Annotated in this window: 27 protein-coding genes and 2 pseudogenes; 14 read left to right on the top strand and 15 right to left on the bottom strand. The window is 57.3% G+C overall.

Going from position 1 to position 40,641, the window contains the following annotated elements:
* Positions 1–101: 101 nt before the first annotated feature.
* From C487_RS02950 to C487_RS02935, 4 genes and pseudogenes are all read right to left on the bottom strand, one after another.
* A pseudogene (locus C487_RS02950) lies at positions 102–662 on the bottom strand (archaea-specific SMC-related protein); the annotation flags it as partial.
* Positions 663–664: 2 nt separating this feature from the next.
* Positions 665–1,417: a rod-determining factor RdfA gene (gene rdfA, locus C487_RS02945; RefSeq protein WP_006182446.1), complete on the bottom strand. Its 753-nt coding sequence runs from the start codon at positions 1,415–1,417 to the stop codon at positions 665–667.
* A 159-nt stretch (positions 1,418–1,576) separates the two neighbouring features.
* A complete protein-coding gene (locus tag C487_RS02940; RefSeq protein ID WP_006182445.1) occupies positions 1,577–2,758 on the bottom strand; it encodes a sodium:calcium antiporter in 1,182 nt (393 codons plus the stop codon).
* Positions 2,759–2,824: 66 nt separating this feature from the next.
* Complete coding sequence (locus tag C487_RS02935) at positions 2,825–3,220, bottom strand: universal stress protein (RefSeq protein ID WP_015299343.1); 396 nt, start codon at positions 3,218–3,220, stop codon at positions 2,825–2,827.
* Between the two features lie 458 nt (positions 3,221–3,678).
* Here C487_RS02935 and C487_RS02930 point away from each other — a divergent pair, with 458 nt between their 5' ends.
* The 3 genes from C487_RS02930 to C487_RS02920 all read left to right on the top strand — a co-directional run bounded on the left by C487_RS02930 (position 3,679) and on the right by C487_RS02920 (position 7,782).
* Complete coding sequence (locus tag C487_RS02930) at positions 3,679–3,930, top strand: hypothetical protein (RefSeq protein ID WP_006182443.1); 252 nt, start codon at positions 3,679–3,681, stop codon at positions 3,928–3,930.
* A gap of 243 nt (positions 3,931–4,173) precedes the next feature.
* A complete protein-coding gene (gene acnA, locus C487_RS02925; RefSeq protein ID WP_006182442.1) occupies positions 4,174–6,846 on the top strand; it encodes an aconitate hydratase AcnA in 2,673 nt (890 codons plus the stop codon).
* A gap of 96 nt (positions 6,847–6,942) precedes the next feature.
* Positions 6,943–7,782 carry a ZIP family metal transporter gene (locus tag C487_RS02920; protein WP_006182441.1) on the top strand — a complete coding sequence of 280 codons (840 nt, stop codon included), beginning with the start codon at positions 6,943–6,945 and terminating at the stop codon, positions 7,780–7,782.
* Positions 7,783–7,924: 142 nt separating this feature from the next.
* On the opposite strand, the gene C487_RS02915 is transcribed toward C487_RS02920, so the two are convergent.
* Both C487_RS02915 and C487_RS02910 read right to left on the bottom strand, forming a co-directional pair.
* Positions 7,925–8,590 (bottom strand): potassium channel family protein, encoded by a 666-nt coding sequence (locus C487_RS02915; RefSeq protein ID WP_006182440.1) that lies wholly within the window; start codon positions 8,588–8,590, stop codon positions 7,925–7,927.
* Positions 8,591–8,656: 66 nt separating this feature from the next.
* Positions 8,657–10,060, bottom strand: a complete 1,404-nt coding sequence (locus C487_RS02910; protein WP_006184178.1) for an APC family permease — start codon at positions 10,058–10,060, stop codon at positions 8,657–8,659.
* A 121-nt stretch (positions 10,061–10,181) separates the two neighbouring features.
* Here C487_RS02910 and C487_RS02905 point away from each other — a divergent pair, with 121 nt between their 5' ends.
* From C487_RS02905 to C487_RS02890, 4 genes are all read left to right on the top strand, one after another.
* Positions 10,182–10,787, top strand: coding sequence for a hypothetical protein (locus C487_RS02905; protein WP_006182438.1), 606 nt, complete (start codon positions 10,182–10,184; stop codon positions 10,785–10,787).
* A 182-nt stretch (positions 10,788–10,969) separates the two neighbouring features.
* Complete coding sequence (locus tag C487_RS02900; protein ID WP_006182437.1) at positions 10,970–11,167, top strand: hypothetical protein; 198 nt, start codon at positions 10,970–10,972, stop codon at positions 11,165–11,167.
* A gap of 366 nt (positions 11,168–11,533) precedes the next feature.
* Entirely contained in the window at positions 11,534–13,159 is a 1,626-nt protein-coding gene (locus C487_RS02895) for a transposase (protein WP_049907839.1), read from the top strand.
* A gap of 367 nt (positions 13,160–13,526) precedes the next feature.
* Positions 13,527–14,651: a tyrosine-type recombinase/integrase gene (locus C487_RS02890; protein WP_006184176.1), complete on the top strand. Its 1,125-nt coding sequence runs from the start codon at positions 13,527–13,529 to the stop codon at positions 14,649–14,651.
* A gap of 177 nt (positions 14,652–14,828) precedes the next feature.
* On the opposite strand, the gene C487_RS02885 is transcribed toward C487_RS02890, so the two are convergent.
* Positions 14,829–15,917: a DUF4268 domain-containing protein gene (locus tag C487_RS02885; RefSeq protein WP_006184175.1), complete on the bottom strand. Its 1,089-nt coding sequence runs from the start codon at positions 15,915–15,917 to the stop codon at positions 14,829–14,831.
* A 744-nt stretch (positions 15,918–16,661) separates the two neighbouring features.
* Positions 16,662–17,132 carry a hypothetical protein gene (locus C487_RS02880; RefSeq protein WP_006184174.1) on the bottom strand — a complete coding sequence of 157 codons (471 nt, stop codon included), beginning with the start codon at positions 17,130–17,132 and terminating at the stop codon, positions 16,662–16,664.
* A gap of 206 nt (positions 17,133–17,338) precedes the next feature.
* Here C487_RS02880 and C487_RS02875 point away from each other — a divergent pair, with 206 nt between their 5' ends.
* Positions 17,339–18,121 carry a hypothetical protein gene (locus C487_RS02875; RefSeq protein WP_241431056.1) on the top strand — a complete coding sequence of 261 codons (783 nt, stop codon included), beginning with the start codon at positions 17,339–17,341 and terminating at the stop codon, positions 18,119–18,121.
* 251 nt (positions 18,122–18,372) lie between these two features.
* On the opposite strand, the gene C487_RS02870 is transcribed toward C487_RS02875, so the two are convergent.
* On the bottom strand, positions 18,373–21,270 hold the full coding sequence (locus C487_RS02870) for a UvrD-helicase domain-containing protein (RefSeq protein ID WP_006184172.1): 2,898 nt from the start codon (positions 21,268–21,270) through the stop codon (positions 18,373–18,375).
* Entirely contained in the window at positions 21,263–23,845 is a 2,583-nt protein-coding gene (locus C487_RS02865) for a PD-(D/E)XK nuclease family protein (protein WP_006184171.1), read from the bottom strand. The genes C487_RS02870 and C487_RS02865 overlap by 8 nt, the downstream gene beginning before the upstream one ends.
* Before the next feature lie 229 nt (positions 23,846–24,074).
* Between C487_RS02865 and C487_RS02860 the strand changes: the two genes are divergently transcribed.
* From C487_RS02860 to C487_RS02850, 3 genes are all read left to right on the top strand, one after another.
* Positions 24,075–24,398, top strand: coding sequence for a hypothetical protein (locus C487_RS02860; protein ID WP_006184170.1), 324 nt, complete (start codon positions 24,075–24,077; stop codon positions 24,396–24,398).
* 139 nt (positions 24,399–24,537) lie between these two features.
* Positions 24,538–25,467: a ribonuclease H family protein gene (locus C487_RS02855; RefSeq protein ID WP_006184169.1), complete on the top strand. Its 930-nt coding sequence runs from the start codon at positions 24,538–24,540 to the stop codon at positions 25,465–25,467.
* Between the two features lie 24 nt (positions 25,468–25,491).
* Positions 25,492–25,806, top strand: coding sequence for a hypothetical protein (locus tag C487_RS02850; RefSeq protein WP_006184168.1), 315 nt, complete (start codon positions 25,492–25,494; stop codon positions 25,804–25,806).
* 361 nt (positions 25,807–26,167) lie between these two features.
* Here the strand turns inward: C487_RS02850 and C487_RS02845 are convergent, their stop codons facing one another.
* The 5 genes and pseudogenes from C487_RS02845 to C487_RS02830 form a co-directional block, all read right to left on the bottom strand.
* Entirely contained in the window at positions 26,168–27,454 is a 1,287-nt protein-coding gene (locus C487_RS02845) for a Cdc6/Cdc18 family protein (protein ID WP_006184167.1), read from the bottom strand.
* A gap of 625 nt (positions 27,455–28,079) precedes the next feature.
* On the bottom strand, positions 28,080–32,819 hold the full coding sequence (locus C487_RS02840) for a hypothetical protein (protein WP_241431055.1): 4,740 nt from the start codon (positions 32,817–32,819) through the stop codon (positions 28,080–28,082).
* A gap of 789 nt (positions 32,820–33,608) precedes the next feature.
* Positions 33,609–34,046 (bottom strand): annotated as a pseudogene (locus C487_RS21950) (sacsin N-terminal ATP-binding-like domain-containing protein); the annotation flags it as partial.
* Between the two features lie 89 nt (positions 34,047–34,135).
* Positions 34,136–34,777: a hypothetical protein gene (locus C487_RS02835; RefSeq protein WP_006184165.1), complete on the bottom strand. Its 642-nt coding sequence runs from the start codon at positions 34,775–34,777 to the stop codon at positions 34,136–34,138.
* Positions 34,778–34,914: 137 nt separating this feature from the next.
* Positions 34,915–35,466: a TATA-box-binding protein gene (locus tag C487_RS02830; protein WP_006184164.1), complete on the bottom strand. Its 552-nt coding sequence runs from the start codon at positions 35,464–35,466 to the stop codon at positions 34,915–34,917.
* Positions 35,467–35,689: 223 nt separating this feature from the next.
* On the opposite strand from C487_RS02830, the gene C487_RS02825 reads away from it, so the two are divergent.
* From C487_RS02825 to C487_RS02815, 3 genes are all read left to right on the top strand, one after another.
* Positions 35,690–36,454 (top strand): DUF1819 family protein, encoded by a 765-nt coding sequence (locus tag C487_RS02825; RefSeq protein WP_049907842.1) that lies wholly within the window; start codon positions 35,690–35,692, stop codon positions 36,452–36,454.
* The gene (locus tag C487_RS02820) at positions 36,454–40,185 is read left to right on the top strand and encodes a hypothetical protein (protein ID WP_006184162.1); all 3,732 of its coding nucleotides are present in this window, start codon (positions 36,454–36,456) and stop codon (positions 40,183–40,185) included. Before C487_RS02825 ends, C487_RS02820 begins: the two co-directional genes overlap by 1 nt.
* Positions 40,182–40,641 (top strand): hypothetical protein (locus tag C487_RS02815; RefSeq protein WP_006184161.1); only part of this gene is annotated, 460 nt, incomplete at its 3' end. The genes C487_RS02820 and C487_RS02815, both read left to right, overlap by 4 nt.

The raw sequence follows: 40,641 nt of genomic DNA, 5'->3' as shown, positions 1-40,641 counted from the left end.
GATCGAAGACGCTCAGAAGATCCACAAGCAACGACCAATCTTACAAGAGACGCTCGCTACCACTACACAACCGAGGTGTGAGGCTTAACTAAAGACGGATGTTCCTCGAGTTCATCACGTTCGGCACGCAATTCTTCGAGATCGTCTTCGAGGCTCGTGACCTGCTGTTGTAGATCCGGGAGTCGATCAGCAGCCTTGTCCGCTCGATCGAGTTCCCGCTCGACCTGCTCACGTTCGTGACGGAGATCGGCAATCTGTTCGTCGATATTCTCGAAATCCAGGGGGCGTGTGAGAAGGTTTTCCAGGTTCTCGCCAGCTCGGACGGCCTGCCGGATCTCGTTGTCCTCGTCCAGGAACGCGAACAGCTCTGCACAGACACGATCGTATTCCTCTGCCAGATAGGGCTGTCCGGAGCGAGAAACGGTCCCGTTGGTCCGTTCCAACTGGATCGTGATTTCGTCCGCGTCGGTCTGCAAGTTGACCTCCCCGGAGGCCTGTCCCTCAGTCAGGGGTGTTGCTGTGCCCAATGCAGTCTGGATACCGGCGAGGAAACTGGACTTTCCCTGCCAGTTACTGGCGCGGACAGCATTAATGCCTGACTCGATATGGGCCTCACCGTGTCGGATCCCGGCGATGTTCGTCAGGGAAAGATGCCACGTCATGATTAGAAAGCAGCGATCGTGGCAGCTTCGAGGAGGAACGGTTCTCCAGAGACCACCGCCTGAAGCGCCTCTATGGCGACGTACGAGAGTGCCAGCGACGAATACTGATTCTGAACGCGCTCCCTCTCCGGTTCTTCAGACGGAGTTTCGGCGTGCGTACGACACACGTAGCCGCGCTCAACTGCATCCTCGAATGGCACTCGGACCGAACACTCCGGACAGCGGAGTTTGACCTGCACATCGACCTCGGCCTGGTCTGCGTCCCGAAGGCGGTTCTTCGAATGGAGGGACGAGAGGACTGACTGGGCTTTCTCTGTCGCTCGTTCTCGGGCCATCTGGACGGTGTTCGACTCCCAATCCGTCTCTGCGGTGGACGTGTCTTTCTCGGCTCCGAGACAGTCCTTGAGGTGGTGCCGCATCGTACTCCACGATACCATCATCGTGGCGAGTTCGTCGATATCGAAACCATCCGTCGCGATATCCGCCGCCAATTCATCCCGTTGGAGGTCCTCGTCGCCGGTGATGAGCTCGTACTCGCGATCGAGGTGTGCACTTACCGTGTCTCGACTGTGATCTTCGTATAACCGCTTCAATAGCCGTTTATTGAACCATTCGGTGAGTGTTTTGTACCCGACAGAAGACCGCCCGTCAGCACCAGTCCATCGCGCCACCAGATACTCGTCGACCGACTCGTAGCCCGGATCAGGCACGGTCAGCGAGTGGCGTTCGATGATGGGGTCGACCTTGCATCCCATTGTTTTGTTCTACCGGAAGACAGGGTCTGCCCGCTAATAAACGTGGTCACTCTCCCTCTTTGGATCGACGAGCTATCGCCGCGACCTGTCTCGGACGAGATGAAGTTCAGCTTGAATCGGTCTCATATGTGCTGTACCGTATCCCAATCAGTGAGGATCTCAACTGACGGAGATACCCAGATAAAAAACATGGTATAGAACGACGATGATAAAGATGAGATACAGGATTCCGCCTACGAAAAAGGGCAACGGTTGCATATTTGCATCCCCGACCGACCCCGCTCGGTGGTACAGAATCGCCCCGCTCAGTAGCGCCAAGATAGCCGAGAAGGCATTCAAAAAGCCAGTCGTGCCCCACGTAAATGTGAGATTCCACGATGTGAACAGAACCCCGAGCATCACAGGGAGGGTGCTTTGAAACGCCATCGCCCCGGTGATGTTCCCGATCGCGAGAGTGTCTTTATCCCGCGAAATCCAGATGATGCTGTTGAACTTCTCGGGGAGCTCGGTGGCGAGTGGTGCGAGTAATAACGCCAAGATGGCAGGGGGAAAATGCAAGACGGTGACTGAGAAATACTGGACCTCAGTTACGAACAGTTGGGCGCCGGCGACGATAATGACCAGTGCGAGAAGCGTCTGGACGAAGACCAGCCCGCGATGCGGGTCACTACCGTGATTGCTTGATGAAGCAGTATCCGACAGAAGATCCTCGCTTCGTTCGACGATGCGGCCGACATACAGCGAGTCGAGTCCGTCATCTGCGATAAGTTCGCCGTGCTGGAGCGACCGATACACGTACAGACCGTAGAGTCCGACCAGCACCCCTGCGATCCCGACGGTAACAGGGACTGGTCCAAGAGACAGGTTCGACGGGAGAACAGCGGCCAGCAACGCCAGAGAGAACCCAATGAGAAAGAATCGGAGGTCACGGCGCGTTGCGGCCGCATTAAAGTGAAACTCCTGACCGTGAAGGCGTCGTTCCGAGAAGTACAGAACACTTGCCCCAACTAGAAACATAGCAATCGTTGCGAGCATAAACGGTGCTCCAAGAATTGCCCCAACGCCGACATGGTCTGCAGCTGCAGTATCACCCGTCAGAAACCCATGGATGATAGCGATCACCGGGATCATCGTCTCGGGAAGCGCCGTCCCGACCGCTGCCAGAATCGAACCCGTTGCGCTCTCCGAGACACCCAGTCGATGTCCAAGCCACTCGACACCGTTCGTGAAGATCTCGGCGCCGAGTAACAAGAGGAGGAATGACGTGATAAGCAATCCAAGATTTTCGATAACCCGAAAGCTGACCAACAAGGGTAGCTCAAGAGTGCCACCGATCATCATCTCAGCGTTCTGTAGCCCGTCAGTTAAGCGGTTCTATGTCCGCGGCTCGTGAGTACCCACATCCACTCAGGGCACGACAGTGACAGGAACGGTACCAGCCTCAATCACGGTTTTCGCCGTACTCCCAAGAATGAGTTCTCCTACGGCACCAGTCCCATGATGCCCCATAATCACGTGGTCGTACTCGCGGTCATCGACGAGCTGCAGAACACGCTTCCCGATGTGTGTCGAGGATCGGGGTTTACTCACCTGAGTGTCCGTGATGATCTCCGTCTCGCCCTCGACACCGGCCGTCGTAAAAATCTCCTCCGCAGCCTCGATAACGTCGTCGGTCGCCTCGGTACGAATATCCGTGAAATGAACCACATCGATTCTACCAGTACGAGCTGTGACAACATCGACTGCGTGCCTGAGGGCACGACGACTACATTCGGATCCGTCTATCGGCACTAACACATACATGACTGAGCAGAGTACGCGATCAACTAAAAAACGATGGCACCGAGACTCCCAATACACCCGATTCGGGGATTTCGTGGCATTGTGTGATAGTTAACCACGAATCACAACATGTCGTCTGTGAACCGGGCCGCTCCGATCGTCTATCTGATAGAAGTCCTCGACGACGAACCAAGTAATACCAAAAGTTGAGGCTGATCGTCTCAATGCATAGGCTTCTCTCCTCCAAGTACTTCGCCAAGACGCGAATCGGTCAGTACTCTCCTCGAAACTACTCGAGCTCCGGAATCAAGTGATTCGAATCTTGCGGAATCCGTACTTGGATTTCTGAGCTGTCTTCAAGTCCCAATCGTTCGAACGTGGGCGAGCGAACGTTCGCCATGAGAGTGAGCGAGCTGGCTTCTATTTGGATATCGATTCAACACTTACACTCCTCATTCAACTACCGAGCAACCGCCCTTGTGACTTGTGAATACCATCTCGCGCTCGCCGGCGCGGCGATCCAGGTTGTGACGCTCGTACTTGTTCCGTTCTCGCTATCGTGGTCGTTCGTTCCGTCAATCGGTCCGGTCGAGTCCGGCGCGGTGGCACTCGCCGTGATCTCGACACCGCTCGCGGTCGAAAACGCGCTCACGAACGTCTCGCTGAACGCGACTGTCGAGGCCCAAGGTGGGGCGTTCGGACTCACGCCATCGGCCAGCGGTCTCGCCTGAACGTTCGGTCAAGTAGTCGCTGGGCTGCTGTACGTCGCGGTGGCGTACTAGTCGCCGTTCGTGGTTGCGGGCCTGCTTTTCGTTCCGATTCTCGTCGTTCTCGGGCCAATCGAGCGCGAGCGCCTCGACCCGAACATCACGTGACATCGAACAGAGTGTGACTCCGAACAGAGAGAGCGTGACCCCGCTGCACCGCGGTATCCACAGTTATAAAGAGACACCCACTGAACTATCTTCCAAGCTATGAATCCATTCGAGGCGATCCGCGAGTTCGAAGCCGACGGAACGACTTACAAGATAGCGGACCTCACGGTCCTCGAAGAGCAGGGCCTTTGTGACCTCGATGACCTGCCGGTCAGCATCCGAATCCTGCTCGAATCCGTCCTCCGAAACGTCGATGGGGAGGACGTTACCGAGGACGATGTCCGTGGCCTCGCTGGCTGGCAACCGGACGTGTCCGACGCCGACATCCCGTTCCAACCCTCACGGGTCGTCCTCCAGGACCTCACCGGCGTCCCCGCCGTCGTGGACCTTGCCGCACTCCGGTCGTCCGTCGAACGCAAGGACCGCGACCCAACCCTCGTCGAACCCGAGGTCCCAATCGATCTGGTCATCGACCACAGCGTCCAGGTCGACTACTTCGGCAGCGAAGACGCCTACGACAAAAACGTCGAACTCGAATACGAGCGCAACAGCGAACGGTATCGGGCGCTGAAGTGGGCCCAGAACGCCTTCGAGGACTTCAGCGTCGTCCCGCCGGGAACGGGCATCGTCCATCAGGTGAACCTCGAATATCTTGGGCGGGTCGTCCACGAGCGCGAGCAGGACGGCGAGAACTGGCTGATCCCAGACACGCTCGTCGGAACCGACAGCCACACACCGATGATCGGCGGCATCGGCGTCGTCGGCTGGGGCGTTGGCGGCATCGAAGCCGAAGCGGCCATGCTCGGCCAGCCAATTACGATGACCCTCCCCGAGGTCGTCGGCGTCAAACTCACGGGTGAACTCCCCGACGGGGCGACGGCGACTGACCTCGTCCTTCACGTCACCGAACGACTTCGGCAGGTCGGCGTCGTCGATCGGTTCGTCGAGTTCTACGGGCCCGGCGTCTCCGAGCTGACCGTCGCCGACCGGGCGACCATCTCGAACATGGCACCCGAACAGGGATCGACCATCAGCATGTTCCCGGTCGACGAGGCCACCCTCGAGTATCTCGAACTCACCGGGCGCGATCCCGACCACATCGATGTCGTCCAGCAGTACCTGGACGAACAGGGACTGTTCGGCGAGCAGAACCCCGAATACACCGAGGAAGTCGAACTCGACCTCGGCGACATCGAGCCCAGCCTCTCGGGGCCGAGCGAACCGAACCAGCGCATTGCGTTGGGCGACATGGAAACGCAGTTCCGCAAACTACTCGCAGACGAGGTCGACGACGGCGACCTCGACGAAAAATACGAGATCGAGATGCCGAACGGTCGGACGACCGAGTTCGGCGACGGCTCGATCGCGGTGAGCGCCATCACCAGCTGTACGAACACCTCCAACCCCTCCGTGATGATCGCTGCCGGGCTACTCGCCCGGAACGCCGTCGAGGCCGGCATCGACGTCCCGCCGCACGTCAAGACCAGCCTGGCCCCCGGGAGCCGGGTCGTCACCGAGTACCTCGAGGAATCGGATCTGCTCGGCGACCTCGAGGCGCTCGGCTACCACGTCGTCGGCTATGGCTGTACGACCTGCATCGGGAACGCCGGACCGCTTTCCGACTCCGTCGAGGATGCCATCGACGAACACGACCTCTGGGCGACGAGCGTGCTCTCCGGGAACCGCAACTTCGAGGCGCGCATTCACCCGAAGATCCGCGCCAACTACCTCGCCAGCCCGCCGCTGGTCGTCGCGTTCGGTCTCGCGGGCCGCGTCGACATCGACATGGAAGAGGACCCGCTCGGATACAATCCCAACGGCCAGCCGGTTTACCTCGCGGACATCTGGCCCGACCAGGAGGAGATCCACGAGGTCATGACAGCCAGCGTCCACAAGGAGATGTTCCAGGAGAAATACGCCGCCGTCACCGAAGGCGACGAGAACTGGAACGCCCTCGAGGCCCCGACCGGCGACGTCTACGAATGGGACGAAGAGTCGACGTACATCCGCGACCCGCCGTTCTTCCAGGACTTCCCCATCGAGAAGCCCGGCGTGGACAACGTCGAGGACGCGCGCAGTCTCATGACGCTCGGTGACACCGTCACCACCGACCACATCAGTCCAGCCGGCCCGTTCAGCACCGACGTACCCGCCGGCGAGTGGCTTCAGGAGCAGGGCGTCGAACCCCACGAATTCAACACCTATGGTGCTCGCCGGGGCAACCACGAGGTGATGATGCGTGGGACGTTCGCCAACGTCCGCATCGAGAACCAGATGCTCGACGACGTCGAAGGCGGCTACACCATTCATCACCCGACGGGTGAGCAGACGACCGTCTTCGAGGCCAGCCAGCGCTACCGCGATGATGGGACGCCCCTCGTCGTGATGGCGGGCGAAGAGTTCGGGACCGGGTCGAGTCGTGACTGGGCGGCGAAGGGAACCGACCTCCTCGGGATTCGTGCGACCATCGCCGCGAGCTACGAGCGCATCTACCGGGACAATCTCGTCGGCATGGGCGTCCTGCCGTTGCAGTTCGACGAGGGCGACACCTGGGAATCCCTCGGCCTAGACGGCTCGGAGGTATTCACCATCGGCGGATTGGACGACGGGCTGGAGCCGATGGCCGAACTGACGGTTACCGCAGAGCGCTCGGACGGATCGACTGTGGAGTTCCCGGTGACGGCCCAGGTTGGGACCCCTGCTGGGGTGCGATACGTCGAACACGGCGGTATTCTGCACTACGTCCTTCGACAGCTCCTGACCGACTCGTAACGTTTCGAGAATAGTCTCTATAACAGATTTTTAGGATTGTCAAAAACAGATATTGTGTTTCCAAAGCTTCTTTGCCGAGATAAGTACATATCCACTATGGGGTTCTTGAGCAACATCACGCTCGTGTTCGTTGCCGGTCTCGCAACTGCGCTGGCCACTGGGTTGGGGGCTATTCCGTTCTTTTTTGTCGAGGAGTTCAGTGACCGATGGAATGTTGGCCTCTGGGGGATTGCCTCTGGCATCATGGTCGCAGCGTCGCTGTTCGGCCTGATTAGCGAGGGGTTGCAGTACACCGACGAGGGACTTCCGATGCTGATGCTAGCTGGTCTCTTGGCTGGGGTTGTCCTGGTCGAAGGTTCCGAACGTGTACTCGACCGAATTGATCTTACAAGCGATCAGGATGACGACGATACCCGGTTGGAAGCCGAAGCGTTTGCTGACGGCGACCTGAAGACGTTAGTGTTAGTTCTCGGGATCTTGACTGTCCACAGCTTCCCCGAAGGTGTCGCCGTCGGCGTTTCCTTTGCAGAACTCGGCATCGGGGGCGGGATGGATGTCTTCGGCGTCGCAATACCACTGTTGGCCGTCTTTATGACGCTCGCTATTTCGATTCACAACATCCCTGAGGGGACTGCAATCGCGATTCCGATGCGCGAGATGGGACTATCAAAGTGGCGTATGGTCGGCGCAGCAGTGTTTTCGAGCCTCCCGCAGCCGATTGGTGCCGTTATCGCCTTCGCCTTCGTGAGTTGGGCTCAGGCGTTCCTCCCGTTTGGGTTTGGCTTTGCTGCGGGTGCAATGATCTACCTTGTCCTCACGGAATTTATTCCCGAAGCCCTCGAAACCGGTGTCGACCTTCCTCACGGCGGCTACCGCGAACTCGCAGGTGGAGCCCTTGTCGGGGGCGTAGTGATGGTGCCGCTGTTGTACGTTTGAGCTATCCACCGTTAAGCCATCAAAAGATGTCTGTCGGGATTCTCGAACAAGGCATCCAGAGCATTATTGTCGACCGAGCGTATAGCCGGCTCTCTCCGGAGCAGTTTCGACGTGCGGTGCATGCTGTGCGTCGCTCCCTCCGTTATCCCCGGAGAAGTCGAACTACCTCGTCAGTCACGTCTGTTCGGACTGCTAAAATGTACTGGATGCCGGGTTCAAATACCATATCCGGCCCCGGGAACGACCCCGTGCTCTGTTCGGCGACGACGAGTGATCCTCGGGGGAACGAAACTGCCTCTAATGACTTTCCAGCTGCTGGCGCTCCCTCGGCGACTTCAATCTCGATCAGTTCCAACTGATTAGTGACCTCCTCAATCGTCCGCACACCACCGCCGCTAACATCGATGATATCGTTGGCTGCTGCGTGGGCGGCCAACTCTTCGGGGTACACGACTGCGTCGATCATCTCCTCGTATTCCTCGTGATCGCCGTGGTCGATCCGGGCGACCGTCTTGATATCCGGGGCGATCCGCTGGGCCGTCATACAGATCCCTAAATTTGTCATCGCACCGTAACTTGTGAGCGCCGCGATGACATCACTTTGCTCTAGGCGCGCTTCTCGAAGAACGCTCGGGCGACCCCCATCCCCCTGGATCACGGAGGCAATATACTGGTCGCTCAGGAACTCCACACGGTCTTCGTCCTTTTCGATGATTATGACGTCGTGGCCGCGATTATCTAATCGCTGTGCAGTATGGTACCCGACGTGCTCACCACCGACGATGACGATGCGAAGGTCTCTGCTCATAGCTGAGTTTGAATCCGGATCACAAAAATAGTACGTGTCTTTCTCATATCCGACTCCGTACTGGGTTCAGTCACCGAGTCGATGGTTTCTTGAGAGGATCCCACGGATCTGCGCTGGGTTGAGCCCGACGTAGATGACGGCACCGAACAGGAGCCATCCGACCGCGATAGCCCACGTCAGAGGCGAAATGAACGCAGCAAGGAGAAGGTTGAGCACGCAGCCGAGGATCGGTGGAATCGGATAGAACGGAATCTCGAACGGCCGGTTGAGATGCGGCTGCTCTCGGCGGAGCTTGATCACCGCGAGGTTCACGACAGTAAATCCGAGCAGGGAGAACAGACTCGCGAGATTGCCGACGAGACTGATCGGGGCGAAGACTGTCGCCACGAGCATGATTGCCGCACTCGCCATCAGTGCTGCGAACGGCGTCCCGTACTTGTGGTGAATATTCCCGAACCGGGTCGGTAACTGTCCTTCTCGACCCATAGCGAAGGCCACGCGGCTGGAGCCGATTACGACGGCATTGAGCGCGCTGATCGTCGAGAAGACGGCGCCGAACGCGATGAGCGCTGCCCCAATCGAGGCGCCAAACAGGCCGATGTCTGGCATGAAACTGATCGCAGCCTCGAGGACCGCCTGCTCGCCGGCCTCACCCACTCGTGGCGCCCCGAGCGTCCCGAGAGCGACGCCGACGACCAAGAGATAGATCAGAACCGTCACGCCGAGACTGATGAAGATCGCTCGTGGGATGTTTTTCCGTGGGTTCTCGACTTCTTCGGTGACCGTCGCAATGAGATCGTATCCCTGGAACGCGATGAACGTCAGCCCCATTGCCGGCAGAACCTTCATCGCCCCGTTCGAAAAGAAATCCGACAGACTCGGCGTTGTTCCCGAGTCGATGCCGAAGAACGTCGCCGACGACACGGCACTGATGCCGAAGAGGATGAATACCCCGAGAATCGCGATCTTCACGAGCGTCACGAGCGTCTCCGCGCCACCGCTGGCCTCCGTCGAGAGGGCGTTCAGCGCGACGAACGAGACGACAGCAAGCAGTGCGTAGCCGACGTACCAGACCGGCCCTGACGGCAGCCCCGTCCAGTAGAGGTGGACGAACCCGACGAAGTTTGACGAGAAGCCGAGCGCGTACAGCGCACCGGCGGCCGTGTACGTGAACCACCGGGTCCACCCCATCACGAACGCGACGGGCGAGGAGAACGTCTCGCGGACAAAGGCGTACCCGCCCCCGTTCTTCGGGATCGCGCTCGCCAGTTCAGCGTAGGACAACGCGGTGAAGGTGGTGACACCCCCATTGAGGGCGAACACGAGAAGCGCAGCTGGGCCTGCGATGTCGGCAGCGAGCCCGGTCAGGACGAAGATTCCCGCACCGATCATCGCGCCGATGCCGACCATCGTCGCGTCCAGCAGCCCTAAACTCGTAGCCGGTGATCGATCTCCCTGCTCCGTTCCCATCGTTAGCCAATATCGGATCTGGGATTAAATAACCGACCACCACGATTCGCTGAAATTCTGTCCTACAACGAGTCCCCTCGCGAACGCTCTCCGGGGCCGGTCACAGCGATTCAGTCTCTTCGTGACCGTCCTCTTAGCGACCAGCCTCGTTATCGCACCCATCACCGTTGTCTACGCCGCGGGTCTCGACCTAATCTATGACATTCCGAGCGCCGAGCCTGGTGTTGATAAGACCTACGACGAAACCTATCGTGTCCTCGCGAACAACGACGTGGATGTCGATCCCGCGGATGTCAGTTACACTGGCTACTTCGAGAACGACTACCCGGCCTACCCAGTCGACCTCGGGCGGGCTACACTGTCACCCTCGCAATCGCTTCGGTATTCCACAACAAGCGGTGTCTACATCACGAACCTCTCCGATTACAACGCGATTCCCATCCAGGATGAGTGGAAACCCTACTCCAGCATGCCGTACTACACAGAAACGCAGTTCATCAACGTGCATAAGAAGAACACCTACGACGGGCCCAAAAGTAACGACGGTGAGTGGTTCGTACGTGTCACCAACCAGTACGGTGAGTGGCGACCCGTCTATAACGTCGACGTGAAATGGGACCCAGACGCCGAGGAACTCTACGTCTCGAACCCTAACGACGCCCTCGTTCACCTGGCCGAGCACTCAATCATCTACCTGTGCTATTATCGGAGTTACTACCAGTTCTAAATAAAGAAATGGCGCTACTATCTACTGCTACAGAGAACCTCGAAATGACGTTAGTATCGGCTGGAAGGATGAGGTCCAGGTCCGGGCCGTTACCCAAGGCCGGCAGACTACCTCAAGAGAAACAGCGGCCGTGGGGAACAGTTATGTACGCAACACGCCAACTCGGCGTATAGGAGACGGCGATGGTACGCAAAAAGACGCTTAGTCCCAGCGGCGCGAAGGACGAGGATGGGCACGTCCACAACGTGCACATCAACCTTCACGAGGACGAGCTAGCGGTCGCGGGGATGGATATCGGCGACGAGGTGTATGTCCGTGTCCGAGAGGACACGATCATCATACAAAAGACTGACGCGGGCCCGGCCGAACACGACTTCTGATAGTGATTAAGACGAATTTCTTTACCAGTCAAATGCGTCCAGAGGTATAGTTCGTTGACCACATTGAGTCCTCTCAAAATATGCTCTTTCAGCGTGGACAGGTTAGGTATGAGCGGGTGTTTGAACCAGTCTAGCAGTTGATTCCAGCATCCTTCGACCGCGTTCAGTTCCGACAAAGATGGTGGACTCAAGGACATAACCGTGAATGACACCAATTCAGCAATATCGTTGCCACTACTGTATTCCGCCGGTATCGGAAACCCGCTACTCAAGTGATCTGTTGTGGCGGTCGGTCACAGACTATCTACAGGTGAAGGCCCCACCACACTCGAAGCGTTGATTTTGTAAACTTCCGCAGTACCTTACATGAGTGGTTCTGGCAACTCGCACCCGAGTGAGAGTCCGCGAACGCGCTATCTGTGTGAAGCGTACCAGCTTGGGATCGCCATCCGAAACGATCTCCAAGATGCTGATCTCATCACCATATTTGAGAACCTAGATCACTCGATTGATACCATCGAAGATGGCTATCCAGCGTGGCATCCTTCCCCACTCTCCTTTCACGCGATGGTCCTCGCGTTCGTCTTCATGGAGATTACGGGCGACTCCTACGCCGCGTTCACTCGACGACTATCACGGCAACCAGAGGTGGCCACTCTCTTGGGATTCAGCCGTGTCCCTGACGCATCAGCATTTTCGCGGGCGTGGCGGAATCGATTCGACGATGCCGTCCACGAATACGTGCAGACTGCGGCCCACTTCGTCGTCAAGGAAGTCCATGATTTCGACATTCCTGCGCCTGAGATTCGACCCAAAGCAGAGATCGTCGACGAGCCTCCAGTAGAGGAGGACTCAGCGGAGGATGAATCGTTCTCACAGGACGAGATTGTCCAGACGACGCGACTCGCCCGTGATCACGCCTTCGGTTACTTCGAGTCTGGCCGTGCCGCGAACGCCTCCTACGAGGACACGCGGTTCTTCGAGTTGCAGACCTTCATGGGGATGGTTCGGTGCGGTACCGCGCAAGGAGCCGCGCGCTTCCAGTATCGGCGTGGTGAGGACTACGGCCCACATGGCGACACCCACCTCCGCGCCGTCAAACAATTCGAGCCCAAATATCTCGTGAACGGATTTAATGAGACGACGGACCGCTTGCTCTCAGTCATCGCCTCGGAAGCCTCGTTCCACCGTCCAGTGACCGCTGCGATCGACATCACGACCATTCCCTACTACGGGGATGTCGAGGAGATGCCGATGGTGAGCGGGACGAAAGACGGCGAGGGGCGGGCGTTCAAATTCGCCACACTCTCGATTGTCGGATGGAATATCCCGCTCGTCCTGGCTGTCGAGCCGGTGCGTGAGAGTTCAGCATGGGACGAGAACCCGCCGAACCGGATTCACCGGGTCGTCCGTCGGCTTGTCAAGCGGGCGAAAGAGCACGTCCCCATCGAGACGGTCCTCTGCGACCGCGAGTTCGATTCCATGCGCGTGTTTCAGACCCTCTCGAATCTCGACGTAAACTACCTCATCCCGAAGCGCATCACCAGCTCCGAGCGCGAGGTAATCGATCGGATGGACGAGGACAACCAGGAGGTCGCTGTTGAATCCGCGTCCGTCCACGTCGAGGCCGGCTCGCATCCGATGCGGTTTCTGTACGTTCCGTCAACGAGCGGTGAGGGAACTACTGTCTTCGCAACGAACCTCCGAGTCGGGCCAGATGAGGCCGAAACCTTCTGTCGGCGGTATAGCCATCGGTGGCAGATCGAAAACGAGTACAAGAGTATCAAGGGTGATTTTCTGGCGAAAACGTCCTCAAAGGACTATCGAGTTCGACTGTTCTATTTCGTGTTCGCGGTGTTACTGTATAATATCTGGCGGCTGACGGACTTTCTCCTGAAAGCGGGCGTCGACGGCGAAATGAATTACGCGCCCGTGCTGACGGCCGGTGAGTGTGTCGAGATCGTCGCCTCGGCTTTGATACCACCCGACTGAGCGACCGATTCCGCACTGGGCTCGCCACTCGGGAGTGGCAACACCGTTCAGCAGCGCCAGAATCCGCGTAATTTCCCATGCTCGCTTGATAGACACGGCCGCTAAGGTCCGAAATCGACGCTTGTTCAGTGGGAAGCATCACGAGTCGACGGAGATTTGACCCAAAACTAGCCCATCCTCCGAGGTTGTGACTCAAGAGCGAACGGGAGTTCATATCGCCATATACAGTTTATAATTAGCAATTCGGGCACCTCATCCCCCAGAACGTACGAATTTGGCAAAATTAAGATTACGGCATTCACTGTGTATTACGCCAGTTGTACACAGTAGATTTACCTACCCCGCCGCCGTCGGTCGAGCACGAACCATGGAACCCGCCGAGGACGACGCTACACCCGGGGGAACACCCATCGAGACGGCCATCCAGCAGTACCTCGACAGCGTCGAGGCCGGCAACTCCCGGAAGAACTTCCAGTCCACCCTCGCGACGTGGCGCATCTGGCTGCGTAAGGAACGGGGCGTGACGAGCCTCGAGAACCTGGACGTCCTCGACTGTCGACGGTACGCGCGGCACCTCAAACAGCGGGCTCGCGACGGTGACCTGAAAGCGAGCACTGCGACCACCTACTACGCGTACGTCCGCGCGTTCCTCACGTTCTGCGTTGCCGACGAACACCTCGATGCGAATCCAGCGAAGGCCAAGCGCGCGACTGACGAACTTCCGGAGGACCTCGGCGATGCCGATCGGCAGTTCTGGCGGGAGGAGGAACGGCGTGCGATCATGCGCTACGTCGACGAGCGCGTCGACCACGCCCTCGACGAAAAAGCGGACGTGACCCGTGAACGAGCCTTTCGCGACCGAGCCATCGTCTATCTCCTTGGGCTCTCAGGCGTCCGCGGAGCCGAGGTGTTCGCGGAACCCTCAGACGACAAGCGAACTGGCATCACGTGGGGAGACGTGCAGCTGGACGCCGGTGCCGTCCGCGTTCTCGGGAAGTCACGCGAGTACGAATACGCCCAGCTCCCCGAGCGAGCCGCAACAGCTCTTGAGCGGTACAGGACCGTCCTCGATCCCCTGACCGACGAGTGGCCGGTCTTCCCCAGCGCACACGCCCCATCGAGATATCGCGCCGTCCGTGAGCAGCTGGCCCACAAGGGCGTGCCGGACGACGAGATCGAGACCATCCTGGAGCGCAGCGACGTCGATACGGTGCTCCGAGAGTACGACGTCGTCCCGCCGGCACTCTCGACGAACGGCGCTCGCAACCTGATGAAACGCCTGTGTGAGGATGCTGACCTCGACGTCGACGGTGACTATCTGAAACCACACGGTGCCCGCCGAGGACTCGGTCACGAACTCTACGCGAGCGGCCACGCTGAACTCGCCCAATCAGCGCTTCGGCACGCGAGCATCGAGACAACCCACGAATCCTACTCCGATATCCAAGCAGCAGAGACGGCGCAGGAGGTCGACGATCTACTCGGTGAATGAATTAACCAACGCCATTCCATTTGAATGGTGATTGTTGGTTAATGAGAATGAGGGGCCTCTGTCAGCCATTAATGCTAATGTTAAGGTTAATCCTAAGGGAAATCGGTCAAGTCCGGTGATTCGACCATTGTCGGCAACGAATATAGATCGGATATGGTTAGACGCTCGCCCGGTGGTCTATCGCAGTTCCTCGTCTAAGACCGGTGTTAGTTGTTCGTGGAATTCAGCCATCCGGTCAACGCCCCACGCTTTTAGTTCCTCGTCGTCCAGAGCGTCATCCAGTCGACCGACCTCCCGTCCGATGTAGAGCCGGGTGTACCCGCTGCTGCCATACTCCTCTGAGTGGATCTCCTCCGGGACGTCCAACGAGCGGTTGTCGATCGACGACAGCACCGTCTCCAGCAGCTCCTCGTTCCGCTTGCGGTCGTCAAATTGGAAGTTCATCACGACGTGTAGCTCCTTGTCGCCGGGATCGCCCTTGAAGTGCCACACGAGTTCGACGTCGGTGTGCCCGGTTGGGATCGTGAGCCAGCTGTCGCCGCCGGCGCTCTTGCTCGTGACCCCGGAGAGTTCATCCTTGAAGCGCCCGAGTACCTCGCCGAAGAACCGCCGGTACATTTGCCGTTTGGGCGACTCCTCCCGCTCCTTGATCTCCTGCGTCTCGTCGGCACCGATGATCGTCGGGACGAACATCTCGGCGTTGTCCTTCTCGTAGTAGTCGAATTCGACGCAATTGATCTTCAGGTCGTGGGCGTCCCGCAACCAGCGGGTCATCCGCCGGACGTCGTCGGTGATCGTGTACGCAACCAGCATGAGCTGGGGCGACTCCACCCCCTCGGTGAACTCCCGCTCGAAGTCGTCAATATCGAACTCTGCGTCCTCGCCGCGGTCAAACGCCTCGTAGAGTTCAGTCAACGACTCGTAGTCGGTGAGGTCGAAGAATTCGTCCTGATCCAACCGGGCTACTGAGGACGCGTAGTCGAACAACTGGGTCACTGCCGAGCGCGGCGACCGGTCGCGCTTGAACTCGATTGTCGTGAGCGTGCCTCGCTTGTCGCACACGAGCAGGTCTGGCTCCTTGCCGGTCGGCAATTGGGGCTTGCTCCCGAGGATGACGTTCTCCCGGGTCGTGAGCGTCCCCATCACCAACCGCGGGTCGCTGTGGATCACCTCGTGGAGGTCATCCTCCAAATGCTCCTCGCTGTACGCCACCTCCTCGAGGTACTCTATCTCGTCGTCCTCACGGCGGAAACCGATCAATGACATTAGCGATAGATGCGAGTGGCCGCTCAAAGGCTCTTCCCCCGCCGACCAGACGGTCTGGAAGGGCACGTCGGTTGACAATGCCCAGTGCTATTGCCAGTCCACGTGTTCATCTGAAAACGAGGGGGTGTGGGATGCGACATCATCGGTAGTCGAGTAGACGTTGTTGGGTTGTCGAAGTCTACCCTTGTACATACAATAGCACGTTCGGAAGCCGCCTTTCTGTACTAGCGTCTATAAGCTTCTTGATTCTGTTTAAGATTAAGATTAGAATTAAGGACATGGCTCTGTAGTTTCGCTAGGCGGCGCTACAATTGACGGAAAATCGCTCCGAACCAGTCGGTAGATGAACGTATATTCCGCATCCGTCGCTGTCTCTCGGTTTTCCCGAAATTCGACTCGAAGAACCGCTGGACGTGACTAAAAATCGAGTAACTAGAGCAGAAATATACCGGGCAAAAAGGCCCAAATCGACCTCTGTCTAGCGAAACTACAGAGCCAAGGACATCACTTCTCGCTTGTAGCCTCAGATCAAGGTGGCTAGATAGCGGTAGCTCAGAGCTACCATGGTAGCTCTTAGTGAACAGTCACGGGATAGGCATCATGAATATCTGCTCTGATGAAACTGCGCTCACGGCCATTCGACACCAAGTCAACCGATAGCAGCGACAGATCCCGCGTTCAGCGTGCCAGTCCATCAGAAGGCAAAGCGAACCCGCGCACCCCCATTATCCACCTAACGGATCGCTAGGGAGCCTCTGCCTCTTCCGGCTCGTCGAACTCAAGGGCTTCAGTGACGGCCTCAGGGAGCGTCGGTCGCGGTGCAGCCTCGTGGCGCTGCACCCGCTCGGATTTTTGCGTCTCCTCGTAGACCGCCCGTGCAATCGGGACGCCCCGCAGGAAGTTGTGCTCGTAGAGGATCTCGACCCCGCGCTCGGTCGGCCCCCAGAACTTCGAAGGGAGATCCCGCGTCGACGTGCTGGGTTCATGTACGTAGACGTCGAGGATTCCTGCCTCTTGCAGCGTCTCGAGCTGGTCGAGGATGGCCGCCTCGTTCTTCGGGATCATGTAGTCGAGTTCGGCCAACGACGTGAGGTGAGCTGGGTGGCCGAGAATCAACTGCAGGACAAGGTGGCGCGTCTCCTGGGAGAGCAGGTCACGCATTCGCTGCTGCTCTGCAAAGGGATTCTCGAACCCCTCCGGGGCCGTGTCGCTCATACTATACAGTAGCGGGCTCGACTGCATAACAGTTTGGGTTGAACAAGTCAATAGAATCGCCGAATTACTGAGTCAGTTAGAAACACCTATCNCTATACAGTAGCGGGCTCGACTGCATAACAGTTTGGGTTGAACAAGTCAATAGAATCGCCGAATTACTGAGTCAGTTAGAAACACCTATCACCCAGCCAGTACTGTCCCTGCCTATGAGTGCTCCATCCGTACCACCGAACTCGGGTGAAATCATGGAGGCCGTGCAGCAGGCCTTACGCGGGCTTGACGTCGGGACAACGGAGGCCGTGCGAATCCTCTCGTGGGCAAACAGTGAGACGCCGGCGATCTACGACCGGGACCAGACCGCGTATCTCGTCCTCGGGAGTTATCGTGACCCGTACATTCGTCGAGTACGGGCAGTCAGTGACCGGCTCAACCGCCGATACGGGACGTATGCCTTCCTCATCGGGGACCTCTCGGACATTGACCTTCCCCGGCTCCCAGAGTTCCGCGTGAAGTTCCACATCACGGCGACGCTCAGCGATTACGTCGCTGGCGTGTTCGAGCAGGACGCGGGCGGCGAAATCAACGAACTCGGCAAACTCGGCGAAACGGAGTACTTCGAGAAAGCGTACGCTTTCCCGCGAGCCTACCAGTGGGAAACGGAAGATCATCTCACCGATGAACGCAATGTGATCGCTGCTGCCGCACAGATCATGGCCGCCACCGACATCGATGACGAGACGAAGACGGCGGAACTCAACGCACTCGTCGACCGTGCGGACCAAGCTGGGATCGACATCTCGGTCGATGCGGTAACGACCAAGCTCGAGGAACATGATATCGACGTCCCGTCGTACAGCTGGGTGCATCTGAACGACTTTCGTCTCTTCGAGCTACACGGACGGTGTTACCCCTGGGCGACTGAAGATGAGTTACTCGACGCCACAGACGATCTTCCAGGGTCGCCAAGACCAGGGTGGGAACAACGGTAAGACTGGTTTTAATATTAATCCTAATCTTAAGGTTAGGCATATCGTTGGTGCTGGACATCAGCGTAGCCAATCGAAAGTCATCTAGTCCGAGAAACAAGCGGTAGGTTCGACTGGATTGAATAGGTCCTCATCAAGAACGACGCGGTCCGTTATCAGGACGAAAGATGCAGTTAATCTTAATCCTAAGATTAAATCGAATCCAGACCCACTACCAGAAGACTTGAGTGACAAATCCGGTTCCGATATTCGACTCAGCGGGAGCCACCTAACTGGGGTGTAGCTTGGATCGATTCCACTTCCGACACTACCTTCACGACATCGACCAGGTCGTTCTGTGAAAGTGGGTCGATCTCTTCGCGGACCCCGTCGACGGTATAGAAGATGGACGCCGTAACCTCACGGTCGGGGTACAGCGCCCGCAGAACGTGATAGTAGACGCTGAGCTGCTTTCGATACTCAGTTTCTGCGTGTCGCCCTCGGTCGGTCTTGTAGTCGACCACCTCGACGCGCTCGGGACGGACGTGTACGAGGTCGATGATCCCCGAGATCATCACGCGAGTCCCGTCGACGTCCAGCGGGAGGTAGGCATCTTCCTCGACGAGCAGGTCGCCTGAAAGCCCGTCGAGGAACGACCGCACGTGCTGTTTATCACTCCACCCACGGTCGTCACGGTCCAGTTCGACGTCCTCCCCACGTGCGTACGCTTCCGCGAAGTCGTGGACGTCAGTGCCGAACGCCTTCCCCATCCCATCGTCGACGTCCTCGAACACGTCCTCACGCATCAGTGAGTGCGGCGAGTGTCCAACTGGTCCGTCCGGTGTCGGCACCGTGATCAGCAACTCCGTCTGTTCGGTCTCGTCGACGGTACCTGACTCAGGTTCGGTTTCCCATGGTTCGATATCGACCGGGAGTTCTTCGAGGAACGTGTTTGGATCCTCACCGCCCGAGAAAATGACGTGGCTCTCCGCTCGCGTGATCGCTACGTAGAGCAGGCGTCGCTCCTCGTCGTACTCGCGGGGCAGGCACCGGCGCAGGACGTCCGCCCGCCAGGTATCGTACACGTGAGGGAGGCCGTCGGCCTCGGCATAGCATTTCCGCTGTCGGAGTCCGACCGGGTCCTGGTACGTGATCGTCCCACCGCTCCCGCCAGACGGCGGGAACCGGCCACTGTTCATGTTCGCGAGCACGACGATTGGATGTTCGAGGCCCTTCGCCGCGTGAATCGTCTGGACCGTTACCGAATTCGCGCCCGCGTTCGCGTGGACGTCGTGGGTACTCCCGGATTCAATACCCCGCTCGATGAACCGGATGAGATCCCCGCGCGTCAGCGTTGTCGCGGTGTGCACTGACTGAATTGTGTGGAGGACGACGTCGGCCGTGGCGCCGTCGTACCCGTACCGCGAGAAGACGCGTTCGGCCACACCGCCGAGCGTCTCCAGTGCTGCCAGCTCCTCACGGAACGAATGCATGTTCTCGGGATACGCGTCGGACTCCAGGACGTGCTGAATCTCGTCGAGCGTGTACCCCGCTTCCTCGAGCACGACCGCCCACCCACGGTCGGCGTCGGATTCGAGGATACGAAGCCACGCGAGCAGTAGTTTCGCCTGCGGTGTGCGGAACAGTTCGATCCCACCTTCGTACGCCATCGGAAGGCCGTACTCCTCGGCGGTCTGCAGCAAGTCACGACCGAACTCCCGTGTCCGGGTGAGGACTGCGATGTCACGGTATTCAGGCATCCGAAGCGACCCATTGTCGTCTTCGACCCGATACGCGTGGTTGCCGACGATTTCCTGAATCTTTGCGACCACTGACTCGTGTTCCTCCGGACTCGCGATCGCTTCGATTCGCGTGTTCTCGTGCTCAGTGTTGGTAGAGAGCGAGACAATCCGGTCGCGAACGCTCTCGACATCGACGTCGTCGCTGCTCGCCGCCGGGACGAGCAACCCGTGCTCGGAGAAGTCGAGTATCTCCTGGGTCGAGCGGTAGTTCTCGACGAGTTCGACGGTGTGAATCGGCCGTGTGTCGAACGTGACGCGTTCGTGATCGGCGTTGAGTTCGTCGACGAACCGGCCGAGGCGGTCCTCGAAGGCGGTGATGTTCTCGACTTCGGCGTATTGGAACCCGTAGATACTCTGTTTCCAGTCGCCGACGACACAGAGATTGTTCGTGCCCGCGAGTAGGAGCGTCAGCTTGAATTGGATCTCGCTGGAGTCCTGGAACTCGTCGACCATCGCGTAGTCGAACGCCACCTCCTCACGGAGCGCGTGGTCCTCACAGAGCAGGACGAACGCGAACAACTGGAGGAAACCGAAGTTCGGGTAGTTCCGGCTGAGCGCGAACTGCAGGTACTCGAAGTAGACGTCGTGGACGAACTCCTTGAGCTCCTCGCGGTCGGCGTCGAATACCATCCGGGCGACGGCGTCCGGCACGTGTTTCGTCCCCTGACCGCGAATTTCGGCCTTCTCGGGGGCGTCCGGTAGGTAACACTTGTTCTTCCCGTAGCGGCTAAGCTTCGCCCGGAGCTGCGATTGCTTGCTCCCGCCGTTCTGCGGCTCGTTCACCGCGTCGAACAGTGATTTGAACGACTCGAAATCTCCATCGAGATAGCGCTCTCCGTTCCGAAACCAGCCGTCTGCCGTCGGGAACACACCCTTCGAAGCGAGTTGGGTGACGAGACCGAGAAGGTCGGTCGGGTTCGAGACAATGCGGAAGACGTCGTCGTACTCGGGGTGGTCGTCGCTGAATCGGTCGATGAACTCGCCGAACAGCGCCTCCTCGACGAGATCGTCCTCGACGATGCGCGTCGACCCCGTAATGCGGTCTTCGATCCCGAGATGCGTCGGCGCGTCATATCCGTGCTCCTGGAGGAGATCGTGACAGAGCGAGTGGAACGTCTGGATCGGCGCGTCAGCGAGATCCCGCATCCCGTACTCACAGTGACCGACGATTCGGTCCTTCATCTCCGTCGCGGCGTTGTTCGTGAACGTCACCAAGAGCACGTCCTCGGGGGCGACGTCGTCCCGGTCGACGATATTCGCATAGCGGCGCGTGATGGTGAACGTCTTTCCCGTGCCCGCGCCGGCGTCGACGAGGTACAGACCATCAGTACTGTCGATCAGTTCCTGCTGTTGGGGGTTCGGCTCAGTCATGGTTGATGAGGAGGTCGCGGTTGTCCACGCGGCGGTAGTTCGGTTCGCCGGCAAGCCCGTTCACGGGGAAGCGTTCCTCACCGGCGCGGCGACGGTTCAGTTCGGCGATGCGCTCGGTGACGAACCCTTCGAAGGCGTCGAGGTCCTCTTCGAAGTAGTTGCGACTCCGAACGCGCGCCAGCTGGCGCAGTAGCTGTTTGCAACCCGATGTGACGTACTTGTACTCACCGACGCACTCCAGGAGACGGGTTTGCATCACCTGCCCGAATTCAGAGTCGATGAGTTCGTCGCTGTCACGGGTCACCGGCAGCGGTGCCCTCTCGAAGACGACTCGATAGTCATCGTACTCGATCTTCGAGAGTGTCTTCTGACAGTTGTTCGCACCGTCGTCGCGAAGCTCCTCGAACATCGCTTGCGACCGAGCGTGATCCACGAACGGCATCGGATGATACTCGATTGTCGACAGCGTGTCGTCCAGGTTCGCCTCGCCGGCGACGACGTCGTCGAGCGTTTCGAGGAAGTGGAAGAACGTGAACTGCAGGCGCTCGTCCGTACGCTCACTACGGCGGTGCGCGAGATAGAGGAGGGCTTGGAAGTTCGGCGTGTCGCTCGGCGGGTTGAGTGTGGAGTTCTTGACGACCTGGGATGCACGTTTTCGACTCCCGCTCTTGTAGTCGAACAGGTGGTTCGGCCCGTGGACGAGGTCGATCTTGCCTTTCAGCCCGAGTGCCTGGTTCTCGAACCAGCGCTCAGTGAACGGCGAGTCGACGGACCGATCGAAGTGGTCGGCGAAGAAGTTCCCTCCCCATCCGCTGTTCGGCGTCAGTAGGTCGTCGCCCTCTGGGACGCGGTCGTCGAGAAGCTGGACGATAGTTTCGAGCCCGACCTGGTACTTTGTCCGCCGGGTCGGTCGGTCGACACGCCGAACGAAGGACGCCGTCTCGTCGAGCATCACGTCCACGAGTTCTTCGATGATCTCCGGGTTGATCTGGTTGGGATGATTGACGTAGAACTCGGCGAAGTCGTGGAAGAGATTCCCCTCTTTGAAGTAGTCCTTGTCAGGGCCGTCGACGAGACGACTGAAGAGGTAGTCCCGTGGGCTGTTGACGTACGTGCTCAGGCTGGACTGACTGACGGTGTCGAGCTCGGTCGGCGTCACGGCGAGCGATTCTTTCTCGAAGCCGTCCTCGGTCGAGCCGAACGTTCGACCGTGGGTCACCGCATCGAGGTCGCTGAAGCGGTCGAAGTCGTCTTCGAGGAGGTCCTCGAAGTAGAGACACGGCGTCGCGGGTGAGCCACCGACCGTATCCTGGACGAGGTAGTACTGTTCGACGCCGTTCTGGAGGAGGAGCTGAAACTGCGACAGGTTTCGCGTGAATTCGGCATCACGATCGACCCACGGGCGACGAGGTGGGGAGTGGGTCCAAGATTCGTCGAGGCCGAGATAGAATACGACGGGGCGGTCGACGTACGCCGCGGATTTTGCATCGGCGAGTAGGACGCCGTCATGCTCGCGGTCGACGGGCACCTCATAGCTCTGGAGATAGAATTCGAGCCGATCGATTGCTCGTTCTGTAACGTCGTCGTTCGCGATGCCGAGCGCCTCGAGTTCGTCACGGAACGCGTCGAGGCTGGCCCCGCTCTGTCGTTCGTACTCGGTGAGCGCGGCAGCGAATGTGGTGTGTTCGATTTCCGCGCAGTACGTTCGAAACCACGCGAGGCTCTCGGCGTCGACATCTTGGAGCCGTTTATCGTCGTGTTCGACGTCGACGGCAATCTCGAGGCGAGAGAGAACGGACCGAATTGTCTTCACGCGCGTATCCGTCCCACGGGTGGCCGCGCGGAGGAACTGAACGAATCCGCGATGGTGTGGGTCGTCGGCGAATCCAGGGCCACCGATAAACGGGATGCCAGCTGCTTCGAGCGCGCTCTCCACGAGCGTCGAGTATTCGCTGCCACGGTCCGCGACGACCGCGACGTCCTCCGCATTCTCGGCGGTGACCACACCGAGCACGGCGTCGACGATCGCCGTACTTGATTCGAAGATGTGGAACGGGGGACGGTCGAATGCGGTATCGGCGAATGGATCGATTCTGTCGTGCTGCGCGGGGAGAATCGACCGTTCGAGGGTGGTGAGTTGCTCGTGGCCGACGACGGCGACATCTTGGGTGTCGTCGATCTGGTACTCGCCGAGTCGACGAGAGGTCGTATCGAGCGCGGAGAGTTGTTCGACAGTGGTTTCAGTCGCGACATCGGTGTACGCATCGTAATCGACAACGTCCTCGACGCGTCCCTGGTGCTCCCAGCACTGGAGGGTATTGCCGATGGCGTAGGCAGCTTGTTTCCAGTCGAGGTCAGTGGTCGTGACGAGTTCGAGGAAGGCGCTCCGATCTTCGGCGCGTTCGCGACGACCCGCTGCGAGTCGGCGTGGCGTGATAGCGAACGAACCGAGGTGGGGGCGGTCGAGACGTCGGTTCAGTCCACTGGCTAGCGGCGCGTCAGGAACGATGACGAGGTCATAATTTCTGACTTCGTCGTAGAGGGTATCTACTGGTTTCGCCCGCGTAATTGGCACGTCCGCAACAACTCAGGCATTTATGTATATAATTATCGCCAGTTGCGTGCCTCATTGCTATCACCCACAATTGGTCCACGATTGGGATGTCACGCAAGCTCTCAAGTGGGCAAAGTGAGCCTACACGATGGCCGAGTAGCGAAATGCAACTGGAAGGGGAACACCACCGCCGACCGTCTTAACCAACAGGAATAAGCCACGGAGCGACGTTTGTTGGTTAAGTTGAGTCATGTCGTATTCAGAACCAGCGATTCCATCTGAGATTTCTGGAGAACTTGCTGACTCGCTCGACGATTGTGACGCGGAAACGCTTCGATCTATCGCCAGGTATGCCGAAGCGCTTGCAGAATATCGGGAGCGAGAAGCTCGGTTAAGCGAGGCCGATGAGGAAGACACTGCTCAAGAACGTCCAGAGGATTTGCCTGAAGATGTCCCTACCAAGGCCACGCTCACCGAGAAGGAAATCAACGGGAACCGGTATTACTACTGGCAATGGCGGGAGGGCGACAAAATCAAATCTCAGTACAAAGGCCCGGTGAACCCGGAGCAGTGATTCTAACCAACAGATTGTACCGAGTCACGGGTTTGTAGGTTAACTCGTAACAGTAGAAACCGGCACTACCAGCCAGCAATCTAATCTTAAGATTAAGCTTGAGCTTAGATTTATGGTGCGGGGGGGAGTGGGGAGCAGCATGGGCGACCAATTTACCGACGCGCTGAATCAAACCGAGGAGGCGCAAGCTGGCTACGCAAAACAGCTCGGTATCAAACCCGAGCGAATCCCCTTCACGGCAGAAACACTCCCGGATGCAAGCATCGCGGTGCGCGCGAATCAAGACCTCCTTAACGAGGTTGCGAGTCATATCCTGAATCGAGCGGGGCACATCTCGATCATCGATACTCGTGGCGCTGGGAAGTCACACTTCCGCGATCTCGTGTACGGTGCGCTTTCAGATGGCCCTCGTAGCGAGGAATTTCGTGTCGCCCGAATCAGAGAAGTCGAATCAATCACCACCCGTCGATTCTACACGCGGTTGCTCGATGAATTGGGTCAGTACGATGATATCGATGTTCCCGAGACGTATCCTCATGCGACTGATGAAGTGCGGCAAGAGGTCGAAGACGTCGCCGAGCAGCTCGAGGAACAAAACATGGCGTGTATCATCCAAGTCGATCAGCTCGAGGATGCATCCCGGAATACACGGACGTTCGAACAGCTCCTGGCTGCCTTGCAGAGCGTCGGGGACTTAGGTGAGAGTGAGCCGGTGTTCATTCTCTTCATGTTCGGGACGGAACGCGCTGGAAACCGCATTGACGAACTACGTGAGACGCTGAGTTCCCGTCTCGTCGCGAAGGATCGGACGCTGGAACGATTCGACTTTTCTGAGACGGAAGAACTCATCGCTCGATGGTTGGCCTGGGCTCGCGAGGAGGAGTACGATTCCGGCTACCCGTCCGACCCGTACTCTGCGAGCGCAATTGAGACGGTCGTCGACTATAGCGATGGGACGCCACGGAACACTCGTCAGAAGTGCTATCACGCGTTCCGTGCCGGGGCGCAACAGTTCGCCGACGAAAACACGGTCGAGATCACGAGCGAAACCCTGGACACGTACCTTTAAGATTAACCTTAAGAATAAGTACGTATGAGCAGCGACAATCCGTTCGGGGAAGCCATGGACGAAGCGGCTGAAGACAAACAACAAAAGGAGCGACGAGAGCCATCTGATTTCGATCTTGAACCACACTATGACGCGCTCAATGCGGGAGTGAAAGACCACACGGTCGGGGTGTCCGTGAGCGAAGAAATGCACCAGTTCTGGCGTGAACTCCAAGATACGGAAAACATAGACGTCGATGCCGCGCAGTCCATTCGAAACCATCTCGAGAATCTCGCACATCGACATCCCGACGTATTTGAGCGAGCGATGCGGAAGCTCGAGATCGACCGGGAGATGTAATTCGACTCCCTCTTAACCAACAGTAGGCCCGATTCTATCCGAGCGTTGGTTAAGGGGGATTGAGACGATTCTCGCCAGTTCGACTGAATCTGCACAGCGATAGTTTCGGGTTAGCGCGGCTGAGGGCAGGAATACCGCTGCTGACCGCCTCTTCCAAGTATTTAAACGAACACCCCCCACGACTTCCAACCTGTGTCTGACGTACGTCAGACCTATATTTCCAACCCAACCATTCGTTCCATCCTTTAAGTCAGCAACCCCCCACCGTTTCCATCTTACGTGAAGAAAAATCGCTCGCCAGCGCTTCTAACCGTTCCATGACTTCCAAGTATATAATAGACGACACCCCACGGCTTCCAAGTTACTCAGTAAGCGTAGTCTGCTTATTTGCTTGTTCACGTAGATTATCGAGATCGCCGATTTCGCCGTCCTCTTCCTGTTCTAATGCATCAATCACGGTTTCAAGGGGAGTGTCAAGCTTGTATTTGTTCGGTCGTCCACGTCCGCGCTGATCTCGATTCACGTTCTTGAGAATCCCGTTATCGCACATTTCGAGCAGATGTTCGTGCGCTCCACGTCGAGTGAGTGGATCCCGTCCGAACTCCTCCGCCACCGACTTGTAGTACTCGTAGATGTCCCTGGTCTGAGCGGGTGTCTTCCCCTGAGCAGAGAGGTTCGTAGTCGCCAGCAAGACGTACTTCCGATGTGATGTGAGTTTGCGGATGCCTGTCGTCACCTGTTTTCGCTCGATGATATCCTCAGCGTTTCGTACATGTCGTTCCTCGATACAGTCCGTGTCCTCTGTCTCCACTGCTTCATTTTCTGCGAGTTCAGCAGCTTTCCGAAGCAGCCGAATAGCTTGGCGAGCCGAACCACGATCCCGAGATGCCAGAGCCGCAGAGAGTTCGATAACGCCGTTTTCACTCGTCCCCTCGTAAAACGCTTGCTCGGCGCGACGCGAGAGAATCGAAATGAGATCACTCTGCTCGTATGCGGGGAAGTGAAGCTCGGTTTCGCAGAGTGTATCCTTCACCCGTGCAGGGAGATCGTCTCTGAAATTGAAGTCGTTACTGATCCCGATAATACACAACTCAGCCTCAAGTTTGTGCATTGTCTGCGCCCGAGTGAGCTGATAGAGTAGTTCACTATCGCTGCCGAGTGTGTTCACCTCGTCGAGTACGAGAATGATATTCTCCGCGCCCTCGTGTAGATCGTCGAAGAGTTCCTCATAGACCTGTTCAGCAGGATAGCCTGTCTTGCTCAGCTCAGATTTGTCCAGGTTGAGCGTTGTCAGTGGATACTCGGGATTGCGTGCTTCGTTGATGAGTTCGATCGTCGACTGATAGGACGTATTTGCCGATGAACAGTTGATTTCGAGGATATCCACATCGATAGACTGGTCCTCTGCCTTGTCCCGTAGATCCGGGAGCAGAGTACGAGTTGCGACGGTCTTGCCGACACCGGAGTGACCGTAGAGAAAGATGTTGTCGAGATCCCAGCCCTTCAATAGAGGACGGAGGAGTTTCACATAGTCCTCGAGTTCCTCGTCTCGCTCTTCCAGTTTCTCGGGTTTGTGCTCGGGTTTCAGGACGCTTCGGTCCTTAATGATGTGTTCGTCCAGGAATCCATCATCGTCGAAGTAGCCCATGTAACGACCCCACACAGGATATCCTCATAAAACCACCCCTTCCAACGCTTCAACCCCACACCACCCCTTCCAACCGCCTGTTTCTTTATAAAACACACTCCCCCCACCATTTCCAACTTCTCCTTGAGAACAAGTGGACCCAGCTGCTCGTTGCTCTATAATGAGGGAAACACTTATTACATTAACAGTAAAACCAAAACCGCACTAGCGGAAAACGCGGCTAGATTAGAGGCTAGTTGTGTTTGTCGTGTTAGAATAGCTACTGTCTGGCTAGTCCTCTCTACGTTTTCCTCGGGAAGTTGGAAGTGGTGGGGAGGGAGGGGTTCTTAAAAGAAGTCGCAGTTGGAAGTAGTGGTTGGGTTCGGTAGCTCTATCCAGATTTCTCACTCGTAATCTATAGCGGGACCGGTCTCCACTTGAAATCTCGGTGTGGCTCCCGACCCATCCTGACGTGGACGCACGACTTCAACCGAAGACTCTTGTCCGATATTATCTTCTCGGTAAACGAGACTCCGAACAAGTTTCTGGAGAAACTCCTTGTCAGAGTCGAAGCCCTCGTCCCTGACGTCCAGGAAGACGGCGCCGGGCGAGACGACGCAGACTCACCTATATTGGAACGTGTGTTTCAGTCGTCCACGCTCATATTCATGTATCCGCCTTTGACGACCTCCTCGAACGGATCTCCACGAACCAGAGACTCAGCGTCTGCAACGTCGTTAAGTACAATCTCGGAGACGAACTGGGTCTGTGACGCCCAATCGACCGTGTCAGGGTTGGGGACGTAAACAAGGCGGACTACATACGGTCTGCCGCCACGGAGGAACGCCTTGCATCGACGGTACTCGTTGGTCGTGAGCCGGAAGTGGAACGGTGGCGATCGGCCGTCGACGGCTTTCACCTCGACGGGGACGAACTGGTCGATACCAAAGCCTCGTCGAGGACTCGATAATGGACCGAACGGATCGATCACGTCGAAGCCAGGGCCTTGTTCGAGCGTTACGTTGCAGAACCTGACTAGCGGATGATCTCGGAGTCGCCGTCCGTCTTCGAGATATTCACGCCAATCGACGATGGAGTCCCGTGTCAGTCCATCATTCGACAAGAGTGGCAGTAGCTCCTGTTCCCAGACTCGGTCGAGATGCCAGTCGTGATCCTCGTTCTGTTGATCATCGTGCAGCCTACGGAGCGTCGAGCGAACTGACCGAATCGTTCCGATCGGTTGGTCGTCAAGCCAGGCAGCAGTATCATCCAGAATCGCTACGAGGGTCGCGGCTTCACCCTGCTGACCCCGGCCACGATACTGAGTACTACCGCCACCACTACCACTGCCAGTCATCCGTGTTGAGGCGCTTCGCACTCCGAACTCTGTATCGAGAAGGCTCTCAGTGGAGAATTGTTGTCCACTCTCCGCAGCAGATTGTAGGTCGGCAAGTGCGCCGTCTTGGTGGTCTGCGGCGGAGACAGTTGCTTCGGCCTTCGGGAAGTCCCCTTCTAGGATATACCGGCGAAGCATAGCTCTCAGGTCTGCTGTTCCAGCAGAGAGATCCCCGGAGAGGCTATCGAGAAACGGCTTGACGACCAGCGACCGGAACCGCTCCTCAGGTGTATAGTAGAACAACAGCTCATCACCTGCGTCCTCGTTACGTAATCGTCCGGGGAGTCGGTCTACCCACTCAACACTGGTGTCCGTCGACAGGGTGCGAAGGCGAGACTGCCACACATCTACGTCTTGGAGTTCCGTGGTCTCTGTCCGGTCCCAGACGTTCATCACCGCGAGCACACGGACGTAAGCAGACGGAACAGACTGCGGGAAACACGCTGCCGCGTCGAGTGCCCTTGCATTCTTCGCCAGCCAATCTATCACGAGCAGCTCGTCGTCGCTATCGGACACTGCAATCACCTCACGCCACGGTCGCCGGTCCTCCCCGAACAGACGATCCAGAACGAATCTGAGTTCGTCGGGAAGGCTCTCTCGAATATCGCTGACGAACGTTGCCTGGGGCGACGCGTCTTCGAGACCTGTGGCAGTGGCTTCGTTACCACACAAGGCGCGCTCGAAGTCCTGGACAGCGTTATCGCCATTGCGCTCGACCGCCTCGACCACTTCATCGACTGCCGGAGTGATTACACCATCAAATCGATCAGCCAGGGAGACGAGTGCGTTGAGTCGCTGACGGAGATCGCGTCGCCGCCTCGTCCCGAGAATCCGTGCGACATCATCGACGGGGAAGGTTCGTCGCTGCCAGCGCTTGGTGAGTTCTCCCGTCGAGAGATCACTGTCGAGTGCCTCTCGGAACGTCGCGATTGGCGTCGGTTGTTCGGCAAGGAGAGAGAACGCTTTCGCGAGACCGTCGAGTGTGAGCTCATCTTCGTAGGCTGCTGAATTAAAGACGAAGGCTTCCTCACCCTCTCGGGGCGCATAGAGACCAGATTTCGGGGCGTCGAAATCGTCCTCGATCACCTCTGGGAAGCGTTCAGCAACGCGGAGGTTCGCAATTGCGGCATCTAGCTCGTCCGCGAACTCACGGATACGATCCTCACTCGTCTGTTCGAGTGATGCGACGAGCAGGACCGTCCGGTCACGGAGTTCCGTACGGAAATCGGCGAGCGACTCGTCTGTGAACGTCAGATCGTCGGAATCGAAGATGGGCTTCGATGCGTCGACACGATCAACCCCGAGGGCGTCGGCGAGTCGGGTAAACGGGCCTGATGCGGTTCGTGCAAGCAGCCAGTGATTACTTTGTTCGACGGCGCGGCGTTCCCACGGCTTCGGTGACTGGTCCTCGTAGTAGCGCCCTTCGTCGGCGTTTTCTGCAAGCCACTCCAGTGACGCAACCTGCCACTCTCCTCCACGCTGAATCGGGAGGTGGGAGAGGAACGGCAAGTCGACATCTGCCTCCGTTGCCTCCTCTGCAGGCAGCTGACGAAGAATGGGGCCAAGGAGTGCCGTGTATGCTGCATTCCAGTCATTCTCTCGTTCATCGGGAATGTCCAGTGGAACCGGTTTATCGATGAGGTCGTCTCCTGTGAGTACGTCGAGGACTCGCTGGAGGTGCCAAGCAGCTTCGGTTGCATCGAACGACTCGACGGATGTGACCCCCAGCGTGTGAAGCAGCTCGTCAGAGATATCGAGTTCATCGGGGTCGACGTGGGGAAAGAGTCGCCAAGCCTGATGTCCACGTGACCCCGTTTTGACGACTGTGTAGGCGAACCGTGCGTCGTCATCTCCCCAGCGTTCCTGGAGAGCAGGGTTAACCGTCACAACCGAATCCCAGACTGCCAGCTGGCGGAACTGCCAGTTCAGGAGCGTCGGGACCGACTTCGACCACCCGTAGCCGTCCCGCTGGTGGCCGTGTGAGCAGGTCCATCCGGTCTCGAGTATCGACGTGGTGAATTCATCCTCGTACCGTCGAAGCAGTTCGAGGAGGTTCTCTCCGCCGAGATGAAGGAGTGCGTCGAGGTCGTCCACCCATATCCACGTCGCGAGGAAGACGTCTTTGAGAACACCGTCCGTTTTGACGTTACACTTGCTCGAGTGCTCGGCGGTCGTCTGCGGATGTCGCCCTGGAGCCGTGAGCCACTGCTGATAGGTATCGCCGGACTCTGCAAGGGCTCGTTGGAGTGCTGCAGCACTGTCTGGGAAGCCCTCTCCAGCTGTGAAGTCGTCGGATGACCATTCGGCAGGATTCCACGACGCGTCGCCCCGAGTCCGTGGGTGACCGGAACCATACATCCACACTGTCCGGACGCCCGTAAGAACCGAGACACCGAACAGCGAGAGTGTCTTTGCAATTCGCTCGTGAGCGTTATCAGCCTGTAGTGCACCGGCGATAGGTATCCACGCCTCTTCCGTCGGCGCAGGCCACGTCGTGCTGGCATTACCGTCGAACGTGCCCCAGTCGTCGATCGCATCATCTTCGTGCGCTCGCCCACGGAGACGCTGCCAATCGTCGCCAAGTATCGTCTCACCGATGTCGTGCGTTCCACCGTCTCGTGGGAGAGTGAGGTGGTTATTCCGGAGGTTAAGACGCCGACGGAGATTCTGACGCTGGTCACCGTCCGATCGTGCGACTGCAGACTGTACGTAATCAGTCGGGACAAACGACCCCTCGTCGGTCTGGAGGTCCGGCGATTCCCTCCCGAGTTTGTCGACCTGTTTCGCGAGAAAGTGGAAGTCCAACGCTTTCACGCGCGCCGGTTCGTCCGTCGCGAACGTATCGAGAAGTTCTCGGAAGTAACTCGGTGTGCCATCGTAGACGCGGACCCCCCATGGTCGTCCGGCCAGTTCGAGAACGCGACGGGCACGCTCGTTCTGTTCAATCGCACGATCGAGGAAGTACAGTTGAAAACTCGACTTCTCGCGCGGAACTTCGGGTGGTTCGATGTCGCGATCGGGCGAGTTTATATCCCAGATAACCGACCGTGTACGACTGGTTCCACGCTCGTTGGGATTGGGCCCCGACCGTGCTTCGATGGGAACGAGAAGGACTGTATCCGCCGAACTGTCATCAGTGATAGCCTCTTCGGAGTCTTCATCGACTGCCTTCTCATCACTCGTACGTCGGCAGGGGAGAAGGTACACCCCTTCGAGATGTGAGGAGATCGCGTCGAGCGTCGATGACAGCTCATCGTCGTCCGTACCGGACCGGAGTATCGTCTCGACGGTGCCAAGAAACAGTGACCGGGCCGTTTCGACGTCACAAACGAGGTGTGTCTCGTCGTCGTTCAGCGTCCGTTGGTCGAGGTGATTCCCGAGAATAGCCGCCCACGAGCGAGCCACTTGAGTGGAGAACTGTTCCGCGTCGTCGACTGAGAGCAACGACTCTATTCGGGCCTCCCACGCATTCGGAAAGGAGCGACATCCTTCGAGGGTCTCCTGCGTCGGGAAGTGGCGGTCGACGACAGCGTCGGTGACGGTCGCATCCAGCGACTTGGTCACGTCGTAGAGTGCGAGGAATCCGTCACGGACCGTTACGTCCCAGTGGAGGAGGGCCTCCTCGGGTCCAACAGGTGTTCGTCCGCCGTCTGCGTCACCGACGGTGGGAACACACGCACGCTCTCGGAGTTCTTCGTAGATCGCAGCACGGAACCACGTGAGTAAACTTGCCTGCGAACTCGGGTCGTCCTGGTGACGCGTCGGTGGCGGGGGCAGGAGAATCCACGGGTACTGATCGCCGAAATCACTCCCCGCTGCCGCCTCGGCAACGCGGGCCACGAGTTCGACGCCACGTTCGAGGACTACGCGGTTATCAGCGAGGCTGTTGAGACTGAGATCCTTCCGGTTCGTCTCGACCGTGAAGTGGCCATGGAGACAGAAGGGGAGTGAGACGTCCCGTGTATTCTCGATCGGGTAGTAGAGGTACAACGGATACTCTTGCGGCCGGTCACGGTGTGACGCCGTTCGCGGAACGAGCAGTTGTGTGGCGGCGTCGACGTCGTCGAACCCGAACTGGTCGAACCGCTCGTCCCAGGACGATTCGTCCGTTCCCTCCACCGCTACCGTAACGGTCTGGTGGTGAACCGTCTCATTGTCGAGTGACCCTGAGCTACGGTCGATGTCCCAGCTTTCCCGAACCGGTTCCTCCGTTCCGTCGACGCGTTCGAGGAGCAGCGTCTCAATTCCGCCGAACTGGACGAGCGTCTCGGGCGTCAGTCCCTCATCGTCGGCCCCTTTCGAAAGATACGACCAGAGCCGTTCAGCCCGATCAGCGGCATCTCTGTCAGCAGATTCCGGTTGCGGTACGTCGAAGTCGTCGAGGATGTCTCGCCATTCCTCATCCTCGTACTCGACGAACACCGCAGTCCGGAACGGGTCACCGTACCACTCGTCAACGTCGCCTGTGAGGAGTGCCGAGGCTCGATCTGCAACAGGGTCGTCCGGGCCGGCTGTCGTTGTCAGTGGAACCGGGAAATCGAATAGCGGGAGTTTCCCGATATCCTCCCGAGCATCCTGGTCCAGTCGGCCGGTTCGCTGTCCGATGTTCGATTGCGCGGTGAGTGATTGAATCGTCTCGTTCGATACCGTGCCACGAAGATCGAACGCAGACGTGTCGTGACCCAACGATGAGAGTAATGCTGCGGTGACGTATGCCCGACTCAATCGGACGCGGAGGGTATCGTCTATTGCGGCATCGTGTCGCGTCCAGATCTCGAACGCGTCCCCAGTCGCAAGTATCGACTTCAGCCCGACACCCTTGTGCCCGATTTCTTGGTCAGCGTCCCCCTTCGAGGACTCGCCGATCATCGTGACGGCATCCTCGACATCGGGATCGAACAGGTCGAAGGGATGGCCCGTGTTCGCGACGAGGATCCCCTCGTCGTACACTCCGACATAGACGCGGCCACCGTCTGCTTTTCCAGGGATAGCGTCGCGAGCATTCTGGAGCAGCTCGAGGACTTCTCGTCCCTCGTGGCCGCCGGCGATCGCTCGCTCTGCGTTCCCGCTTTTTACCTTGTCACGGAGTCGTTCGGAGACGGTCCCGGAGGGCGTTGTCGCAGAAAAATCTTCGAGGAAATGGTCCCAACGGTCGCTCCACCGTTCGAAGAGTTCATCTTCGGAAAGGCGGTCAACGACCGTAGACTGACTTGCCATACTCTCTTAGATGACAAATCCGCATTTAAATTCCAGGGAGACATTCTACGCCCTACGCTAGTGTGTCGAGCGGGAATTCCGGATTCGGTTTATTTGTCGTACCTTGCTTGTGCATCTACTCTGAGTACTAACGCTCGGAACTCTGGATTCGTTGAGGCGTTGATGTCGTCGCGATACTGGTAGTCTGACCACTCCGCGACGTACTGCCCGGCCAAATTGATGGGTGCTTCCTCGCCGCTCTTTGTCATCCAGTCTCGCTGCTCTCGCCAATTCAGTGTTCCTCCCCCAAACTCTCGTCCTTCATGAATCCTGAACTCATCATAGAGGGCCTCTCCCGACGCAGTCGTCCAATAATTTGAATCGTTAGTCAGGAGAACTGCATATCCGTATCGTCCCTGGTCGGCAACGATTCGCTCTACGCGTTCTACGTCGCGAAGAAAGCGGTAATGGGCTCGGTCATGTGCGCTCTGTGTTTTCAACTCGAAGGTCTCATCAAAAACGGAATCCTCGACTCTCGATTGCTTTGTCTTGTATTTCAACTCGATTGGAATCGTGACGTCTCCTCGTCGGACGCCGATATCGATACTGACACCTGCTTCTGGATTCCACTCAAGTCGTACTCGTTCATTTCCATACATCTGGGCGAGTTCAGCGCCGAGTGCCAATTTGAGGTGGTCCTCCGAGTGATAGACCTGTCCAAGCTGGCTCAATGCCCATTCAACGTCAACCATACCTCGCTATGCAAACTCAGCAATCATAATCCTTCCTCGACACTATACACGTCGAACAGCGCGCCTCACGAAGATACTGCCTCGTATTCATGGCCGAGGTAACTCATCGACTACCGTATACGCTCGACTCACCTTGATTAGAGAAAGGCTGGATCGTCCAACGTTTCTCGGAGCGATTTGAACGCCTCACTGTCCTCTTCTTCGCTTCGTCCACCTGTGACCACTACCTTTCCACTGGAGAACACGAGGAGGACACATTGACTATCTGCTGGTCGATAGACCAACCCGGGGAACTGCTCCGGTTCGTATTCGGTTTCCTCTAATCCCAACGCTATCGTCAGCGCATTGAGGTTGATCTCGCGTTCGAGATTGCCGACACTGACAACGTTCTTCACCTCAAGAGATGGGTCATCGACGCTGATTCCCAAGTTGGAGATGAAGTCGAGAAAGCGAGCATTCACATCATGCATCGTTTCGAATTCATCGCCGCCGCGGAGGATGTACTTCCCCGAGGTATAGAGGATGATTAGCTCTCCGTCTTCCACAAACCGAAAGAAGGCAGCGTTATATTCCGGGTCGAAATTGGCAACGGGTAGTTCGGCGTCGTCGACCACCTGTTCGATATCTACTTCGACCCCGAGAGTACCCAACGCAGCTATGTTGACGACGTCGACCTCGGAGTCACTCATAAGTTGATGTACCCCACTAATTCAGAGCAAGACTTGAACCTTGATACCTAGACTCTCTACCGTGAAAACTCAAACGGATGTCGTATTGTTATCCCCGTGCAGTCGTACAACAACGAGAACTAAGTAGTTCCATTTGGTTCACCGACACATGGACTCTACATCTGGTGACGGCGACAGGCGGGTCCTGTCTCTGTCGCGTCACTTCTCTAAACAGGAGGTAACCATGGATTTGACGCGGTGCGGTCTTCTTGTTACCCGAGCCGAGGAACTTGCTCAACTCTATGGCGAACACGGAAACTGGAACGATGTGAAAGGAGTATGGATTGATGAACGACGCTCTGGGCGCAGTACAAAAGATAGCTCACAAGACATCTTTCGAGTACTCACTTCGCGTTTGAAAAACGCCCCTGCAACTCTCCCGAACGCGAGTGACCTTCCGAGTATACTTGACGACTGTGCGACGTCACGCGACAAAGCACAAGTTCTCTCCCTCTATCTTATCGTAGACGACCCTCTCGTTCGCTACGCGATCCACGAGTATATTGGTCGATTGGAGGCCGGATACGAAACCCCCTTTGACTTCTCAAACGAGACACTCAAAAAAATCCTTAATCGACTTGAGTATGCAGATGGCTCTACATTTGACTACGCCGAGTCGACCACCGAGCGTTGGTGCGAAGGGTTCAGATCGGTGTTGCGAGAAATTGGTGTTCTGGAAAATCAGCAGGCCATCGTCGGCACACCACCGTCAATAGGCGATATTCCTCTACTTGTCGCCATGGGATACTCCTATGATGATAGCAATGACGACTGGATTGAGGCTCCGAGAGGGCTTCTGTATCTGTTGCAGCCGGAGAATCGCTGGGAAGAACTCTTCGACCGTGTCGCTGCGACCAACGCATGGGAGTTCGTAAATCTTCATGGCGACCTCCGTCTCCAGCCGATCAGTAATCCGTATTCTTGGGTCACCAACGGGGGTACTGAGTGATGGTTGATTCATCGTGGTTCCCGAATCTTGACGCTGACTTCGAAGAGTCGGTACGGATTGACCGAGAGGAGAGTGACCACCGCAGTAGAGCAATCGAATCGTACCACGTAACAACTGATTCACAGCGCTTTATCGAGGACTTCGTCGACCGTCTACTTGGCCAAACAGACGATATGCGGACCGGCTCTAATTACTGGCTCTACGGTTACTACGGCAGTGGGAAGAGCCACTTATTAACCGTTCTCGACGGACTCATGGATACGACGTGGCTCCAGAGTCGCCATGGTGACGTATGGGAAAACCTCATTCCAAATAGCGATGAGGGCGATGAGACTGATATCGATCTACTACAGAATCGCTGGGAGAGAGTTCACAACGACCATCACGTCATTCCTATCTCAGTCAATCTCCTAAAATATCAAGGTCAAAAGCAGCGTAGCTTCAGCGAAATCGTCCTCAGACACGCTCATCAGAGCGTAGGGCTCTCCGGAATCGACGACAACATCTCGACGGGGCTATCGTCCCAACTCGATGTTGCGTATTTCGAAGATTGGTATCAGACAACCGAAGAATGGCCGGAACGGCAACAGCGTGCAGCGGCCGCACTCGAGAATATCACGCGAGAATCACCCAATTATGAGTGGCGAACCGACGAACTCTGGTCTAACATACAGCAATATGGGGCTTTGGCTGACGTCGTTCTTCCCGTGCTTTTTGAGGAAGTAACCGGTACTCGTGATGGCTATACCGACCTCCAACCGTCGGACATCGACCCAGAGGAAGTCGTCAATCGTCTCGAAGAACTACGTGCTTCACGCGAAGAGGAACTCGGAGAATCAGTCAAGCTCGTGCTGCTGCTTGACGAGGTAAGTCTATTCATTGGGACCGATTTCGAGCGGCTCACCGAGCTCCAGACGCTCGCGGAAAACGTCGACGATATCGGTGACGGAGATATCCAATTAGTCGCGACTGCACAGGCGAAGATCGAAGACGTCCAACCGAAGTTCGCGGCTCATGGAGCCGACTTCAGCATCGTCAAAGACCGCTTCCCACATCGATACCAACTCCCAAGTAAGCACGTCGGAGACATCGCCAAGCAGAGACTCTTTCAAAAGTCCGATGACGGTGGAAACGCCGTCCAGAGTATTCTCGACAATGCAGATGTAAAACCAACCGAATCCCTCGTCTATAACGAGATCAAGCAGAACACTAAACCTGCCCTTGACGATATCGACGTTCAGGAACTGATTGAGTTCTACCCATTCCTTCCGTATCACGCACCCCTCTTCCTAGAAATCCTGTTTAATCTGCGACAAGAGGCGACCGACCCAGCGAAATCCATCTTCTCCGGAACTGCACGCGCGATCCTTGCTCTCATGCATGGCCTACTTGAGACGTGGATTGAGGAAGGAGAGGAGGACCAACTCATCTCACTCGTCGACTTCTACGAATTGGTCAAGCCAGAACTTCGAGATATTCTGACTCAGGACATGCGCGTTATTGAGGGGTCAGAAGCGACTCGCGGAATTGCAGATGAGGTTGAGGACGGCAACCTCGACGAATTCGATCTCGATGTGGCGAAAGCCGTCCTCCTACTGCAACACGTCCACAACATTGTCCCGCTCAACGAGGGGAATATTGCGGTAGCGGTGATGTCCGACCTGAACGGTCGTTCCTGGATTAGCACTACCAATCGTGTCGAAGAGTCACTGGACCGACTCAAGAAGTTCATTCGTCCGACGCAGGACGAGAGTGGTTCTCGATACCGGTTCGCGACTCAAGAAGAACGTACGATCTATAATGATGCCGAGGAAAACGAGGCTAATCCAGACTGGGACGATATTCTCGATACCTTAGACGATCATCTCTGGGAGCGTATCACGCAGGACCTCTCACTCCCAGACTCTGTGCCTTACGGTGAGTCTGGTGAGGAATACCCGGTCTCCTACGGGTTCGGGGTTGATGACAGTGACTTCGGGACAACTGTCAAAACGGAGGGCGGGTTGGACGTCACTGTTGCAGTTCAGGGACTTCGCCCCAACATCACTACCGAAACACCAGAGGGCGATACGCTCTATTGGTCGATTGATACCGACGGGCTTCAAGACCTGCGTACACGGCTCATTGAATGGTGGGCACTTCGCGATGCTATCGCGACACACGACGCGCCACCAGCCGTCGATCGTGATCTTGAGCAACGAGCGAATACGGTCCGAAGTAAACTGGTCAGCGCGATGATGAGTGGTTCCTACACCGTGAAGGACCGGACGGACATCGGCGGACTCTCGAAGGCAGTCAAGATCGCGGTCGACGTGTCCTATCCTGATGACTTCCACCCGATGATGCTCCAGGTCAACGAAGACCGGCTACGGGAATTGGGTCGACTGAGCGGTGACGAGCCTCTCCCAGCGTGGGCACAGACGATTCAGGTTCCGTCGTCGGATCAGGTGACGGGTCAGGGGAAGCAGACAATTCAGCGTAACGTTATGGCTCTCACCGGTCGACAATTGAAGGATAGAGATGAGGGGCTTAACATGAACACCGTCCTTGATGGCATCATCGAGCAGAAGCAGTTCTATGGTGAAGCTCGTCCCGCACTCTGTGCGATAATTTGGGGATTCTGCCGCGAAGGGCGTCTGCTCCCAGTGGACGAAGATGGGAACACCTTGGAGAATGCTGCAGTTCTTGATCTCGACGGATTGTCCACGACACGGTTAAAACTGCTTCCGCGGAAGCCACTCGGGAAGATCCTTGAGGACGGGAACTTCAAGGAGACGATAGAGACCGTCGCGGATGGCCTCATTAACCTTCAAAAAACAAATCAGCGCTTACAGTCGAAGGTTTCCGGGCTTCGAGAAGACGTCGAACTGGTGGTCGACACCGATATTCACAATAACGAGGTTTCGGCGCTTCTCAAATCGTTCGGAAGTGAGCTGTCTGACCGGAGTGACGCAGCGATTCAACGGTTGTCCACGGTCAAGTCCCAGGAAGATGGTATCGAAGACGTAATCGAGCAAACGAACGATGCACAAGACTGGTTGGAAGAGGTTGCTGATATCTGGAACCGTCGACTCTCGTCTCTCTACCACCTTGACGCCCTACTTACGATCAGCGACGATCGATTTGAGTGGGTCGATGAGGACGTACTATCTTCGATTAAAGTGCGTTCTGAGGCTATCGCGTCCTTCGACGGTGGATGGTGGACGACTGACGGCTGGAGCAACTTCAGGGAGCAACTCGGTTCCGACCTTACGTCGGAACTAGAGCGATCATGGAACGCATTTATCAATGAACATGAGATGCACGATTTTGTCGAGCGTATCGACGATCACCCGTGGGTCGTCCCGGCGACCGACCTCCCTGCAGGTGTCCACGTGACGTTCGAGCGCGAGTTCATCACACCAATGCGCGAACTTCGGCGGTGGTATCAGACGATCGACGATGCGATTGTGACTCTCTCAGAAGATAGTTCTGTTGGGGAGCTCGTCGACGCTGGCGACGCAGTAGCAGAACTCGAACCGCTTGCTGACTACGTGGACTCCGAGGTCACGGAGCTAGAGTCCCGTCTCAATCGACTCTCGTCTATCGTCGGCGACCGTCCACCAGGAGAAATCGATCAGATCGGCATCGTTCCCGACGACCGCCAGAAATTGGACCGTCGGATTCAGGGGCTCGTCGAAACAGAAGAGCTTGAAATCGAGGAAACGGATGCAGGGGTGATTGTTCGATGACTAACGAAACCACGTCGCCGTATCGTGGGTTCAAGGAGAAAATCTGCACGTTCGCGCGGGGGCAGCACGGAATACGAAACCCGTTCGTCATCGCTGCCGTCGACCCCGAAGTCGAGCATCACACCGCAGACCGCCTAGAGTCGTGGGCGACTGGGACGGATGAAGTACCAGCAATCCCGAGTGACGTGAGCGTCCAGCCTATCTGGCTCGACGAACTATTGCCACAGACCGACGTGTACAAGCTGCTGGTAGATCTCGGTGAACCGCTATCCGACCTCGGCGACGAGATTTCTGCGGGAGAACGAATCGAGGGAACGATGCAGGACAGTCTCGCCGAAGAACTCGTACAGGAGATGGTGGAGCACGAGATCGACGAGGACGACTTAGAGACTCAGCGCCACATCGTCTTACTCCTCCATCTGGGTAGTCTGTATCCGTTCACGCGCGCGTCTGAAC

Source organism: Natrinema pallidum DSM 3751, from assembly GCF_000337615.1.
Lineage (GTDB): Archaea > Halobacteriota > Halobacteria > Halobacteriales > Natrialbaceae > Natrinema > Natrinema pallidum.
This window is presented reverse-complemented; position numbering and strand designations above follow the sequence as displayed.

Bases quoted from the DNA above. Each gene is read 5' to 3' on its own strand.
- C487_RS02850 (WP_006184168.1), top strand. From the start codon at position 25,492: ATGAGCAGCGACAATCCGTTCGGGGAAGCCATGGACGAAGCGGCTGAA.
- C487_RS02855 (WP_006184169.1), top strand. From the start codon at position 24,538: ATGGGCGACCAATTTACCGACGCGCTGAATCAAACCGAGGAGGCGCAA.
- C487_RS02885 (WP_006184175.1), bottom strand. From the start codon at position 15,917: ATGTCATTGATCGGTTTCCGCCGTGAGGACGACGAGATAGAGTACCTC.
- C487_RS02830 (WP_006184164.1), bottom strand. From the start codon at position 35,466: ATGAGTGACTCCGAGGTCGACGTCGTCAACATAGCTGCGTTGGGTACT.
- C487_RS02825 (WP_049907842.1), top strand. From the start codon at position 35,690: ATGGATTTGACGCGGTGCGGTCTTCTTGTTACCCGAGCCGAGGAACTT.
- C487_RS02870 (WP_006184172.1), bottom strand. From the start codon at position 21,270: ATGACTGAGCCGAACCCCCAACAGCAGGAACTGATCGACAGTACTGAT.
- C487_RS02915 (WP_006182440.1), bottom strand. From the start codon at position 8,590: ATGAGCAGAGACCTTCGCATCGTCATCGTCGGTGGTGAGCACGTCGGG.
- C487_RS02910 (WP_006184178.1), bottom strand. From the start codon at position 10,060: ATGGGAACGGAGCAGGGAGATCGATCACCGGCTACGAGTTTAGGGCTG.
- C487_RS02900 (WP_006182437.1), top strand. From the start codon at position 10,970: ATGGTACGCAAAAAGACGCTTAGTCCCAGCGGCGCGAAGGACGAGGAT.
- C487_RS02845 (WP_006184167.1), bottom strand. From the start codon at position 27,454: ATGGGCTACTTCGACGATGATGGATTCCTGGACGAACACATCATTAAG.
- C487_RS02820 (WP_006184162.1), top strand. From the start codon at position 36,454: ATGGTTGATTCATCGTGGTTCCCGAATCTTGACGCTGACTTCGAAGAG.
- C487_RS02890 (WP_006184176.1), top strand. From the start codon at position 13,527: ATGGAACCCGCCGAGGACGACGCTACACCCGGGGGAACACCCATCGAG.
- C487_RS02835 (WP_006184165.1), bottom strand. From the start codon at position 34,777: ATGGTTGACGTTGAATGGGCATTGAGCCAGCTTGGACAGGTCTATCAC.
- C487_RS02920 (WP_006182441.1), top strand. From the start codon at position 6,943: ATGGGGTTCTTGAGCAACATCACGCTCGTGTTCGTTGCCGGTCTCGCA.
- C487_RS02935 (WP_015299343.1), bottom strand. From the start codon at position 3,220: ATGTATGTGTTAGTGCCGATAGACGGATCCGAATGTAGTCGTCGTGCC.
- C487_RS02860 (WP_006184170.1), top strand. From the start codon at position 24,075: ATGTCGTATTCAGAACCAGCGATTCCATCTGAGATTTCTGGAGAACTT.
- C487_RS02895 (WP_049907839.1), top strand. From the start codon at position 11,534: ATGAGTGGTTCTGGCAACTCGCACCCGAGTGAGAGTCCGCGAACGCGC.
- C487_RS02880 (WP_006184174.1), bottom strand. From the start codon at position 17,132: ATGAGCGACACGGCCCCGGAGGGGTTCGAGAATCCCTTTGCAGAGCAG.
- acnA (WP_006182442.1), top strand. From the start codon at position 4,174: ATGAATCCATTCGAGGCGATCCGCGAGTTCGAAGCCGACGGAACGACT.
- C487_RS02875 (WP_241431056.1), top strand. From the start codon at position 17,339: ATGAGTGCTCCATCCGTACCACCGAACTCGGGTGAAATCATGGAGGCC.
- C487_RS02940 (WP_006182445.1), bottom strand. From the start codon at position 2,758: ATGATGATCGGTGGCACTCTTGAGCTACCCTTGTTGGTCAGCTTTCGG.
- rdfA (WP_006182446.1), bottom strand. From the start codon at position 1,417: ATGGGATGCAAGGTCGACCCCATCATCGAACGCCACTCGCTGACCGTG.